This is a genomic window from Kaistia sp. MMO-174 (assembly GCF_037147815.1).
Lineage (GTDB): Bacteria > Pseudomonadota > Alphaproteobacteria > Rhizobiales > Kaistiaceae > Kaistia > Kaistia nematophila.
On sequence record NZ_JBBCUO010000003.1, the window covers coordinates 221,015 to 274,698 of the forward strand.

Sequence of the window (53,684 nt, forward strand, 5' to 3'; positions counted from 1 at the left end):
ATCGGCCTCCGCCTCGAGCTCGTCGACCGCGATCGGCAGCGCGTCATTGCCAATACGCTGATAGATGCCGGCCGGCGTCGTGTCCGGCGTCGAGACGATTGCGTCGCCGAACACGGCCTTGACCGCGCTCTGCAGCGAGCTCTTGCCGACCGCCTTGTCGCCGATCAGGAACATCGATGGTCGCCAGGGCAGCGCGCCGCCGAGGAAGCCGGCGCCGATCCAGCCGAGGAACAGCAAGGGATCGAGCCTCGGCCGACGCCAGTTCCAGTTCTGCAGGAACGCGAGCAGCGCCGGCGCAGGATTGTCCTCATGCTCGACCGGCTCGGCCGAGGGCAGCGGAATCGCCGGCCGGCGCGGATAGAAATGGCCGTCGATTTCCCCGGGCCGCGCAAGTTTGCCGTCGATCGAGAGATACTCGCCGCAATGCAGGATCAGGCGGCCGTCTTTGCCTTTCCAGGCGCCGAGGCCGCGCACCTTCTCGACCGATTTCCAAAGGCCCTTGTTCGCGCCGGCGGCGTAGAGATCGGCGCGCACCTTGTTCATGTCGAAGCCGGTGACGACGGCATCCTTGCCGAAGCGCGGCCACGCCCAGGAGAGATAGAGATCGCGGCCGGCGAACAGCCGCTGCGCCATGTTGATGCCGAAGCCGGACGGCGGCACAGCCGCCAACTGGCCGAGGGCGTCGACGACGTAGAGGACGTCACCGTCCATGCCGAGCGGCTGGACCGGGCAATCGGGCGGAAGGCCGAGATGCCCGGCCTCCCGCCATCCGCCAGGTTTGATCCCGTCGCGCGGCCGGCCGATCGGAGGATCCGGAATTCGCCGGTCCTCCGCCATTGCCTCGAGGCGTGATTTGCCGCCCCGAACGACGGCCGCGATCCGACGTCGCCCGGGTGCATTCTCGTCTGACATGGAATTCCCTTAGGACGCTGACCGCGTCCGCTTGCCGCCGCGCTTCTTGACCTGGTTCGCCATGTCGATCGGCCGTTCGCCGACCGAAAGCGGACCATCCGGCTGCGCCGCGACCGTCTCGGCCGAGATCTCCGTCGACGCGGCCGCCGCCGCGCGTTCCTCGGCCGTCAGGGTCCCCATGCCATCGAGCGCCGCGACCATGTCCTGGTCGCGCTCGCCGAGGCCGCCGGCGTCCGTCTCGAAAATCGTGTCCTCGATCGCCGGCTTGGCTCGAGACGGCAAGGCCGTCGGCGCCGGCGCCTCCTGCAGGTAGACATAGGCGTGCCAGGTCGCATTGATGAACAGCTCATAGGAAAGCCGCACGGCGTCCGGCTGGTCGCGCCAGCCGTCCGGCTCGCCACCGTGCAGGCCGAGCTCGGCCGCCTTGCGATAGAGCGTCTCGCCGCCGATCGGCGCGTCGCGCGAGCACACATAGCGGCCGAGCTCGCCGACGACGTCGCGCGTCTCGTCTTCGATCCGCACGTTGCCGAAGGACGGCCAGCACTGCGGATCGAAGGTCGGATCCGCTTCCGCCGGCGCCAGCGAGACGAGCACGTTGACGGCCGCGCCGTGGCCGATCGAGATCGCGCTTTCAATGGGGTCGAGCGGCTGCGCCGCCTGGTCTTCATCCGTCATCGGAAGGCTCCTGGTCAAAGGGGAATGGCAGTGATGCGGCATGCCAGGCCGACGCGGACGCAACAGACGCGAAGCTCAGGAATCGAGGGGAACGTGCTGGTTTTCGATCGGCCGCAGCATCAGGCCGCCCATCTGGACGTGATGCAGAACAGCGGGCGTCAGGCCTTCGAGCGAAGTCTCTTTGTACCACTCATGAGATGGCCGAATGCGCTGATCCCAGACGCGGTAGAAGCTGCTTTCCATGTGACCGGTGCATCCATCGGTCGCCTGGCAGTTCACCATGAATGGCGTCGTTCCCTCCGCCCGATCGACCGTCACAATATGGCCGCCGCAAGCGACACAGACATAGATATTCTTGCGACCGACGCCGCTTGGACCATCGGCAACCTTGGCGTCTTCCATCATTCACCTCTCAGTAGATCGTTCATGTCCTTGGCCTCGCCCGTCGCGTTGACGGCCGTGACCGGCTTTCCGGTGCGCTCGAAATGCTCGAACGCACGCGAAAAAAGCGCCTGCGCCTGTTCCTTGCCCCAATCGTTGTCGCGGCCGAGGATCCAGCCATCGACGCAGGCATGGTCGGGAACGTGCAGGTAGTTCGGCAGGGATCCGGCCGCCCATAAGCGCAGCTCGGGAACGGCGAGCGCGACCGACAGCGTGTCCTCGATCCCTTCCCAGATGCCGCACGCGGCCGGCTTGCCGAGTTTGGCGGCCGTCTCGGCGTTGCGGTTGCCGGCGCCGCGCGTGACGCGGATCACCAGGCCGGACGTCGCCGGCCACATCAGTTTCGGTTTCTCGACAGGCGCTTTGCCTCGGCCGTCCGGCGCAATGAAGGTGACGTGCAACGCCTTCGGCACGCCCTCGCCGTCGACCATCTGCGACAACATGGCGGGAAAGCGCGGCCCGGGCACACCGTCGCGACGCCCCATCCACCATTCAAGGGACGGGTGAAAGCGGAAGCTGTCTTCCAGGAACTTGATCTCGCGAAGCGGGATGCCGCGCGACGCCAGATAGGTTTCGACCGGCGTTCCAAGGATCTCCGGCGAGCCGCTGGCGAACATCTTGCGGGCGCGGTCGATCTTGCGGAGCGCGTTGGCCTGGTCATGCTTCTCGGCCTCGCGCCGGCGCTGCGCGGCCGCCGCCTCCATGGCGCGCCGATCCGCCTCGGCCATCGAGCGCAGCCCGCAACGATCCTCGGCCCAGGCGAGCGCGCCCTTGCGGTCCGTCGCCTTGGCGAGCGCGACCAGGTCGATGATGTCGCCTTGCTCGCCGGTTGCGTAGTCCTTCCAGCCGCCGGCGGCCGGGCCGCGCAGCCAGACGACGAAGGATCCGGCAGTGCGATCGGCGCGGGCCGGGTTCTTCGCGGTGTAGGTGCTGCCGTTCTTCCGGCCGCCAGGCACGAGCTCGCGCACGATCGCCTCGAGGCGATCGAGCAGCGCAGCCTTGGCCTGGCGGATCCGGCTCATTTCCGTGCTCCCGGCTTCGCCGGCGGCCGTGGCGGCACCGGCTTCTGTCTGGTGATCAGCGAGTTGATGGGGATGAAAAGGCCGACAGGACCGCGCAGGCTCATGGCCGGCCCTCGTAGATCAAAGTCGGCCAGCCTCGGAGGGCGGCGAAGCCGTCTTCGCGTCCCCACACGAACCAGGCGTGATCCTCGGTCCCGCTCTTGTCGCCGGGAAACCATTGGATCCGATCGATCAGGGCGATCTTGGCGAGGAACCGCGGATTATCGCGGAACAGGTCGACGCGCGTATTGCCGAAATCGAACTTCGCCGTCAGCAGCAGCGCGACCAGACCGTCGCAGCGCTCGAGCGCGCGCCTCGCGAAGGCCGCCGCCTGGCGGTTTCCCTTGCCGTATGGCGGATTGGTGATGATGGAATCCGCAGGAAAGATGCGCTTTTCACCGAGAAAATCATGGATCCGGTCATGCCGGCGATCGTAGGCAGCGATATCGCTCGTAAAGACCTTGGCCCCATGCGCGCGCAGGACGTCGGCGATCTTGTGGTTGCCGGCGGCGGGCTCCCAAATCCGATCATCCGGCCCGACAGGAAAATGCCGCAGCAGCGCCTCGGTCGCCCATTCCTCGGTTTCGTAGAGCTCATTGTCGACACGTGCGAATTTCGAGGTGACGACGGTCATGCCGGATCCCCTTGTGCAGGGATCTCAATCTCGATCGCGAACGGCATCTGATCAGGCGCGACACCGGCCCGGTGCATATGCCCAAGCCGGCGCATCAACAGCCAGAGCTGTTCTTTGTACCAACCGTCGGCATCGCGCGGATCCTGCCATTCCGGCAGGGTAGGAAACCTCTCGCGCAATTCGTCATGCTGGCGCTTGAGCTCGACCGCCCCCGCGTCCGTCAGCTTCACCCGAACGCTGCGGTTGATATTGAATTCACGCCATGCCGGCGCGGCTGGCGCGGGCATCTCTCCGGGATTTCCGGAAGGTTGAGGCGCTGGATCGACCAGAGCCGAGCGGATGCGCTGCCGATCGTAGTCATTGAGACATTCAGCGATGCGCCGGGCGGTGGGGCCAGATAACCCCGCCAGCGGGTGAACGACGAATTCGCCATCGTGCTCTAGCCCGAAACATTCGGGCCAACTGGCGGCATGGGCAGCGCGCCACGGCTTGACCGCCACGGCTGGCGCGGGCGGGGAGGCGCGGCGGTTCCACTTGGCCACAGCCTCGTCGGCAGTTGCACCGCTGTCAGTTTCACCAAGGCAATCGTCACAGCGGTACCAAAACACTGAGGTATCGCAGAGCTCGATGTTCTCGCCGCCACAGAACGGACATGGCTTTGGCTTCGTCATGTTTCACCCTCCCCTCGCCTGGCGCGCGACGCGGTCGAGCATCGCGTCGATGGCCGCGTCGTCGCGCTCGTCCTCGATCTCTCGCATCGACTTCGAAATGGCTTGCTTGGTGACGCCGGCGATCGCGGCGACGGCCGTCATGGTCAGATTGAATTCCGTGACCATCAGGTAGAAAGCGCGCATGCGAACCCGGGCGATCGCACCACGCTCATGCCGAGGATCCGCACCAATGACGAGATCCGGATCCAGCCGGGCCGCGTGCGCCAGGCTGACGAGCAGCCCGCGATAGGTGGCGGCGATGAATGGCGCCGGGTCACGCGCCTGGCGCTGCAGCTCGGCCAGCGCGCGCTCGAGGCGGCGCAATGTTGAGGGCCGGATGCCCTTTATGCCGTTAAGGGCATATCGGATGCCGCGCTCGCTGACGCCGGCAGCGACGGCGATTTCAGAAATCGAGATATTGGCCCGGCGTCGATCTCGATCGAGCATCTCGAGCCGCGCCGCAAAGGGCGAGGCGGTTGACAAAGTGCAGGCACTTTCGAGCGGTGTCCGCCGAATGACGCCAGGTTTCGACATGGTCGCCACCCCCGTTACGTTTCGCAGATGCATGTTCACGGCGAGACCTCGGCGGCGGCGCGGGCCTCGATCAGCCAATCGATATCGGCGCGGACGAGGCGTGCGGCCGCCTCGGCGAGGACCGTCCAGCGCTCATGCTGGTGAGGCACTTCGTGATGGCGCTCGATTGCGGACAGGGCCTGCAGGAAGATGCTCGCGGCCTCGAAGTGTCGAATAAGTGGGCCATCCTCGGTCAGCGCCCGCAGCTCGGCCGCATTGAGCGCCTCGGACAATTGGCGGATCTCGCTCGCGGCGAGCGCCTCGCACCGCCCGCAGTCCATGACGGCGCGGCCGATTTTCAGCAGGTCGCGCAGAAGCTTGATCGGATCGCTTTGCGCTGCAGTCATGTGGCCGGCCCCGCGATGCGCGCCGGCATCGATTCGTCCAGGAGACGGCGGAGCTCGACCGCCAGAGCCTCAGCGGCACTAGTGCCCTGCAGGCGCCAGGCGCGGGAGGCCACCACCGCGCGATCGGCGTCGAGCCCATCCGCGAACGAGCGCAGGCGGTCGCTATCCGCCACCCATGCGGGCCGCTCGGCCAGCGCCGACGCGAGCGCCGAAATCCATAGGCCGCCGATGCGACCTGGCTCGTCACCGAGCGACGTCGAGGTGAACAGCCCCAACGTCGCCTTGGCGAGATCTTCACTGAAGCGGTCGATGATTCCCGCGATCGCCTTCACGGCCATCGTACTGTGCGGGTTTCGCTCGGCGTGCCTGGCGCTGACGGGATAGCGCAGCACCGTGACCTTGGCCGAGCTGGTGACACGCTCGACGGCCAGGGCCCACGGCTCCGCCGCCGCCAGCGCCGCGAAAAATACCTGCATCGAGGTAATTCGCTGCACCTTGCCATTTACCGCCGCGAAGGACGCAGCTTGTTGCCGGCGATCAGCGAGCACGATCTGGCAAGGCACGCTTGCGAAGCCGCAGATGGCAGCCGCAGTCGTTCGGTGCTGCCCATCGATGATCGCATATCCGCCGCCCTCCATGGGCGCGACCAGGACAGGCGAGAACTGCGACCAGTCGAAGTCGCCAGCGATGGCGCGGATAGCGCGCTTGCCGGCAGCGGAAATGCGCCGCTGATAGGTCTCATCAACGGCGAGTTCTTCAATCTCGAGCCAGCGCAATTGCGGCGCGGGTCCGGGGTTCACATGCTCGGGCCGGTCGACGATGGACGGATCGATCTTGCGAAAATCCGCCATCACGCCCCCCTCATCGCCGCGAAGGCGATCAGCTCGGCGCCGAACCATAGCGCCACCACACCCGAACCGAAGATCAGGGCGACAGCACGGCTTGGCGCCATGTCGGCCACGGTCGGACCAGCCAGGCAGAGAAGGCCGCATAGCATGAAGGCGGCGCCGGTCGCGGCGACGGCCCAGGAGGAAGCGCTCATGATCCAGATCCGTTGCTTGAGAAAAGATCGCCGGCGACCGGGGGAGGTTCGGCCGCCGGCGCGGCGCCAGGCGCGCTCACACCGCGCCCGTCGCCGGAGGTTTCGGCGCCGCCCGGGGGGAATTCGGGCGGCGCCGCCTTGTCGGCCTGTCTGCGCAGGTAGCAGACGCCGACAATCAGGATCGCCATGGCGAGGCGCGCCGGCGATTTGGTGATCGTCCGGTCATCGCCGGCGAGGATCGCCAGGGCGTAATTCTCGGCCAGCTCGGGCGTGACCATTTCGGAAAGGATGCGGCGATCACCGCCGGCCGCTTCCTCGCAGAGGCACCAGGCGCCGCTCGCCGGCTCGCGGCCGAGCATGCGCCTGGTCGTCGCGCCATCGGGCAGAAGGATCTCGGCCAGGATCTCGATCTTGACGGCGTCGCTCATTCTGCCGCCCCCCGCTGACGCGCCGCCGCGAGAAGCGCGTCCGCCAGGCGCCGCAGCGTCCGCGCATTGGCGCCCGCCGTCGTGCCGTGCTTCAGCCGCGTGTACGTCGCTTCATTGATCTCGGCCTTCCGGCAGAGCTCCGACTGCGTCAGCCCCAACAGACGGCGCTGCCGTTCGATTTCAGGGAAGTCAGGGAGGACGGGACGATCGGTGTCACCGTGCATATGAGCAACTCCACGAATCACCTCTTCATATGCACATGCTTTTATGCATAAATGCACATGGTCAAGGGCAGAGTTGCGCAATGAACTGCATTTCGCACCCGTCTATGGTCCGAGCCATGAAGGACCTACGGGATACGCAGATCGAGTGGATTGATGCTATCTGCACGGCCATGGGCTGGACGCTGACCGACCTCGCTCGGAAAGCCGGCATCAACAGCAGCACCCTGACGCGCTGGAAGAACGACGCCAAGTTTGCGCAAGAGGGCCGGACGCTGTCCGCCCGTACTGTGAAGGCCGTCGAGGACGCCTCAGGCGTCCGCGCCTATGAGAGCCCGGCCAATGGCGGCCGCGGCCTCGCCGAGGCGGAGGCCGCACCGTTCCAGGGATCGCAGAATCCTTACCTTCGTGCCTATCTCGAGGCATTCAAGGGCGGCCGCAACGCCGTTGACGCATGGGTGCTGACGACGCGCAGCCTCGACCTGATCGGCTATATGCCCGGCGACGTTGTCCTGGTGGACCTCAACGCCAAGCCGGTCGCCGGCAATGTCGTGTGCGCCCAAGTCTATGACTGGACGCGCGGCCGGACAGAAACGGTTTTCCGGATATACGAACCGCCGTTCCTCATGCCTTCGTCGACGGATCCGACCTTCCGTCGCCCCTACATGATCGATGACAACACGGTCATCGTGAAGGGCTCCGTCATCACCTCGATACGGGCGCCCGCCCAACTCGCTAAGGCGAGCTGACCTCCCCATCATGTTTACAATTTGTAAGTGCATTGGGATGCATTTTGCCGCGCACATTGCCGTGGTTCACTCGGCCCCATAGCGCTTGCAAGTCAGAATGCATATGCATTTATTGACATGAGAATGCATTAATGCATTCATCGCTTCCGTTCGGTTCACGAAAGGAGGCGTCTTATGCACGCAAACACGGGCAATTCGCCCGCTCTTACCCTGACAGTCGCGGACCTCGCGAATCTGTTTCACGTCTCGGCCGATCGCTTCCGCCAGATGCGGCCGAAGCTCGAGGCCAAGGGCTTTCCGTCCCGCATTCCCGGCGCCGGCGCCCGCTGGTCCGCCCCCGCCGTGCACCATTGGATCAGATCCAATGCCGGCACCTATGCCCCACTGACGGACGGCGCCGTGCCTGACGCGGCGGATCCGATCGCTTCCGCGCAGGCACAGCTCGAGGAAAGGTATGCGGCATGAGCGCGAAATCCCCGAACGTTGAGGACGTCGAGATCGGCGCCCGGGTCCGGACGCTCCGCATGGCCGCCGGCCTTTCCCAGGAGCGGCTTGGTGAGGAAATCGGCGTCACCTTCCAGCAGGTGCAGAAGTACGAGAAGGGCACCAACCGCATTGGCGGGTCCCGCCTCATGCAGATCTCGCGCGCGCTGCGGATCCCTCCCGGGCGCCTGCTGGCCGACGACGGCGATCCGGTGACGGCCGCTATCGCCCGCGACGCCGCCCGCCTGACGATCGCGGACACCGCCGTCGTCCGGCGCTTCTGCGACCTGCCGAGCGGCGATCGCCGGCGCGTCGAGCAGCTCGTCGACGCCCTGCACGCGGCCAACTTTCAGCTCGAGGCGGCCGAGTAGATGGCGGATCAGCTTCATCCCTCGCCGGAGCTCACCAAGCATCGCCTGGAAGCATTGCGGGCCGCCGCGCGCGGCCCCCTCTATCGCGTGCACAACGGCTACCGGCCCCGAGGCGGATCCCTTTTTCGCCTGGATACCATCAAGCCCCTGATCAGCGCCGGGCTTCTCATCAGCAGCACGGCGGCCGGCAAGGCCGCCGCCATCATCACCCCAAAGGGTCGCGCCCACGTCGAGGCGAAGCGGCCGAGGAAAGCAGCATGAGCGTCAGAGATCCCAACGTTGCCGTCGCGGTCCAGTTCTGGTCGGACCCGAGCCGGAGCCTTCCCATCAACCCTATCGTCAGCGACCTGCTGGCGCAGCACAGCCCCAATCGCACGTCGGTCGCAGAACAGCTTGCACGTCGAGCCTTCATAGAGAAGGCCACCACGGCAATCCAGCAACTGATCGACGCACACGCCTCGCCTGAGGCGGCCATCATCTACGCCAGCTCTGCCTTTGCGGAGCTGCTCGGCAGGCTGGTCGGGACGTCTCACGATGCGCCTTGCACGCCATGCTTGCACGCCAATCTGGGCTTCCTGCAGAAGGGATACTTGGCGGGGTTCATGCTGCAGGTCCGCGAACAGCAAGAAGCGCGGTCAGTCGCATGACGTCCCTCGAGGAGATCCGCGCGGCCGCCCAGGCCTTCCGGCAGACGAGCCTCCGCTTCGATGCCTGCATCGAGCGCCTGCAGCTCGAGGCGGCCGCATTCCGGGCCAGCAATGACGGGCTCGCTGCAATCCTGCAGCGAGCCCGGGCCGGAGAGGTTGAGCCATGTCCCTTGTCGCCACTGGCACATCGCGCGTAACGTCGCCCGATCGCCCGCTAGGATTTCGCCGTTCCATGGGCAAAGTCGAAATCAAGATCCCGCATGTCACATGGCGGGCCGGCCGGCCGAGGTTCATCCCCGGCCGCCACCTTCGTGCGCTCGGCTATCAGGGCCGCGACCTGAAACAACCGGACGGCCGTTGGTTCTCGCTCGACGAGGCGATCGCCTGGTCGAAGGATTTCGAGATCGAGATCGCCAGCCGCCGCCAGGCCAAGGCGGACGGCAAGCGCCTGGCGCGTCCGAAGCGGCCGACAGCCATGACGGTCGGCCATGTCATCGACCACCTTTTCCGCCTCGGCGAAATGCAGCCGATCGACGATCGCCGCGAGCGCGAGCGAAAGGGCGCCCTCGCGCCCAAGACCATCCGCTGGTATCGCAGCATGGCCGACGTGCTTGCCGCCTATGATCCGGAGCTATGGGCGTCGCCGGCGGCGGCCGTGTCGCGAATTGTCGCCAAGGGCCTCTATCGCCGCCTAGCGGCCGACAAGGGCCTTGCCATGGCTCGAGGCATCATCGCCGTGTGCTCCCGGGCCTATGGCGAGTATGAGGCGACGATCCCGCTCAATCCTTTCTTGAAGCTCAAGATGAAGGCGACACCGCCGCGCCTGCGCGCCGGCGAGATCGAGGAAATGGAAACGCTGATCGCGGCCGCCGATGCCCTCGGCCTGCCGGAGATCGGCGATGCGATCCTCATGGGCCTGGTGACGGGCCAGCGCCAGAACGATCGCCTGCGCCTGGTCGAGCGCGCCCGCATCGATGGCAGCATCGTGTTCCGCCAGTCGAAGACCGGCGCCGTGGTGACGGTCCCTGCCCTGCCGCAGCTCGACGTCCGCCTGCAGGCCGCCCGCCTCCGCCGCGCCGCCCGCAAGGTGACATTCCCGGAAGTGCTGATCGACGAACAGAAATGGCGGCCGTGGCCCGACGACGAGGGCGACGCCTACCGCAAGCAGTTCACGAAGGTGCGGGCCGCTGCCGTCGCCGGCGTCCTCAACGCCGAAGGCACCGCGGCCGCCGCCCTCGAGGGCCGCAACGAACCGCTATGGACGGTCGAGCCTTGCCCCTCGCTCGAGGGTTTCCACGACCAGGACCTGCGCGACACGGCCGTGACCTGGCTCGCGCGCGCCGGCTGCACAATCCCGGAAATCGTCTCGATCACCGGGCACACCGAGGAAAGCGCGACGACGATCATGAAGCACTACCTCGGCCGCCATCCGGAAATGGCGAAATCGGGCATGGAAAAGATGCGCGTGTGGCTCGACGCCAAGGGCACCAAGTTCTGATCAGGACCGGCCTACAGGCGCTGGCGCGCGCCTGTAGCCGCGTTCCGCCATGCAGCCTTCGAAGACGTCAGCCGAATCGGCCGCGCGATCTAGACTGCGCGCCAGGTTGTCATAGGTGGCAGAGGTTTCCGACCATGCCCGGCCGGGTCCGGATTTCACCGTGGCCTCAGAGCGCGGCACGGAACCACCGAGACGAGAACCCGCCGCCCTGCCGTTGCAGATCGCCTTGTCCGTCTCGAGCTGACGCAGCAGCCCCGGATTATCGGCGATCCAGGTGCCGTCATTCTTCACCCAGTAGAGTTGCGTGCAGCCGCCCAGGATGACGGCCGCCATCACAACGCAGCGATTCCAGCGACGATCGACCATGATTCCCCCCATCGGTCAGCAGGAAGGTCTCACGATAAATCAGCAGGAAAAGAACGAAAGGTCTCACGTGAGACCTTCTAGCGGGTCTCACGCGGTCTCACGTTCTCGTCCTGTTCTGGAAATGAAAAGGCCGCCAATCAGCTTAACTGATTGACGGCCTTAGCGAATTAGATGGTGGGTGCACTAGGGATCGAACCTAGGACAAGCTGATTAAGAGTCAGCTGCTCTACCAACTGAGCTATGCACCCATTCGCGGAAACGACGGAGCGAAAGAAACCAGGCTCCACGACCAGCGAATGATCGAATTTGGTGGGTGCACTAGGGATCGAACCTAGGACAAGCTGATTAAGAGTCAGCTGCTCTACCAACTGAGCTATGCACCCATGTTCGTCGGCGCTTCGGTGTGGACCGTGGCGCCCCGGAACGAGGCGGTATGTAGCAAAGCGCCCCCGGCCTGTCCAGCCACGCATTCACGGGATTGTGGAAATCTTCGTGAGCGGGGCAGCAAGCCCGTCGAAACCGTCATTTCCCCGTCATGCGCGGCCGGTCTATTGCCGGCAATCCACGGCGTCCCTGCCACGGACCGCTCTGAAATGATTGAGGAAACTATGCTCAAGCCGATCCTGCGCAGCGCGCTGGCCGCCACGCTTCTCGCTGGCACCGCCCTCGCCTCGAATGCCGCCGAGCACTTCAACCGCATCGCGACCTTCCACGTCGTCGACAACCTGCCCGGGGATGCCGACGCCGCGAAGAAGACCGTCGCCGAGATCATCACCGCGACCGCCGACGGCAAGACGCTGGTCTATACCGACAGCCCCGGCGAGCGCATCGGCCTGATCGACATCGCCGATCCGAAGGCGCCGAAGCCCGCCGGCACGGTGGCGCTCGGTGGCGAACCGACCTCGACGGTCGTCGCTGGCGGCATCGCCCTGGTGGGCGTCGTCACGTCGAAGTCGAAGAGCGAGCCCTCGGGCCATCTCGCCATCGTCGACCTCGCGACCAAGACGGTGAAGGCGACCTGCGACCTCGGCGGCCAGCCGGATTCGCTCGCCAGGAGCCCGGACGGCAAGTTCCTCGCCATCGCGATCGAGAACGAGCGCGACGAGGAGATCAACGAAGGCGCCATCCCGCAGCTTCCCGGCGGTAACCTGACCAGCTTCGCCATCGGTGCTGACGGTTCCGTCGATTGCGCCACCAAGACGGTGATCGACGTCACCGGCCTCGCCGCGATCGCCCCGACTGATCCGGAGCCGGAATTCGTCGATATCAACGACAAGAACCAGGTCGTTCTCACCCTGCAGGAGAACAACCACATCGTCATCGCCGACCTCGCCACCGGCAAGGTTGTCAACCATTTCCCGGCCGGCACGGTCGATCTCGACGGCATCGACGTCAAGAAGGACGGCGTGATCGACCTCTCCGGCAAGATGGAGAACGTCGCCCGCGAGCCGGACGGCGTGCAGTGGATCGACGACACGCGCTTCTTCACCTCGAACGAGGGCGACTGGAAGGGCGGCTCGCGCGGCTTCTCGATCTTCAACGTCGACGGCACGCTCGAATATGACAGTGGCACCGCGTTCGAATACGAGACCGTCCGCCTCGGCCACTATCCGGAAAAGCGCAACAAGAAGGGCAACGAGCCGGAAGGCGCCGAAGTCGGCACCTTCGGTTCCGAAAAGCTGATCTTCGTCGGTTCCGAGCGCGCTTCCCTCGTCGGCGTCTACAAGGACGAAGGCGCCGGCAAGGCCCCGACCCTGCTGCAGGCGCTGCCGGGCGGCATCGGTCCGGAAGGCCTGCTCGCCATCCCGTCGCGCAACCTGTTCGTCACCGCCGCCGAGAACGACCTGCGCGAGGACGGCCTGATCGGCTCCGTCGTGACGATCTATGAGCGCTCCGACGCCCCGGCCGCCTACCCGACCATCGTCTCGGCCGACAAGAACGGCAAGCCGATCGGCTGGGCCGCCCTCTCGGGCACCGTCGCCGACGCAAAGGAAGCCGGCAAGCTCTACGCCGTCATCGACAGCGCCCAGTCGATCGGCCGCATCCTCACCATCGACGCCACCAAGACCCCGGCCGTCATCACCGACGAGATGACCGTCACCAGGGACGGCAAGCCGGTCGAACTGCTCGACCTCGAGGGCATCGCGCTTTCGAGCGATGGCGGCTTCTGGCTCGCGTCCGAAGGCAATCCCGAGCGCGAGAAGAACAAGACGCAGTCGTCGCTGCTGCGCGTCGACGCCAAGGGCGTCGTGCAGGAAGAGATCGCGCTGCCGGAGGCGCTGGCGGCCCACGCCACCCGCTTCGGCTTCGAGGGCGTGACCGTGGTCGGCACCGGCGCCGACGAGACGGTCTGGGTCGCCGTGCAGCGCGAGTGGAAGGACGATCCGAAGGGCTTCACCAAGCTCCTCGCCTACAAGCCCGCCTCGAAGGGATGGGCCGCCGTGCACTACCCGCTCGACAAGGCGGAAAAGGGCTGGGTCGGTCTCTCCGAACTGACCGCGGTTCCTGGCGGCCTCGTCGCCATCGAGCGCGACAACCAGATCGGCCGCGACGCAAAGATCAAGAAGCTGACCTTCATCAGCCTCGACGGCATCAAGCCGGCCCCGCTCGGCGGCGAACTGCCCAAGGTCGTGAAGAAGGACCTCTACGACCTGCTGCCGGCGCTGCAGGCGACCAATGGCTACGTGCTCGACAAGATCGAGAGCTTCGCCCTCGACGCCGCCGGCAACGGCTATGCGATCACCGACAATGACGGCGTCGACGACCACTCCGGCGAGACGCAGTTCCTGCGCCTGGACGTCTCGCTGCCGAACTAGGCTGCGATCATCCGAATGACGACGGACGGCGTCCTGCAAAAGCAGGGCGCCGTTTCCGTTTTGGGATGGCAAGAAAGCCCCTCACCCAGCCCTCTCCCGCAAGCGGGCGAGGGCTTTTGGGCTCAGCTTGGCTGAACGTCCTCTCCAGCGCGCCTCAGGAGGTGCTGCAGGACCGAGCCAACCTCAACCGTCATCCCTGCGAAAGCAGGGATCCACCGCTGTCGAGAGCAAGGGCATCGCCATACGACGCGCCGGCGACGTCGCATCCCTTCCGACGGCGGTCGGCCAAGCGGGCGCATGGATTCCTGCTTTCGCAGGAATGACGGTGAAGCGTTGGCCGCCTCGAGCCCATGCGCCTGCCACCTCTCAAGAGCTTCGCTCTCCCTCAAGGAGAGGGACGGCGGTAGGTCGGGCGCGATCGCCCCCTCTCCCGCGCGCGGGAGAGGGTTCGGGTGAGGGTCTTGCCAAACCCAAAAACGAAAACGGCCGCGTCGTCGACGCGGCCGTTTGAACTTCAGAGAACCAGAACCAGATCAGGCGCTGACGGCCTGGGCGTGCTGGCGCTGGCGCTTCACCATCAGCTTGTTCAGCGACGACAGATAGGCCTTGGCCGAGGCGACCATGGTGTCGGGATCGGCGCCCTTGCCGGTGACCGACTTGCCGTCCTCCTCGAGGCGGACCGAGACCTCGGCCTGCGCGTCGGTGCCTTCGGTGACCGCGTGCACCTGGTAGAGCGACAGCGTCGCGTCATGCGGCACGATCGCCTTGATCGCGTTGAAGATCGCGTCGACCGGGCCGTTGCCGGAAACTTCCTTGGTGACGTGCGTACCTTCGACGTCGAGGCTGATGATCGCCTTGGCGGCGCCGCCGGTGCCGGCGATGACCGTCAGCGACAACAGGCGGATCGACTCGGCGGCCGCGGCCACCTCGTCGCCGATCAAGGCCTCGATGTCCTCGTCATAGACGTGCTTCTTGCGGTCGGCGAGGTCCTTGAAGCGCTTGAAGGCGTCTTCCAGCTGGTTGTCGCCGACCTCGTAGCCCAGTTCCTTCAGCTTGGAGCGGAAGGCATGGCGGCCCGAATGCTTGCCCATGACCAGCGAGGTCGCCTTCACGCCGACGCTCTCCGGCGTCATGATCTCGTAGGTCTCGGCGTTCTTCAGCATGCCGTCCTGGTGGATGCCGCTCTCATGCGCGAAGGCGTTCCGGCCGACGATCGCCTTGTTGTACTGGACCGGGAAGGCCGAGACGTTGGAGACGAGCTTCGAGGCGCGGGTCAGCATGGTCGCGTCGATGCGGCTGTCATAGGGCATGACGTCGCGGCGAGTGCGGATCGCCATGACGATCTCTTCCAGCGCCGCATTGCCGGCGCGCTCGCCGAGGCCGTTGATCGTGCATTCAATCTGGCGCGCGCCACCGGCGATGCCGGCCAGCGAGTTGGCGACGGCGAGGCCCAGATCGTTGTGGCAATGGGTCGAGAAGATCGCCTTGTCGGAATCCGGCACGCGCTCGATCACCTGGCGGAACATCGCCGCATATTCTTCCGGCACGGCATAGCCGACCGTGTCGGGCAGGTTGATCGTCGTCGCGCCGGCCTTGATGGCGGCGTCGACGCAGCGAACCAGGTATTCGATCGGCGTGCGGGTGGCGTCCATCGCCGACCACTCGACGTCCTCGACCAGGTTACGCGCCTGGGCGACGGTGGCCGAGATGATGTCGAGCACCTGCTCCTCGGTCTTGCGCATCTGGTGGGCCAGATGGATCGGCGAGGTCGAGACGAAGGTATGGATGCGCGAACGCTTGGCGACGCGCACCGCTTCGCCGGCGCGGATGATGTCGCCGGAAATGGCGCGGGCCAGGCCGGCGATGGTGACGCCGTCACCGGCGCGCTTGGCGATCTCGTGCACGGCCTCGAAATCGCCCTGGCTGGCGATCGGGAAACCGGCCTCGATGATGTCGACGCCCATGTCTTCCAGCAATTCGGCGACTTCGAGCTTTTCCTCGAAGGTCATCGAGGCGCCGGGGCACTGCTCGCCGTCGCGCAACGTCGTGTCGAAGATGACGATCCGGTCCTTGGACGAGGACGAGGTGGCATTCGCGGTCATTATGGTCTTCCTTATCGGGTGCCCGGCGCTCGCATGGCGACCAGGGCATGAATGGCGGAGGTCTTCGCTTTCATTCCCCTGAGTGCCCGCCCGTCACGGGGCAGCCGACGCTCAGGGGCGTCTAAGGAGAAGCAGACCACGAAGAGCGGACATGGCACGGCCGGTCGCGTCAGACGCAACCTGGAACCCGGAACCATGAATCGAAAAGAGCTGCACGCTCTCGCCCTCGTTGACATTCCGCCGGACCGCGCGGCGTCACGCCGGGATCAGACTGGAAGACCCATAGCAAAGGACCCCCACCCGAAGCAAGGCGGCAATCGGGCCTTCGCCGTTTCTGTTGCATCGCGATTTCGCCGGTTGCTATAGACCACGCGAACGAGAGGATCGGGCGAGCATGACCGTCGACATTGCCGGAGCGAGCGGCGGCAGCAAGCTGCGCATCCTCGACATTAACACGCGCCTGTTCCTGAACGCGGCGCCCGACCAGACCGACTTCTTCTGGGCCGCGCGCAAGCCGGGCGGCTCGCAGGCGCCGCTTTTCGGCCCCCGCGCCTTCTTCCGCACGCTGGAAAAGCTGCGCGACGGCGACTATGACCTCGTCGTCGTCGACGGCCCGACGCTTCCGGCCTGGCATCCGCGCACCTGGCTGACGGCCCTGCGCGACTATCACGTCCGCGCGCCGAAGGCGCTGTTCGCCATTGCCGCGGCGCGGCTGATGCACCGCTTCCACGACGTGCCGGTGGCGGTGATCGACATCAACGATTCGTTCGGCATCGGCGCCCACAATTTCGGCCTGATCGACCGCTGCCACAGCTATTTTAAGCGCGAGCTGACCGCCGACAAGTGGCAGGTGTTCTTCAAGTCGAGCCACTGGGACCTGCCCGGCCGGCGCTGGCGGCTGAAGAAGAGCTCGCAGCGGCGGATCCGCAAGCTCAGGCCGATCCATCTCGGCTATCCGCGCAAGCCGACCGCCGAGCCAACGACGATGAAGACCTCCGACGTCTTCTTCGCCGGCGACACCCACCCGAACAGCACCGTCCGCAGCGACGGCATCGAGGAATTGCTGGCGCTGCGCAACGAGGGCTACGTCATCGACGTGCCGGACGGCCCGCTCGACCGCAACACCTTCTACCAGCGCCTCGCCTCGGCGCGGCTAGCCTGGTCGCCGATGGGCTATGGCTGGGATTGCTATCGCCACTACGAGGCGAGCGAACTCGGCACCGTGCCGGTGATGAACTATCCGACGATCTACCAGCACAAGCCGTTCCGCAACGGCGAGCACTGCTTCTACTATTCGCCCGAGCCGGGCGGCCTGTCGCGCGCCGTGCGCGGCGCGTTGCAGGACCCGGACCGCCTCGCCGGCATGGCGATCGCCGCCCGCGCCTACACGCTGGAGCACCACACGCTCCGCGCCCGCGCCGAATACGTCGTCGCCACGGTGCTGGGACGCTCGCTGGACGGCGCCCCGGCACGGGTGGAGTAGGCAGCAAGCAAGCCCCTCACCCAACCCTCTCCCGCAAGCGGGCGAGGGCTTTTCCGCCCGCGTGGCGGAGACGGCGAGGCTAGGTGCCTTCTACCCCCTCGCCCGCTTGCGGGAGAGGGGTGGGGTGAGGGCCTAATCTCCCTAGATATCCAGCGTGCCGCGGGCGATCAGCACGGCGTCGCCGCCGATGCGGCTGGCGTTGAGGGCGTGGTTCTCGACGTCGACCTCGAGCGAGATCAGGCTCGGCCGGTGGATCTCGAAACCCTGCTCGATGACGAAGCGATGGGTGCCGGAGGGAAGCTGGTCGAAGGCGGCGACCGCGCCGGCGAAGGCGGCGGCGGCCGAGCCCGTCGCCGGATCCTCGATGATCCCCTCGCCCAGCCAGAACATGCGGGCGTGGAAATGATGGTCCTTCGTCGTCGTTTCGCGCGTGTAGAGGTAGACGCTGCCGACGCCGGCCGGCAGCGCGTTGCTCCAATGCTGGATCAGGGGCCGGGCGCGGGCGATCGCCGCGAGATCGCGCACCGGCACCATGAGGTAGGGAACGCCGGCCGAATAGAGGGACGGACGGTGATTCTCGCAGCCGAGCTGTGACGGCTCCAGCCCGAGCATCGCCGCCAGCGCCGCGTCGTCAATCTCAGCCTCGATCGGCTCCGACTGGCGCGGCACGTCGAAGATGGCGTGGCCGGCCTTGCCGGAATGAAGCGCGACGGCGCAGCGAATGTCGCCGATCTTCTCCTCGACGACGAAGACCGAATCCTGGCCGGCGGCCGAGTCGCCGAATGTCTCCAGGGCCAGCAGCACGGCGGTGCCGACCGTGGGATGGCCGGCGAACGGCATCTCATAGGCCGGGCAGAAGATGCGCAGGTTGGCGCGGTGTCCCGGCTGGACCGGCGGCAGCACGAACACCGTTTCGGCCAGATTGAACTCGCGCGTGATCGCCTGCATGCGCTCGTCGCTCAGCCCTTCGGCATCCAGGACGACGGCGAGCTGGTTGCCGGCGAGCGGCTGCTTGGTGAAGACGTCGAGAAGAGCATAGCGGCGCATCGAGGCTGCCTCGCGGATCGAATTGGGAGGGACCCTTCTCATAGCACGAGACGCGTGCGCGGCGCCGTTGTGATGGCGATCATAGCGTTGGAAGGGGCCGCGTAAGATGAATGACCCATTCAGCGGGCATTCAGCTGGGCGGCACTAGAAAGGCTCCCAACAGGCCCACCCACCCAGGGAGTCGAACATGAAGAAGATCGCTGCCGCCGCCCTTGCCACCCTGATCGGCATCACCGCCGTCGTCGGCACGGCCGAGACCGCTTCCGCCGAGAATGGCCGCAACGCCGCGCTCGCGGCGGGCGCCGCGGTCGGTCTCGGTGTCGGCGCCCTGCTCGCCGCGCCGCGCTATGACGATGGCTACGAGGTCGCCCCTCCCCGCTACGCCGCCCCTGTCTATGACGACGGCTACCGCGCACCGCCGCGCCGCGTCGTCCGCGCCAATTGGCGCGCCCACACCGACTGGTGCTACGACAATTACCGCTCCTATGACGAGCGCACCGACACCTTCATTGGCCGCGATGGCAACGCCTATCGCTGCCGCGGCTCCTACTAGGAAGCCTCAATCGGCTCGCCTGCCCCCCAAGGGCGAGCCGAACCCTCTCGAACTGACCTCCCATGACAGACGACCCGCCGATCCCCCTTCGGCGGGTCGTCCGCTTTTTACGTGACGCTGACCGGCTTCGAGCGCAGGCGGCTCGCCAGCGCCGGATCGGCGCGACGGCAGAGCTGCGGCGGCAGGCCGCGCAGGATCAGTTCGGCATCGGCGACGGCCATGCGGCCGATCGAGAACAGCGCGTCGACCGTGCCGCCCGTTCGATGGGCGGAAAGCAGGAGGCCCTCCATCTTCCGCACCGGGTCGTCGGCAGGCACCGGCTCTTCCGGAAACACGTCGACCGCCGCACGGATATGGCCGGAGCGGACCGCGTCGAGCATGGCCGGGAAATCGACCACCGCCGCGCGGCTCATCAGCAGGAAGGCGGCGCCCTTCTTCATCAGCGCGAATTCGCGGCTCCCGAGCAAACCCTGGTTCTCGCCCGTCACCGCCGCGAAGACGAACACGACCTGGCTGGTCGAGAGCAACTCGTCGAGCGAGGCCGGCTGGCAATCGTGGCGCTCGATGATCTCGTCCGGCAGCCAGGGATCGAACACCTTCACCTTGTTCCGGAACGGACGGATATAGTCGCGCAGCGTCTTGCCGAGATCGCCGAGACCGATGATGCCGACCGGCGCGCCATGGAAGCGGAACGTCTCGGTGTTGGCGGCGAGACCATATTGCTCGGTGCCGGCGCGGAAATCGCGGTCGGCGGCGGTGATCCCGCGGGCGAGATCGATCGCCATGCCGAGGGCGGCCTCCGCAACCGGGGCGGCGAAGGCGGAGCCGGGCGTCAGCACCCAGATGCCACGTTCCTGGCAGGCCTGGTAGTCGATGTTGGGCAGGAAGTTGGTCTCGACATTGATGACCCCCTTCAGCTTCCTCGCCCGGTCGAGCCGCTCGCGCGGCAGCGCCGTCTGGCCGAAGATCAGCACCGTCTCCGGCAGCAGTTCGTCGACCTCGGCGTCCGACATCGGCGCGTCTTCCGAGATCACCAGCCGGCCCAGCTTTTCAAGCCGCGCGCGGACATCCGGCTCCATGATCAGGTCGAGCGTCCGCGGCAGCGGATCGACTAGAATGATTCCTTCAGACAAGTCCGTTTCCTCCCGTTCTTGTTGGCGGCCAACCTAGAGCGTTTTCGAGCGGAGTGGCTACCGGTTCGCGGGAAGAAAACGCGACAGGGTCCGGGGCGGCCCGTTCCATCCAGCGCCCGGGCGGCCACCGCCGCCGGCCGGCGCGCCACGCGCCGCCCGCATTCCGCAGCGGCATGCAACGTGAATACCTCTATTCTTGGTTTATATCTGGTTAATTCAACAACAGCGGCACCACCCAAGGTAGTTCTGCAACCCAAGACTGAATTGCTTCAGTCATAGTTTTGCCCCGATGCGGCGGGATATTCACGCCATCTCAGGCTTCACGAACAGGAGGCTTCGCGATGAGAAGCTTCGTTACCGCGTCGCTCGCCGGCGTCCTTGGCATCCTTGCGGTCACGGCAACCGTGACGACCGCTTCCGCCGATGGCTGGCATGGCGGCCCGCGCTACTATGGCCACTATCACCGCGACAATAGCGGCGCCGTCATCGGTGGCCTCGCCGCCGGCACGCTGCTCGGCCTCGGCATCGGCGCCATGGCTTCGCAGCCGCGCGCCTACGCCTACGACTACGAGGTTCCGCCGCCGCGCGGCGCCGCCTGGCGCGCCCATGTCGATTACTGCCTCGACCGCTATCGCAGCTACAGCCCCGAGACCGATACGTTCATCGGCGCCGACGGCTACGAATATCGCTGCCGCGGCTCCTACTGAGCCAGCCGGCGCGAGCCAAACAAGAAAAAGCCCCGCGGGATCGCTCCCGCGGGGCTTTTTGTTTCGAAGGCCAGAAGGCCCCTCACCCAACCCTCTCCCGCAAGCGGGCGAGGGCTTTTCTTCCTCCGCGCGGACCAGCGGTTTCAACCGGTCATGCGTGTCCCCTCTCCCGCATGCGGGAGAGGGCCGGGGTGAGGGTCTTCCGAAGACCGAACCGATTAGTTGCGGGCCTTGTCGACCAGCTTGTTCTTGCCGATCCAGGGCATCATCTCGCGCAGCTTGGCGCCGACGGCCTCGATCTGGTGCGCGTCGTTGTTACGGCGGATCGCCTTGAAGCGAGCGGCGCCGGCGCGGTATTCCTGCATCCAGTCGGAGGTGAACTTGCCGGACTGGATGTCGTTCAGGACGCGCTTCATCTCGGCCTTGGTCTCGGCGGTGACGATGCGCGGGCCGGTGACGTACTCGCCCCACTCGGCGGTGTTCGAGATCGAGTAGTTCATATTGGCGATGCCGCCCTCATAGATGAGGTCGACGATCAGCTTCACTTCGTGCAGGCACTCGAAATAGGCCATTTCCGGCGCGTAGCCAGCCTCGACCAGCGTCTCGAAGCCGGCGCGGATCAGCTCGACCAGACCGCCGCAGAGGACAGCCTGCTCGCCGAACAGGTCGGTCTCGCACTCTTCCTTGAAGGTGGTCTCGATGATGCCCGAACGGCCGCCGCCAACGCCGCAGGCGTAGGAGAGCGCCAGGTCGAGCGCGTTGCCCGAGGCGTCCTGCGCGATCGCGACCAGGCACGGCACGCCGCCGCCCTTCTGGTATTCGCCGCGGACCGTGTGGCCCGGGCCCTTCGGGGCGATCATGACGACGTCGACGGTCGACTTCGGCTCGATCAGGCCGAAATGGACGTTGAGGCCGTGCGCGAAGGCGATCGCGGCGCCGTCACCGATGTTCGGGGCGATCTCGTCCTTGTAGATGTCGGCCTGCAGCTCGTCGGGAGCGGCCATCATCATCAGGTCGGCCCAGGCGGCGGCCTCGGCGACCGTCTTGACCTGGAAGCCGTCAGCCTCGGCCTTCTTGGCCGTCGCCGAACCGGGGCGCAGCGCGATCGCCACGTCCTTGGCACCCGAATCCTTGAGGTTCAGCGCATGGGCGCGGCCCTGCGAGCCGTAGCCGATGATCGCGACCTTCTTGGACTTGATCAGGTTGAGATCGGCATCGCGATCGTAATAAACGCGCATAGGATGTTCCTTTCTATCCCGTCCGTTCGTTTCCCGCGCCGGTCCTCTCTGGGGCCGGTCCGGTATTCTCTTCCGTGCCAAAAAGCCGGAAAAACTGGTCGACCGCCTGCGCCGCCCGCTTCGACGGCTCCTCGCCGTCGAGGCTGTCGCCGAGCAGCAGGCGCACATGCATGTCGCGCACGATCAGGCCGTACAGCGTGCGATAGGCCTCGCGCGTGTCGGCGAAGTCAAGCAGGCCTTCGCGACGGCCGCTTTCGAGCAGCGCCGACAGCCGCGTCTCGATCGGCCGGCGGCCATGCTCGCGCAGCAGCTGGCCGAGATCGGCCTCGCCGCGCCGCGCCTGGCCGATCGCCAGCCGGTTCAGCGCCAGCGACACGTCGCCGGCGAGCACCTTGAGGAGATTGGCGCCGATGCCGGCCAGTTGAGCGGCGAGCACCGCCCTGCCCCGCGCGCCCGACGCCGCCGGCTCGGCCTTCACCTTGCTCGACTGGAAGGTGATCATCGCCGCCAGCAGCCCGTCGCGATCGCCGAACCACTTGTAGAGGCTTTCCTTCGAGCAGTTCGCCGCCCGCGCCACGCCGGCCGTCGTCAACGCCCGCTCGCCACCCTCGACCAGAAGCCCGAGCGCGCTTTCCAGCACCGCGTTCTGGCGCGGGGAAAGGGCCTCGTTGCCGGTTGCGATTGCGGGGGTGGAAGCCAAGCGGAAACGGTCCTCGTCTGCGATCGGTCGGCGCCCAGCCGAAGCGGGCCGCGCATTTCTGGCACCCACCTCATGCTGCAGTGCAGCGTACCGTACGGTACGGTTCCGGTGAGATAGCGGATGCCCCCGGACCGGTCAAGGCGGTTCGACGGGCAAGCGCGGAAATCGACCGCGGAAATCCGCCGATCGCCGGCCTCGATCACGGCGCGGCATCGCCGGCGCGAATCCTCCGCCCCGTCCGGCGCCTTCGGCCTGTAAGCCGGCAGCACCACGCTCGCCGGCAAGACGTGGCACAAGACGTGGCAATTGCCGCGCAGAGACTTATCTTGTGCCCGACTCGCGGCGCCAGTGCAGCGCCGCCCAAGGAGAACTCCCGTGAAGAAGAAAATCGGCTTCCTGTCCTTCGGCCATTACCAGCCGGCCCGGGGCTCGCAGGCGCGCACGGCGCAGGACGCGCTGATCCAATCGATTGAGCTCGCCGTCGCGGCCGAGGAGATCGGCATCGACGGCGCCTTCTTCCGCGTCCATCACTTCGCGCCGCAGGCGGCCTCGCCCTTCCCCGTGCTGGCGGCGATCGCGGCGCGCACGAAGCGCATCGAGTTCGGCACCGGCGTCGTCGACATGCGCTACGAGAACCCGCTCTACATGGCCGAGGAGGCCGCCGCCACCGACCTGATCGGCCATGGCCGGCTGCAGCTCGGCATCAGCCGCGGCTCGCCGGAGCCGGCGGAACGCGGCTGGGAATCCTTCGGCTTTGATTCGGGCGACGACCCGAGCGGCGCCACGCTCGCCCGCTACCACACCGAGGTGTTTCGCGCCGCCATCAACGGCGCCGGCGTCGCCCGCGCCGATCCGCGCATGACGCGCTCGAGCGGCGCGCTGGCGATCCAGCCGCAGTCGCCCGGCCTTTCCGAGCGGATCTGGTGGGGCGCCGGCACGCGCCAGACGGCGGTGTGGACGGCCGAGCAGGGCATGAACCTGATGAGCTCGACGCTGCTCACCGAAGATACCGGCGTGCCGTTCAGCGAGCTGCAGGCCGAGCAGATCCGCCTCTACCGCGAGGCCTGGACCAAGGCCGGCCATCAGCGCGCGCCGCGCGTCTCCGTCTCGCGCAGTGTCATGCCGATCACCGACGACATCGACCGCATGTATTTCGGCGCCCGTGACGGCTCGGACCAGGATCAGGTCGGCTGGCTCGACGGCCGCATCTCGCGCTTCGGCAAGAGCTATACCGGCGAGCCGGACGTGATCGCGGCGGAGCTTGCCAAGGACGAGGCGGTGCGCGACGCCGACACGCTGCTCCTGACCGTGCCGAACCAGCTCGGCGTCGAATACAACGCCAAGATGCTGAAGACGATCGCCGACCATGTGGCGCCGGCGATCGGCTGGAAGCGCGAGGAAGTGGAACTCGCGACGGCGTGACGCGATAACCCGCGGCGCTGCCGGCGACCTCAGGTCTTCGGCGGCGCTGCGGGTGTCAGGCCATGCCGGCACATGATTTCGAGCATCCGGGCGCGGTCTGGCGGGCCGCCCGCAGCCTCGTTGATCACCGCGAAGGTCTCGCGGAAGTAGTCCGGCCCGATCGCCGCGGGCGTGATCACGCAGAGCGCCTTCGCGTCCACATTTCCCTTGTTGTCAAACCGATGCACCGCGCCGCGCGGGATGCAGAGCACGTCGCCTGGCCCGAGTTCAACGGTCGCGCCATCGACCGTCCAGCGGAGCACGCCCTCCAGGCCATAGATCGTCTCTTCATAGTGATCATGGCTATGCTCGGGCGCCGGGAGCCCTTCCGAACACGGCACCATCAGCTCGAAGGTCGCGACGCTGCCGTTCGAGCTTTCGCCGGTCAGCAGGAAGCGGATGGCGAGCCCCTTCGTGACGATGATTTCCTCGGCCGGATTGATGCGAGGACCGGTGTCAGGTGCTGGCAATTGGGACCCTCCTTCGGTAAACTCAATTTACGCATATTGGTAAACTCCATTTACTGAAAGTCAATGGCCACGATGCTTGTCGAAGACACTTCCGCGCGACTGGAGGATCCGCTGATCGGCGCCCTGCTGCGCGCCCCGGCGCAGGCGATCCACCGTCGGGTGATCCGCGAACTCAACGACGCCGGGTTTGATGAACTGCGCCTGCCGCATATCCCGGTGCTGCAATATCCGGGGCCGGATGGCGTCCGCCCGGCGGCGCTGGCCGAGCGCACCGGCATGAGCAAGCAGGCGATCAACCAGCTGCTGCGAAGTCTTGAAGGGTCGGGCTACCTGGTCCGCTCGGATGTCGCGGGCGAGGCCGGCGCGCGGGTGATCCGCTTCACGGAGCGCGGCCACGCCGCCTTCCGGCGCATCGTCGAGATCCAGCATGCGGTCGAGCGCGACTGGCGCGCCGAACTCGGCGCGGAGGATTTCGCGACGCTGAAGCGACTGCTGACGCAGGCCTGGGCCAACCCGAAGCTGGGCTAGCCCCAGAAAGGCGCCCCGGCCCGGCGGGCCAGGGCGATGTCGCGGCTCAGGTCGCGGCCGGGCCGCGCGTGATGGCGGCGACGCCGGTGCGCGAGACTTCGACCAGGCCGAGCGGCTGCATCAGCAGGATGAACTGGTCGAGCTTGTCGGTGCGGCCGGTCAGCTCGAACACGAAGCTCTCCGTCGTCGCGTCGATGACGCGGGCGCGGAACGCGTCGGCAAGCCGGAGCGCTTCGACCCGGTCGTCGCCGGCGCCGCGCACCTTGATCAGCAGCAGCTCGCGCTCGATCGCCTTGCCGGTGACGGTCAGGTCGATGACCCGGTGCACCGGCACCATACGCTCCAGCTGCGCCTTGATCTGCTCGATCACCTGAGCCGAGCCGGTAGTGACGACGGTGATGCGCGAGCGATGCTTCTCGTGCTCGGTTTCCGAGACGGTCAGGCTCTCGATGTTGTAGCCGCGCCCCGAGAACAGGCCGATGACGCGGGCTAGGACGCCCGGTTCGTTGTCGACGAGCACCGAAAGCGTGTGCTGCTCGGTCTTATCCTTGCCTTCCTTGATCGCGTAGACGGATCCGGGCTGCATTTTGTTCTCCGCTCTTCTTTTTCTGTCGGTCCGGGACGAAGCAGGCCCCTCACCCAACCCTCTCCCGCAAGCGGGCGAGGGCTATTCCGCCGGCGCCCGTCATCGACCCGGAGGCCGATCGGCAAGCGCCCCCTCGCCCGCTTGCGGGAGAGGGTCGGGGTGAGGGTCTGCCTGACCAGCCCTAGACCAGCGCCTTGCCGGCCGCGTCGATTGCGTTGGCGATGACCTCGTCCGTCGCCTCTTCCGGCAGCAGCATCTCGTTGTGCGCCTTGCCCGACGGGATCATCGGGAAGCAGTTGGCGAGATTGGCCACGCGGCAGTCGAACAGCACCGGCCCCTTGGCGGCGATCATCGCGTCGATCGCCTCCGGCAGCTCCGACGCCTTCTCGCAGCGCATGCCGATCGCGCCATAGGCTTCCGCCAGCTTGACGAAATCGGGCAGCGAATCCGTGTAGGAGTGCGACAGGCGGTTGCCGTGCAGCAGCTGCTGCCACTGGCGCACCATGCCCATGTACTGGTTGTTCAGGATGAACACCTTGACCGGCAGTTCGTGCTGGATCGCCGTCGACAGCTCCTGGATGTTCATCAGGATCGAGGCGTCGCCGGCGATGTCGATGCAGAGCGCGTCGCGATGCGCCGCCTGCGCGCCGATCGCCGCCGGCAGGCCATAGCCCATCGTGCCGAGGCCGCCCGAGGTCATCCAGCGGTTCGGCTCGTCGAAGCCGAAATACTGCGCCGCCCACATCTGGTGCTGGCCGACCTCCGTCGAGACATAGACGTCCCGCCCGCGCGTCCGCTCGTGGAGCGTGCGGATGGCGTATTGCGGCAGGATCGTCTCGCTGTTCTGGCGGAAGCCGAGGCTGTTGCGGGCGCGCCAGCGGTCGATCTCGCCCCACCAGCTCTTCAGCGCCGCCTTGTCGGCCTTGTGGCCGGCCGATTTCCAGGCCGCCAGCATCGCCTTCAGAACATGCGCGACGTCGCCGACGATGCCGATGTCGACACGGACGTTCTTGTTGATCGAGGACGGGTCGATGTCGATGTGGATCTTCTTCGAGCCGGGCGAGAACGCGTCGAGGCGGCCGGTGATGCGGTCGTCGAAGCGCGCGCCGATGTTCACCATGACGTCGCAATCGTGCATGGCGTTGTTGGCTTCATAGGTGCCGTGCATGCCCAGCATGCCGAGCCACTGCTTGTCCGATGCCGGATAGGCGCCGAGGCCCATCAGGGTCGACGTGATCGGGAAGCCGGTCAGCTGGACCAGCTCGCGCAGCAGCGCCGACGCCTCGGGGCCGGAATTGATGACGCCGCCGCCGGTATAGAAGATCGGCTTCTTCGCCTTGGCGATCATCTCGACCGCGGCCCGGATCGAGGCCGGGTCGCCCTCGACCTGCGGGCGATAGGTCTTGTGCTCGACATGGCTCGGCCCCTCATAGGTGCCGGTGGCGAACTGGACGTCCTTCGGAATGTCGACGACAACCGGGCCGGGACGGCCGGAGCGCGCGACATAGAAGGCCTCGTGCAGGATGCGGCCGAGGTCGTTGACGTCCTTGACCAGCCAGTTGTGCTTGGTGCAGGGGCGCGTGATGCCGACGGTGTCGGCCTCCTGGAAGGCGTCGGAGCCGATCAGGTGCGTCGCGACCTGGCCGGTGATGCAGACCATCGGGATCGAATCCATCAGCGCGTCGGTCAGCGGCGTCACCATGTTGGTGGCGCCGGGGCCGGAGGTGACGAGCGCGACGCCGACCTTGCCGGTCGAGCGGGCATAGCCCTCGGCCGAGTGGCCGGCTCCGCCTTCCTGGCGGACGAGGATGTGCTGGACCTTGTCCTGCTGGAACAGCTCGTCATAGATCGGCAGTACCGCGCCGCCGGGATAGCCGAAGAGGTGCTCCACGCCCTGGTCGATCAATGCCTGAACGACCATCTCTGCGCCGGTCATCTGCCGTGTCATCGTCTGCTCCGTCCGCGGACCGCTTCGCCGGGTCCGCCTTTTTCTGTCAGTTCCATCAAGCCAATAAAAAAGGCCCTCTCGGGGCCCATTTTCGCGCACTACCTATCGTGACGGCTTCAGGCCATCAGGCAGTGCGCTCTCTAAGTACAATAACGTCACGGCGGATCATGTCCGGCCCCTTCGATTGGAATTGGCCGGAACATGGCGCAGGTCCGCGAGGCCGTCAACCCCCGGAAAAGAAAATTGCGCAAAAGGGGTGTTGAGATTGTCGGAAATTAGGGGCGAGGCACCGCCCGCTCTACGCCACTGCTGACGATCGGGAAGCGCCTTCGCCTCGCCGTGGCGGACCGTGGACAGTGGGCATAAGTAGGCTCTGGCGTTGCGAACAAAGCGTGACTCGGGTATCTCCTAATTATGTCTTACGATGTCCGCTCCGTCGCGAATTTCGTTCTCGATATCGCAGAGGCCGACGCGCGGCAGGTCTCAAACCTGCACATCAATAAGATAGTTTACTTCCTGCATGCAGACTTCCTCGTTGAATTCGCGCGCCCACTAGTAACAGCCAAGATCGAGGCTTGGACACACGGCCCTGTATTTCGTGAGCTTTACCGCGAGTTCAAGCAATTCGGAAGTTCTGCAATCACGAGCAGAGCGTGTCGGCTTGACCCGACTACTGGGACGAAGACTGAAGCCACCTATAAGTTCGAAGAGGATGAAGCGGCGTTCTTAGCTACGCTAGCGAGAAAATACATTGCAATGACACCTAGCGCGCTTCGCGCGCAATCGCATGTTGAAGATGGACCATGGGATCGAACTTGGAACCATGAATCCAAAACAAACGCATCGATGAAGATTTCGGATGAGCTTATCAAAAGTTGGTACGAAAGGACGGTGAAGCATTGAGTGTTAACTACGAGAAAATCCTAGCTAAACTTGACAGGCCACCATCTGGACCGAATTGGGCGCGCTTTGTTCACCCTGACGTCAATAAGACAGCTAAGTCGATATTGCACTTCGTAAAGGGCGTTCCACCGGTGACGTATCGCACCGGCTACACGGTAATCCGAGACCGGATACAGTTCGGAATCGACCTTGAAACCGCGATAAATTCTATCCGACGCTCCTCTGCTCCGAAAAGCCGCCTTCCCAACGAAGAGTTCGTTAAAGCATTCTTTGAGCACGATGAGCGTCGTAGGTATCATGGGCATCGCTCTATCGAGTTCGACAAAGAGTCGTTCCGCATTTCCCGTGATATCGTCGTCCCTGTAGCTCCACTTTCGGTGATCCACGAAAATGGATCGTTCGTTCCGCTGTTTATTTGCGGATGGAGCAGCCTGAACCTAAGTCTTTTCCAGAGACGTCTTTTGGTCACTATCACCGAAGACGCATTCCTATCGCTGACCGACTTTCAGCACTCCCCGGCTGAGTTTCTATTCTTCCCGAAGCCATCTTCGAAGTTAAAGCAATCTCGCGTGTCGGAGATTTGGCATCGAGGTGACTACGAATTGTTGTCGAACAACGAGATAAACGAAGCAGTCGACAACTTTCTGGAAGCACGCGCTCTAGCTCGCCAAGTCATTCTCGACGAGAAAGAAAATGCGCCGCGAAATCAGACCGAATCTGGCGCTGATCGCTCAGAGGACTTTGGCGACCTATTTGGTGGCCTGGAGCTTCCCTAGGATCTTCTAGGCGCAGACAACGCTAGCGGCCATCTTCGGCCTCGTGTTTTCGTTGACTATGAACCAGACTCCCACGTTCGGCGATCTGGTTGGTCCTGCCCTCCTCTAGAGGCTCCCCACCGCAAACGCATTGCTGCGCCTGCGGTGGGCCGGCCGGCGGATCTAGGGGCGGACCGCGCGGCCAGGTTCGTGAAGCTCGAAGACGGCGGTTCAACGCCGGTTGCGCCGCATGCCTTCTTGGGAGTGAGAACCGGCGGACCCGATCGGAACGCCGTCTATGCCCATCGGCGCCACCTTTGCGGGCGACGTGCAAGAAAAGCCCCCTACTCCACCATCAGCTTGCGCAGGCGTGGGGCGAGCGGGCGGACGATGTCGGCGTAGGGCTCGCCCTCGACGCGCATCGCCTCCAGCCGGGAGATGCCCTCGTCGACGAATTCGAGCATGGCGCGGCGCTGTTCGGCGGTGAGCGTGCCGCGCTCTTCCGCATGGGCACGCAGCGTCGCCAGCATGGCGCGGAACTCGTCCTCCGGCAGCGCCGCGATATAGCCGGTGACGGTGGCGCCGAGCGCCGCCTTCCAGCTGTCCTGGCTGAAGCCGGCGCGGCTGATGCGCCTCCGGCTCTGCGCGTCCGCCTCGAACCAGTCGTCGGCGGCGGTCTCGTCGAAGGCGAGCTTGCCGAATTCCGGCTCCAGCGCCTGCACCAGCTTCACGACGACGACCGCTTCCTGCTTGGTCAGCGCATAGGCCGGCGGCCCCAGCATCAGGAGGCCGAGGCAGGGCAGGACGCGGAGCGCCCGGATGGTGGAGCGGCTGAGCCGCACCGCGACGCGGAAGCGGGCCGGATGGGCCTTGCGCAGCGCGGCGCTCAGCATGATTGCCTCATCTCGGCCTGCGCCTTGCTGCCCGCCTGCTGCTGCACGATCGAGCCGCCGACCGAGGCGGCCTGCGCGGCGACCATGCCGCCGGTTCCGGCGAAGCCACCGAGGCCGCCGACCATCGACAAGGCGCCGCCAAGCATGGCGGCCTGCATCTGGCTGTCGGCCGCCTTCTTCGCGGCGTCGGCGCAGCGCATCGCCTGGCTCTGCGCCTGCTGCGCCACCTGCGCCTGCTTCCCCGTCGCCTTGTCCGTCGCCTTCGCCGCCGCGACCGCCTTGCCCGCCGGGGCCGGCGTCACCGACGCCTGCTGCGCCGTCTGGCTGCATCCGGCCGCGAGGAGGCCGAGCGCCAGGATCCAAATCGTCTTCATTTCCCATCTTCCGCTTTCCAGCTGCGGACAGCGGGCCGCCGGGAGCTTGGGCCGAAGCCCTGCCCGGACGCGGTTCCGGCGCACCGCCCGTCGCGGTGTCGCCGGCGCTGCTCGCGCGCATCGCCACGAAGCCCCCACCCCGTGAAGCCCGCCCGGCCTTGGCCGTCGGGCGGGACCGGATCTAGAGCGTCGGCGCGAAGGCGTCTTGGCAGGGAGCGAACGGACACGGCCCCGAGCGAACAAACGCGGGAAAATTCGATCGGAAACGAAGGAAAAGCGAACGAAACGCGCCCGGAACGCCGCGCCGCCTGCTGGAAACGGCGGCGCGCCCCGGGCGTCGAGGTTCGAACGAAGGCGCTATTCCGCCGGCACCATCCGGCCATGCGGCTCGGCGGGCGCGGCGTCGGCGACCTCGTGCGGCGGCTCGACGAGGGCCGCCGCCTGCGTGCCGGCGGCGACGGAGGGCGGCAACGGCGTGCCCCGCGTCTTCTCGCGCCAGAGCGTCAGGATGCCGGAGCCGATGATCAGCACGATGCCGACCAACATCGGCAGCTCCAGGTGGATGTTGAAGACGAAATAGTCGATCGCCACCGCCCAGAGCATCTGGCTGTACTGCGTCGGGCCGATCAGCGCGGCCGGCGCCTTGAACGAGGCATACATCAGGAGCGCGTTGCCGAGCGCGCAGAGCACGCCATAGCCGGCGAGCATCGCCCATTGCGGCGCGGTCGGCGTGGTGAAGCTCGGCAGCATGGCGACGCCGCAGATGGCGAGCGCGCCGAGCACGCCGGCGCCATAGAGCGAGATGTTCTTTTCCAAGGGGCCGGCGGCGCGGAACAGGATGATCGAGATCGCGCCGCCGAGGCCGCCGATGACGGCGCCGAGATGGCCGATCGACAGCTCGCGGAAGCCGGGGCGCAGCACGATCAGGACGCCGATGAAGCCGATGACGACGGCGCTCCAGCGCTTCAGCCCGACCTGCTCCTTCAGGAACACCACCGACATGATGGTGACGAAGGCCGGCAGCAGGAAGATCAGCGCGAAGGCCTCCGCCATCGAGAGATGCGAGAAGGCGGTGACGCTGCCGATGACGGCGAGGCCGTTCGAGACGAAGCGGATCAGCCAGAGCGGCCGGCTGGTGGTGCGGAAGATGTCGATCCAGCGATCCTCCGCCTTCTTCAGGAAGGGAATCGCCAGCAGGCCGAAGATGGCGCCGAAGAAACCGACCTCATAGGGCGGGATATGGCCGCCGAGCAGCTTGACGCTGGCATCGCTGAACGAGAAGGCCGCGAAAGCGGCGAAGCCGAGAAGAAGGCCCTTGAGGACCGGATCAGACTGCACGGGAGAGGCCTTTGCAGGAATTTCTTGGGGTGACGGTTTCTTGGGGTGACGATGCGGCGGTCCGATTTCGCCGGTCGCCCCTCCCCGCGCCCCTCCCAGGTTTTCGCGGGCAGAAAACCCCCAGCTCGCCTGAGGTCCGGGCCATCTGGCCATGCCGGATCCGGATGTAGCAGAAGCGTGCGAAGCCTGCATGACGAAGTGTTGGGCAGATCGTGCCGCGCGACCGGTTTTTCCACGCCCTAGCGCAGCTCCGCCTCCGGATAGACATGGCTCGCCTGGCAGCGCCGGTCGCCGACGCAAAGGAAGACGATCGTGCCGTCCGGCCAGCAGATGTCCGGCGCGAAACGGGCAGCCGGCACGGCGATGGTGAGCAGGCGAAAGGCGATCACGCCGGAACCGTCCGCCGGCAGCGCCGCATAGAAGCCCAGGCCGTCGCGGCCGGTTCGCTGGATCGAGCCGGCGAAGAGCGCGCCGCGGCTGATCTCGCCGCCGACGAGGTCGATGCCCGCCTTGCAGATGCGAAAGCCGGGTGGCGCCTCGAACGAGCCGTAGTAGTTGCCGCCTCGCTGGCGCAGCACGCGCGCCGTGCCGCGATAGAGGCCGGTGGCGAACTGGGGCTTCAGGAAGCGCGTCGCGGCCCTGGCGGGATCGGGATCGTCGCCGCAATCATATCCGAGCGCCAGGCAGGCGGCCTCGGCCCGGCCGGGATCGAGCTCGCGCCAGCCCTCGACGCGGATCGTGGCGTCGCCGAGACGGAAATCCTCCAGATAGGCGCGCGCCGCCTCCCCGGCGGAAGCGCCGTGCGCGACGAGAAACAGGAGAAGGCCGATCGAGCACCGCATGTTCGCCCTCGCGCCCATTCTAGCGCGATCCGGCCGCAGACGGCGGTTTCTTTGCCCGCTCTGGGACGGTGGCGCCCTTGCCGCCGCCGAAACCGGACTATATAAAACGTATACGATTCATATATTCGGGAGCAACGCATGGGCATCGTCAGCATCGAGGATGAACTGCACGAGCAGCTGCGCCGGGCGAGCAAGGCGTCCTATCGCTCGATCAACGCCCAGGCGGCGTTCTGGATCCGGATCGGCATGCTGTGCGAGTTGAACCCCGGCATGACCTTCCAGGAACTGGTGGCGCGCGAGCTGAAGGAAGCCGGCGTCGAGGCGGGCGCGCTGGCGGCGGCGACGGCGGCATGACGAAGACGCCTGCCGAAATCGAGCTGATGGCGGAGGCGGGCCGACTGCTCGCCTCGGTATTCGCGCATCTCGACGCGCTGCCGCTCGCGGGCATGAGCACGCTGGAGATCAACGACCGCGTCGAGGCGCTGATCGTCGTCAAGCTCGGCGCGCGGCCGGCCAGCAAGGGCCAGTATGGCTACGGCTTCGTCCTGAACAGTTCCCGCAACGAGGTCGTCTGCCACGGCGTGCCGTCGCGCGACGAGATTCTCGCGGACGGCGACATCGTCAATCTCGACATCACGCTGGAAAAGCACGGCTACATCGCCGATTCCAGCAAGACCTACCTGATCGGCGACGTGGCGCCGTCGGCGAAACGGCTCGTCTGCACCGCCTATGAGGCGCTCTGGAAAGGCATCCGCGCCGTTCGCCCGGGCGCGCGGCTCGGCGATGTCGGCCACGCCATCGAACGGCACGCCAAGCGCGGCGGCTATTCGGTGGTGCACGAATATTGCGGTCACGGCATCGGCCGCGAGATGCATGAGGACCCCCAGGTCCTGCATTTCGGCAAGCCGGGAACCGGCACGCGGCTGCGGGAGGGCATGGTGTTCACGATCGAGCCGATGCTGAACCAGGGCCGGCGGACGGTGCGCACCGAGGCGGACGGCTGGACGGTCGTCACGGCAGACGGCAAGCTCTCCGCCCAGTTCGAGCATACGGTCGCCGTCACCGGCAAGGGCGTGCGCGTGCTGACGCTGCGCCCCAGCGAAAAACCACCGGCCGCCTGAGCCGGGCAAGCGCCAAGAAAAAGCCCGCCGGCGAAACCGGCGGGCTTTTTCTTGTTCCAGAAGCGACGCGGGCCGGTCAGGCCTTGTCGCCGTGGCCGTTCACCGGAAAGAACTGGTAGAGCCAGGTCTCGGTCAGGGCGGCGCCGTCCTTGTCGCGGACGAACATCCGCATGTCGATCGGCTCGGTGCCGGTCGCGATCAGGTCGAAGAAGACGCGATAGACGCCCGGCTCGCCGGCGACGACCGGATAGGCGTCGGAAAGCGTGACATTGCCACGCGAGACGGTGATCTCCGCCTTGCCGTCACCGCGCTTCAGCGCCGCGACCTTCGGGCCGGTGAAATCGACGACGAAGCGGACGGCGCCTTCGGGACGCGGCTGGCCGGGAATGCCACCGACGCCGTGATAGGTCGCCTGCACCCGGCCGAGATCGGTCGGATTCGGCTCGTCCTTGTCCCAGTAGAGCTTGTAGCCGAATTCGAGCGGACGGCCGGCGAAGACCGGCTCGGTCGGCACCCAGTAGACGACGAGGTTATCGTCGATCTCGCGGTCGGTCGGAATCTCGACCAGTTGCACGGCGCCCTTGCCCCACTCGCCCTTCGGCTCGACCCAGACGCTCGGCCGGCGATCGTAGAAGACGCCGTCGTCCTGGAAGTGATCAAAGTTGCGGTCACGCTGCAGGAAGCCGAAGCCGCGCGGGTCCTTGTCCTGGAAGCTATTGGTCATCACGCTCGGCGGATTGTTGAGCGGGCGCCAGATGCGCTCGCCCGAGCCGGTCCACATGGCGAGGCCATCGCTGTCGTGCACTTCCGGGCGCCAGTCGATCGCCTGGCTGCGCATGGTCTCGGAGTACCAGTACATCGAGGTCAGGGGTGCCAGGCCGAGACGGGCGATCTGCCGGCGGGGGAACAGCTTGCAGTCGATGTCCATCACCACGGCCTTGGTGACGGCGTCCTTGCTGCAATCCATCCGGTAGGCGCCGGTCAGGCTCGGGCCGTCGAGCAGGCAGTAGACGATGACCCGGCCGTCCTGGCCGAGCACGCGCTCCAGCCAGAAGCCGGTGAAGCGCGGGAACTCCTCCGGCTCCGGCATGGCGGTGTTGACGGCGATGCCGCGGGCGGAGAGGCCGTACTGGTCCTGCGAGCCGGACGAGCGGAAATAGGAGGCGCCGAGGAAGGCGAGCCAGTCGGTCGTCTGCGACGGCATCTCGACGCGGAAGCCGGCGAAGCCGATATCGTCCGGCAGGTCGAGCGCGGGATGGCCCTTCGGCATGTCGAAAGCGCTGCGGCGATAGAGGATCTCGCGCGACAGGCCGCCGTCGATGACGTGGATCGAGGCCGGCTCCTGGAAATACTTGCCGAGATGGAAGAGCTGGATCGGATCGCCGCCCTTGCCGTCGGCCCAGAGCGCATGATCCTTGCGGAAGACGATGCTCTGGAAATTGTCATAGTCGATCTTGTCGAGGATGGCGCCATAGGGCGAGCGATCCGCGACGAAAGGCTTGCTCGCCTTCTCGGCGGCGAGCGCCTTGACGCTGTCGAAGGAGAAGGGCTCCGGCGGCCCCAGCACCAGCCCGGCATCCTCGGCCGAAGCCGCCGCCGAAGCGTGGCCGGCACCGGAAAGGGAAACTGCAGCGAAAGCCGACAGGAATGTCAGCATTGCATCTCGACGCGTCGGTTGGACCATGTCCGCTCTCATTGTGAAGCCAGGGCGGCGCATTCCAGCAAGGCGCCGCAGAACGTCAATCGAATAGCACGGCTCCACCACGTTGCGCAGGGACGCAACGCCGGAGAGCCGTTCCGTTTCAGTCTATCCCGCATTGAGAAGACCAGATCATGGCAAACTTCAGAGAGTTTTCTTGAACCAGGCGGATGTCTTCTCGATCACGCCATCGGCCATCGCCTGGTCGTCACCGAGGCTGCCGAAGATGTGGTCGCCCTCGGGCACGATCCACACCTCCTTGGGCAAGCCTTTGGCGAGCTTGGCGAAGCCCTCGGGATAGGCGGCGGAAAAGTCCTTCGAGCCGGCGATGGCGAGGTAGGCGCCCGGATAGGTCGCGAAGGCCGTCTCGATCTTGTGCGCGTCGAGGCTGTCGAAGAAGCCCTTCTTCAACACGATCGTGCGCCAGCCGAGATCGAGCCCGACCACGCCCTCCTTCTCGGCGGTGGCGACCGCCTTCTCGCCGATCGAGCCCTTCAGGTCCTTGGCGAAGTCCCCAACCGACGACCAGGTGACGAGCGACTTGAAGCGCGCGGGTTCGGCCGCCGCCGTCAGCGTGGCGACGCCGCCGCCGAGCGAGAAGCCGAGAATGCCGAGGCGTTTGGCGTCGATGCCGGGCTGGCCGGCGAGGAAGTCGGCCGCGACCCTGGCATCCTCGAGCTGGCCGTCGATCGTCGTCGCGCCGGTGTCGCCGTCGCTCTTGCCGAAGCCACGGAAATCGATCCGGAGCGAGGCGATGCCCTCCTTGGCGAGCGCCGCCGCCTCGCGCGCATACATGCCGCCGACCTCGTCGCGCGACGAGCCGAACCCGTGCAGCATAAGAACCGCCGGCGCGCGGCTCGCCCCTTCCGGCAGGTTGAGCGTGCCGGCGATGCCGCCATCGAGCGTGACCACGGTTTCGGCCGCCGAGGCGACGGCCGGAAGCGCCAGGACGGCGAGCAGGGCAAGCGAGGCAGGCAGGCGGCGCGTCATGTCGTCGTTCCTTGTGAGGGGAGAGGCAACGGCAGGAAAGCCCGCCATCCCGGCGTCGTCAATGGCGAGGACAATCAGGACGGGTCTTGATCGAGATCATGGCGTCCTGCTTGCAGGGACGGTTTGCTCCGACCGCCAAATGCGCTCAGGATGCCCCATCGACAATTCCCTCAAGGAGGTCGCTATGAACACGATGAAAGCCGCCGTCGTGCGGCAGTTCGGCAAGCCGCTGACGATCGAGGACGTTCCGATTCCCGAGATGCGGCACGACCGCATCCTGGTGAAGGTAGAGGCCTGCGGGGTCTGCCACACCGACCTGCACGCCGCCGAGGGCGACTGGCCGGTGAAGCCGAACCCGCCCTTCATCCCGGGCCATGAGGGCTCCGGCTTCGTCACCGCGGTCGGCCGCGACGTCAAGGGCGTCAAGGAAGGCGACCGCGTCGGCGTGCCATGGCTCTACACCGCCTGCGGCCATTGCGAACACTGCTTCTCCGGCTGGGAAACGCTGTGCAACGAGCAGCAGAACACCGGCTATTCGGTCAATGGCGGCTATGCCGAATATGTTCTTGCCGACCCGAACTATATCGGCCACATCCCGAAGAAGCTCGAATTCGGCGCGGCCGCCCCCGTCATGTGCGCCGGCGTCACCGTCTACAAGGGCCTGAAGGAGACGGAAGCAAAACCGGGTCAGTGGGTGGTCATCTCCGGCGTCGGCGGCCTCGGCCACATGGCTGTGCAATATGCCAGGGCGATGGGCCTGCATGTCGCCGCCGTCGACATCAGCGAGGACAAGCTGAAGCTGGCGCGCGAGCTCGGCGCCGAGGTCACGGTCAACGCCTCGGAGGGCGACCCGGCCGCCGCGATCAAGAAAGCCACCGATGGCGGCGCGCATGGCGTGCTCGTCACCGCCGTGTCGCGCCCCGCCTTCGCGCAGGCGCTCGGCATGGTGCGCCGCCGCGGCACGCTGGCGCTGGTCGGCCTGCCGCCCGGCGATTTCCCGACCCCGATCTTCGACGTCGTGCTGAACCGCATCACCGTGCGCGGTTCGATCGTCGGCACAAGGCAGGACCTGGCGGAATCGCTGGAATTCGCCGCCGAGGGCCTCGTCACCCCGCACTACAGTTGGGACAAGCTCGACAACATCAACGCCATCTTCGACGAGATGCGCGCCGGCAAGATCGACGGCCGCGTTGTTATGCAGATCGCCAGCTGATCTCCGGGGGCGCCGCGCCCGGCGCGTGGCGCTCCCAATCCGCCATCTGGTTGCGGAACCAGGTGCCCTGCCGCTTGGCATAGCGGCGCGTCTCCATCTTGGCCCGCTCGATCGCCTCGTCGAGCGACAGCTCGCCGGCGAGATGCGCGCCGAACTCGCGAATGCCGATCGCCTTCATCGCCGGCAGCGCCGGATTGAGGTTCAGCGCCAGCAGGGCTTCGGCCTCCGCCATGCCGCCGCGCTCGACCATGAGATCGAAGCGTCGGCCGATGCGCTCATAGAGTATGGCCCGCTCCGGCTCGAGAACGATGCGTCGAACCGAAGACTCCTCGACCAGCGGTGGCGATCCGGTCTCGCGCTGCCATTCGCCGATCGACCTGCCCGTCGCCTCCACAACCTCCAGCGCGCGCGTCACCCGGGTGCGATCGAGCGGCGCGAGCCTTTCGGCGCTCTCCGGATCGAGCCGCCCGAGCGCCGCATGCAGGGCCGGCACGCCCTCCGCGTCGGCCCTCGCCCCGATTGCAGCCCGCAATTCGGCCGGGATCGGCGGGATCGAGGAAAGCCCCTCGGTCAGCGCTTTGAAATAGAGCCCGGTGCCGCCGACGACGATCGGCAGCGCGCCGTCGCGCCAGGCCGCCTCCAACGCCTCCTTGGCATCCTCGCGCCAGCGCGCCACCGAATAGCGCTCGCTCGCCGCGACATGGCCATAGAGACGGTGCGGCGCCTGCGCCTCCTCCTCCATGTCAGGACGGGCGGAGAGGATGCGCAGCTCGCGATAGACCTGCATCGAATCGGCGTTGACGACGACGCCGCCATGCCGTCGCGCCAGTTCAAGCGCCAGGGCCGACTTGCCGCTCGCGGTCGGCCCGGCTATCAGGACGGCAGGTCCCATTTTCGCTGAATTCAGGTTCCCCATGCCGTCCGATACCGCTCCGTTCGAATATGTCGCCACGTTCATAGCACGGCCGGAACACGCGGCATCGCTTTCGGAGGTTGTGGACGAAGCCGCCGACCTGCCCGGCGCCGGGCGTCCCGACTGGCTCGCCGACGGCGAGGCCTGCGACGTGCCGCTTCCCCCGGCCGAGAACGGCCTCACGGCGATCCGCGCCGATCTCTTCGAGATGATCGACGGCCGCCCGGTCGATGTCGTGGCGCAGCCGGTCGCCGGCCGTCGCAAGAAGCTGCTGATCGCCGACATGGATTCGACCATGATCGGCCAGGAGTGCATCGACGAACTCGCCGACATGGCGGGGCTTAAGCCCTATGTCGCCGAAATCACCGAGCGCGCCATGCGCGGCGAGATCGCCTTCGAGCCGGCGCTGCGCGAGCGGGTCGGCCTGCTGAAGGGCCTGCCGCTCTCCGTCATCGACACGGTGCTCGCCGAGCGCATCAAGCTGATGCCGGGCGGCCCGGAACTTATCCGCACGATGAAGGCCAACGGCGCCTATGCCGCGCTGGTCTCCGGCGGCTTCACCCTGTTCACCGGCCCGGTCGCGGCCATGATCGGCTTCGACGAGAACCGCGCCAACATCCTGAACCATGCCGACGGCGCGCTGACCGGCACGGTCGAGGAGCCGATCCTCGGCCAGGAAGCCAAGCTTTCGGCGCTGATGGACCTCGCCCGCCGCTTCTCGCTCTCGAAGCACGAGACGCTGGCCGTCGGCGACGGCGCCAACGACCTCGCCATGATCCGCGCCGCCGGCCTCGGCGTCGCCTATCACGCCAAGCCCAAGGTTGCCGCCGAGGCGGCCGCCCGGATCGACCACAATGACCTTACCGCCCTGCTCTACGCCCAGGGCTATCGCAGAAGCGACTTCGTGACATGAAACCGATCGAAACGGCGCGCCTCCGCCTTCGCCGCTGGCAGGACGCGGACCGCGCGCCGTTCGCGGCGATGAGCGCCGACCCCGTGGTGATGGAGTTTTTTCCCGCGCCGCTCGACGCCAAACAGGCGAACGCCTTCATCGACCGCCTCGAGAGGCACTGGGACGCGCGCGGCTACAGCAATTTCGCCCTGGAAGAACGCGAAACCGGCGCCTTTGTCGGCCTGACCGGCCTGCTAGACGTGTTTCCGGAAGCTCCCTTCGCCCCGTCGGTCGAGATCGGCTGGCGCCTCGCCCGCCCGTTCTGGGGCAAGGGCTATGCCCGCGAGGCGGCAGAGGCGGTGCTGGCCGCCGGCTTTGCCGAGCATGATTTCCCGGAGATCGTCGCCTTCACGGCCAAGCCGAACCTGCGCTCGGCCGCACTGATGCAGCGCCTCGGCATGACCCGCGACCCGGCCGACGATTTCGACCATCCGGCCGTCGCCGAAGGCCATCCGCTGCGCCCGCACGTGCTCTACCGGATTTCGCGCGAGGATCTCGAGGGAGGCTAGGAAAGACCCCTCTCCCGCAAGCGGTAGAGGGGGGAGCACCGCACCCGGTCGCGGCAACGTGCCATCGCGATGAAAGGCGCTGGCCGAAAAGACCTCGCCCGCTTGCGGGAGAGGCTATTCGTCGAGCTTCAGCGGCACGAAGCGCAGCTCTCCGGCCGTGTTGGCGATCAGGAAAAGCGCCGACTTGCGACCGTCCTTCTTGAGCGCGTCGATGCGGGCCGAAATGTCGGCCGGCTTCGAGACCGGCTCCTGCGACACCTCGACAACGACCTCTCCGATGGCGATGCCCTTTTCGGCTGCGGAACTGCCGGGCTCGACCTCCGTGACGACGACTCCCTTCACCTCGGACGCGACCGAGAACTGCTTGCGCAGGTCCGCCGTCAGTTCGGAGAGGGTCAAGCCGAGCAACTGGGTCACAACCGGCTTCGGCGGCTCGGCCGGCGTCGGGTTCTGCTTCTCGTCCGCCTTGGCGACTTCCTCGGTCAGGCGGCCAACCTTCGCCTTGAGCATCGTTTCCTTGCCCTTGCGGATCACCACGACGTCGACGACCTTGTCGATGTCGGCGTCCGCGACAAGGCGCGGCAGATCCCGCATCTCGCCGATCGGCTTGCCGTCGAAGGAGATGACGACGTCGCCGGGCTCGATGCCGGCCTCGGCCGCCGGGCCCTTCTCGGTGACGCCGGCCACCAGCGCGCCGCGCGCCGGGCCCATGCCGAGACTTTCGGCAATCTCGTCCGTCACCTGCTGGATGCGCACGCCGAGCCAGCCGCGCCGGGTTTCGCCATACCGGCGGATCTGGTCGACGACATGCATGGCAGCGTCGGAGGGAATGGCGAAGCCGATGCCGATCGAGCCGCCCGAGGGCGAGATGATCGCCGTGTTGATGCCGATGATCTCGCCGTTCTGGTTGAACAGCGGCCCGCCCGAATTGCCGCGGTTGATGGCGGCGTCGGTCTGCAGGAAATTGTCGTAGGGACCGGAATTGATGTCGCGGTTGCGGGCCGAGACGATGCCGGTGGTGACCGTGCCGCCGAGGCCGAATGGATTGCCGATCGCCATCACCCAGTCGCCGACGCGCATCTTGTCGCTGTCGCCGAACTTCAGCGCCTTGAGCGGCTTCGCGGCCGTCGGCTTCACCTGCAGGACGGCGATATCCGTCTTCTCGTCGCGGCCGACCAAGGTCGCGGTCAGCTTCGTGCCGTCATTGAAGTTGGCGATGATCTCGTCCGCGCCTTCGATGACGTGATTGTTGGTGATGATGACGCCCGTCGAGTCGATGACGAAACCGGAGCCGAGCGACTGCACCTTGCGCGGCGGCGCGTTGGTAGTGCCGTCCTTCTGCTTGTTGAAGAACTCGTCGAAGAATTCCTGGAAGGGCGAGCCCTCCGGGGCCTGCGGCGCCGGGATGCCGCGCGCGCCCTCGACCGTCTGCGAGGTCGAGATGTTGACGACGGAATCGACGAGCCCGGCGGCGAGATCCGCCACGGAATCGGGCCCCTGCCCGGCCCAGGCCGGCGCGAGCGCCGCCGGCGTCGCGGCCGTCAGGAACGCACCGAGCGTGACGGCAAGGCGCAGGCGGTTGGGTTTCTTGGTGGCCGCGGCCATCTGCATCTCTCCTCTGGCGACATCGTCGAGCATGCCACGACGGCGACTTCGATACATCTAGCGCAGGGCGCTTTCGCGCCGGGAGTCAATTGCGCGCGAGCCAGACGATGGAGACGCCGACCGCCAGCGCAACGAGGCCGCAGCCCCGCAGCAATGTGTCTGATGCGGCAATTCCTTGCCGCATCATCATTTTCGCAACGGTCGGCACCATCGCGTAGAACGCGCCCTCGATGACGAGGACGAGTCCCAGCGCGGTGACGAAGTCGGTCACGGCGTCGCGGCAGGTGCCGGTGCGGCCGGGGTCGCAGCGGCCGGAGCCGCAGGCTTGGCCGGCGCCGCGGCGGCCGGGGTGCCCGGCGTCGTCCGCTCGGGAACCGGCAGCGCGTTGCCGCTCGGATCCGTCAGGTAGCGGAAGAAGGGCGACGTCGGCGAAATCACCATCCGCGTCGTGCCCGGCTTCATGCCGTCCTGATAGGCCTGCATGGAGCGGTAGAACGAGAAGAAGTCAGGATCCTGCTCGAACGCGGCCGCGAAGACGCGGTTGCGCTCGGCGTCGCCGTCACCCTTGATCTCGTCGGCCTGCTGGTTCGCTTCTGCGACGATGACAGTCGCCTGGCGGTCAGCCTGGGCGCGGATCGTCTTGGCGGCCTGTTCGCCCTGCGCGCGGATGTCGGTCGCTTCGCGCTGACGCTCCGTCTGCATGCGCTGGTAGACGGCCTGGCTGTTCTCCGGCGGCAGGTCGGCGCGGCGGATGCGGACGTCGACAACGTCGACGCCGAGGCGCCGGCCCTCGCGGTTCACCTGGTCGGTGATCTGCGACATCAGCGGAGCGCGGCCTTCGCGCACGATGTTGCTGAAATCCATCTGGCCCGCCGCACCGCGGATCGCAGAGTTCAGGATCACCGCCAGCCGCGATTCGGCCACGGGGATCGAGCCGGCCGCCTGATAGAACAGCAGCGGATCGATGATCTTGTAGCGACCGAAGGCGTCCATCACGAGGCGCTTGCGGTCGCGGGCGATCACTTCGATCGGCGGCGAGTCGAGGTCAAGCAGCCGCTTGTCCAGCATCACGACATTGTCGATGAACGGGACCTTGGCATAGATGCCCGGCTCGGTCGCGACGCGGACCGGATTGCCGAAGCGCAGCACCAGCGCCTGATGGGTCTGGTCGACGATGAAGAGGCCGGAATAGGCGACGATCGCGACGATGATGACGACGACGAGGCCGAGCCCGCCGAAAATCCTGCTGATCACTGCGAGCCTCCCTGCTTGGCCGCGGGAGCACCCTGCAAGGCAGGCAACGGCATATACGGCACCACGCCACTTCCCTTTTCGTCGACGATGATCTTGTCCATGTCGGCAAAGACGCCGGAAAGCGTATCGAGATAGATGCGCTCGCGCGTCACGGCGGGCGCCGCCTTGTAGGACTCATAGACCTTGGAGAAGCGGTCCGCCTGGCCCTTCGCCTCGGCGACGATCTGGTCGCGGTAAGCGTTGGCGGCTTCGACGATCTGCGAGGCCTGGCCGCGCGCGCCGGGAATGACCCGGTTGGCGTAGGTCTGCGCTTCGTTCTGCACGCGGTCCTGGTCCTGCTCGGCCGCCTGCACGTCGCGGAACGCGTCGATGACCTCGGACGGCGGGCCGACGTTCAGGAGCTGCACCTGGGTGATCTGGATGCCGGCGCCATACTGGTTCAGCTTGTCCTGCATCAGTTGCTGCGCGGCGTTCTGGATGCCGAGACGCTCCTCGGTCAGCACGCGCTGGATGTCCGAGCGGCCAATGATCTCGCGCATGGCGCTTTCCGCCGTCGCCTTCACCGTGCCTTCCGGATTCTGGACGTTGAACAGGTACTTGCTGGCGTCGTTGATGACCCAGAAGACGGCGAAGTCGACGTCGACGATGTTCTCGTCGCCGGTGAGCATCAGGCTCTCCTGCGGAACGTCGCGTCCGCTGGAACTCGGGTTGCGATCATCCTGGATCGAGCCGACCGTCGTGCGGTTCACGCGCGTCACCTGCGGCGTGTAGACCGCCTCGATCGGATAAGGCAGGCGGAAGTTCAGGCCCGGAGGCGCGCTGCGCTGGTACTGGCCGAAGCGCAGGACGACGCCCTGCTCGTCCGGTTCGACGCGGAAGGTGAAGAAATTATAGCCCAGGAAGGCCACAACCACCGCCAGAACGGCGATGAACAGGACAGGATTGAAACCGCCGCCGCCCTGGCCGCCACGGCCGGGCAGAACCTGTTTCAGCTTGTCCTGGCTGCGACGAAGGAGTTCCTCGAGATCCGGCGGATTGGGGCCATTGCCGCGCGGTCCCTGACCCCAGGGGCCGCCATTGCCGCCGCCCTTCCATCCGCCGCCCGTCTGGTTGCTCCAGGGCATCTTCGCTCCTTAGTTGTCGATCCATAGGCAAGGCGTACCTGCCCCCGCCCATCGAAGCAAGAGAAGCCCCGGATATGCGGCCACTGCAGGGCCTCAGCGTCGCTGGAAGTGGTGTGCCGGCTCCACGCTTTCAACGCGGGTGCGGCGTTTATCCACGACGTCGTTGATAGATGGTAAAGCGCGTCGCCGCCGTATCGGAGGCGCCAGCGGGGACCTCTTCCGTCGAGACGGGCTCCCAGACGGCCGGATCGATCGCCGGGAAATGTGTGTCGCCGGAGGGCGCGGCGTCGACATGGGTGATGTAGAGACGATCGGCCCGGTCCATGAAGGCGCGGTAGATCTCGCCGCCGCCGATCACCATCGCCTCCGCCGGCTCCGCCGCCGCAGCTTCCGCCGCGCCGATGGCGGCGTCGAGCGTCTCAACGCTGACGACGCCCGGCGCGCCGAATTCCTTGTCGCGGGTCACGACGATGTTGACCCGGTTCGGCAGCGGGCGGCCGATCGAGGCGAAGGTCTTGCGGCCCATGATCACCGGCTTGCCCGACGTGATCGCCTTGAAGCGCTTGAGGTCGGTCGACAGCTTCCACGGCATGTCGCCGTCATTGCCGATGACCCCGTTTTCGGCAACCGCCGCGATGATCGAGAGCTGCATCGTCATTCTGCCTGCGGCAGCGCCGCACCCTTCGAGGACCCGACGTCCGTCCTCTTCTTGGCCGGCTCTTCCTTCGTCTTGCCCCCGGCGGAGATGCGGTCGACCAGCGCCAGCAGCAGCGCCGAGAGGACGAAGGTCATGTGGAGGATGGTCGACCACATGATCTTGTCGTTCGTATACTGGTTGGCGTTCAGGAACACCTGCAGCAGGTGGATCGACGAGATCGCGACGATGGACGACGCGACCTTGATCTTCAGGCTGCCGGAATCGAGCTTGCCGAGCCAGGACAGGTCGTGGCCGGCATTGTCGAAGCGGCTGACATAGTTCTCGTAGGACGAGATCATCACCATGACGACGAGGCTCGCGACCAGCGCCGCGTCGATCAGACCCAGCATGGCCAGGATCATGTCCGCCTCGTCATAGACGAACACGTTCAGCGCCACTTTCCAGAACTTGGCGACGAAGGAGGCGGCGTAGAGGAGAAGCGCGGCGCCGAGGCCGCCATAGAAGATCACCAGCAGCCAGCGCGCCGACATGATGAGCTTTTCGATTGTGTTCTCGAGCGATTTCAAGAGAGGGGCTCCATGGGTCTGAGGCCCAGCATATACGGATCAGGTGACCGTTTCGCCAACCCTGCCCGAAGCGGGAATTGTCGATCCGAGGCGAAGGAGCGCGTCGCCCTCGACCCGGCAGCGCTGCCACTCGACGAGGCGGCGGGCGCCCTGCGCCTCGTAGAAGGCGATCGACGGCGCGTTCCAGTCGAGCACCGACCACTCGTAGCGCCCGAGCGCTTCCGCGACGCAGCGCCGCGCCAGATCGGCGAGCAGCGCCTTGCCGATACCGTGGCCACGGAACTCCGGCCTCACGAACAGATCTTCGAGGTAGATGCCGTGGCGGCCGTTGAAAGTCGAGAACGTATAGAACCAGAGTGCGAAGCCGGCCGGCTCGCCGTTCCACTCGGCGATCTCGCAGAACACTTTCGGCGCATCGCAGAACAGCGCCGCATCAATCGCGACCGCGTCGGCCTCGACCTCATGCGCGAGCTTCTCGTAGTCGGCGAGAGCCTTCACGAAGTCGAGCACCAGCGGCGCGTCGCCCGGGCGGGCGTGTCGAAGGACGAGGGACATTTGCAGACTCCGGGGCTTCAGGGCGCTTCGGCGCGCGGCTGCAGGATCATGATGTCGAGATCCTGCTGCGGTTCGAAATTCGTCTTCACCACCTCGAACTGGGTCGGGCCGATCTTCTTCACGCCCTCGGCGCAGAAGGAGACGAGATTCCTAGGCGAGCCCTTGTCGACGACGAGGCGGAACCTGGCGATCGGGCCTGCCCAGTTGCTGCCGGTGCGCAGCACATAGGAGACGCGGTTCTCGAACAGGCTGTTGCCGCCATCGGGCGTGAGCCCGGCGCGCGCCGCCTTCAGGAAGGCATCGTCCATGCAGTATTTCTGGCGGTACACCTCGAACCAGGGCTCCGACTGCGCCTCGGGCGCGACGAAGGACACGTCCGCGCTCTGTCCGACGCTCGGCTTGTAGCTGTGCTCGACGACGATGCGCTTGCCGGCCGGAAAGGTCTGCTCGCGGTAGAAGACCGTCGACAGCAGCCAGTTCGGCGCGAGATGCTTCACCATCCCCTTGCCGTCATTGTCATATTCGTCGATCGCGGCGAGGCCGAGCTGGACCAGGTTTTCCTTGTCCGCCTGCGGCAGCGCATCGAGCGCCTTGCGCGTCGCGTCGAGATGCAGCGCCAGCGGCACGCCGAGGCTGGTGAGAAGCGCCGTCTGGTCGATGCCGAGCGCCGAGGCGCGCTGCTGCACCTTGGTCTCGACCGGCTTGCCGTCGACCGTCGTCTTGAAGCCGAGGAAATTCTGCGGATCCTCGACCGGGATCGAGACCATGAAATCGATGCTGCCCTGGATGTCCGGCATCGGGAAGGCGACCAGCGTCGTCACGTCGTGGTCGGCGTGGTTCTCGAAGGTGTAGCGGACCCGCACCTCGTCCAGCGAGATGAAAAGGTCCTCGGACTGCATCTCGATGTCCTCGGTCAGGACATAGACGAGGCCACCGGTCGAAAGCGCGGCGGTTGAATCATTGGCCCTCGCCGGCGCAGCCGATGCTGAGGCAAGCAGAAGGGCGAGGCAGGCGGTCGCGGCGCGCATGACGGGGGACTCCGGCCAAGGATCGGGATTCCAGCTCTATCAGCCTCCTGCCCCGGCGGTCGAGCCCGACGGCATCAGGACGTAACCTCGGTCACACGGCGATCGGCGCCTTGATGGCCGGCGCGGGATCATAGCCGACGAGCTCGAAATCCTCGAAGCGGAAATCCTCGATCCGCTTCACCGACGGGTTGATCTTCATGGTCGGCAGCGGCCGCGGCGTGCGTGAAAGCTGCAGTTTCGCCTGCTCCAGATGGTTGGAATAGAGATGCGCGTCGCCAAGGGTGTGGACGAAATCGCCCGGCTTCAGCCCCGTCACCTGCGCCACCATCATCGTCAGCAGCGCATAGGAGGCGATATTGAACGGCACGCCGAGGAAGATGTCGGCCGAGCGCTGGTAGAGCTGGCAGGAAAGCCGCCCTTCCGCGACATAGAACTGGAAGAGGCTGTGACAGGGCGGCAGCGCCATGTCGTCGACCTGCGCCGGGTTCCAGGCGGAGACCATCAGCCGGCGCGAATCCGGCTTGTTGCGGATCATCTCGATGACATTGGCGAGCTGGTCGATCGTGCGGCCGTCGGGCGCGGGCCAGGAACGCCACTGCGCGCCGTAGACCGGGCCGAGATCGCCATTCTCGTCCGCCCATTCGTCCCAGATCGAGACGCCGTTTTCCTTCAGGTATCGGATGTTGGTGTCGCCGGCGACGAACCAGAGCAGCTCATGGATGATCGAGCGGAGATGCGCCTTCTTGGTCGTGACCAGCGGGAAGCCGTCGGCCAGGTTGAAGCGCATCTGGTAGCCGAAAACCGAAAGCGTGCCAGTCCCCGTGCGATCCTCCTTGCGGACTCCGTGGTCGAGGACGTGCTGCATGAGGTCGAGATACTGGCGCATGAAAACGTCCGCGATAGAGCCGGCTGGAGATTCGAGACTGTCGCGACCATACAACGGCTGGGGTCGCGGATCGAGTTTGCGCCGGCGAAGCATGGAGAATTTGCACGGCAACGCGGACTGCGCTCAACTGCGGATGGCGCTCCGCAGCCTCGAGCCTGCCGGGGACGAGATGCGATTCTTCGACTTCCAGGAATTCAGCTTCCAGGAGCGTGGCATGTCTCAGACGATCAACAACCCGGACGTCTATCTGCATGTCCGCGTCATCATCGGCATCATCCTCGGCCTCAGCGTTTCCCGGCTATTGAGCGGACTGAGCCGCTTCGCCCAGCATCCGCTCCGCAACCCGGTCTTCGTCACACATCTCCTCTGGGTCGCCTTCGCCTTCCTGTGCGTGGTGCATTTCTGGTGGTTCGAGTTCTATCTCGCCTCGGTCTCGGAATGGACCTTCGAGCTCTATATCTTCATCATCTTCTATTCGAGCCTCTACTTCGTGCTCTGCGCCATCCTGTTTCCCGACAGCCTGGCGGAATACGCCGGCTACGAAGACTATTTCATGTCGCGCCGGCAGTGGTTCTACGGGTTGGTCGCCGCGATCTTCCTGGTCGATCTGGTCGATACCGCGATCAAGGGCAGCGCCCATTTCCACTCGTTCGGCATCGTCTATCCGGCGCGGAACATCATCTATGCCGGCGTCGCCATCGTCGCGATGTTCGTCGCCGACAAGCGCTTCCATCTTGCGATCGCCGTCCTCGGCCTCGCCTTCCAGATCTTCTGGATCCTGCGCGCCTTCAGCACCTTGCACTGAGACGCGCGGGATCCGGAGGAAAGCCGGTCATTCCGCCGGGGCGGCGACCGGGCGGCGACGGCGGCCGAGCGTCACCTGCGCCAAGGTGAAGGCGATGACGCCGCAGCCCGCGATGCCCGCGATCATCGGCAGCGCCGTGCCGTCGAGGAAGAGCCCGACGACAGCCATGACGACGGCGCCGGTCGCCATCTGCAGCGTGCCCATCAGCGCGGAGGCGGTGCCGGCGATCTCGCCATGCTCGTCCAGCGCCAGCACGGCGGAGGCCGGAATGACCAGGCCCAGGAAGCCGTTGGCGACGAACAGCATGCCGATGATCACCGGTAGACCGTCGATGCCCGACAGGACGAGCAGGAACAGGACCACCACCGCGGCGGCGAAGCCGGAGACCGCGACGCGCATCACCCGCGCCAGGCCGAACATCGACCCAAGCTTGCCGTTCAGCTGCGAGAAGCCGAAGAACGACACCGCATTGATCGAGAAGGCCAGGCTGTATTGCGTCGGCGTCAGGCCGTAGTGGTCGATCAGCACGAAGGACGAATTCGCCAGATAGGCGAAGAAGCTGGAGATGCCGAACGCGCCGATGAAGACGAGGCCGAGGAAATGGCGGTCGCGCAGCAGCAGCCAGTAGCCGGCGAGCGCGCTGCCGATGCCGCTTTCGACGCGGTCTTCGGCCGGCCGGGTCTCCCGCAGCGCCAGCGCCAGCAGCAGAATGCCGAGGATCGCCGCCACCATGACGATCCAGAAAATGGCGCGCCAGGAGGCGAACGCCGTCACGGCGCTGCCGGCGAGCGGTGCGAGGATGGGCGAGACGCTGAAGACAAGCATCAGCATCGACATCAGCTTCGCCGCCTCGTTGCCGGTATGCAGGTCGCGCACGATGGCGCGCGGCACCACCATGCCGGCGCAAGCGCCAAGCCCCTGCACGAAGCGGAACGCCACCAGCATCTCGACATTCGGCGCCATCGCGCAGCCGATCGAGGCGAGCGCGAACAGCGCCAGGCCGAAATAGAGCGGCGGCTTGCGGCCGACCATGTCGGCGAGGGGGCCATAGATCAACTGGCCGAAGCCGACCGAGAGAAAGAACGCCATCAGACTCATCTGCACGGCGCCTGTCGAGGCGCCGAGATCCTGCCCGATCGACGGCAGAGCCGGCAGATACATGTCGATGGCAAACGGCCCGATGGCGCTCAGCAGGCCGAGAATGACGGCGTAGCGCAGCAGCGATGAAGACATGACGGACACCATGAATGCGGGCGATCCAAATCGCGCAGGACGGCAAAGCCGTTGCGAAATCTGGATCCCCGAAAGAATGTGAGCAGCCGTTCTGGCGCCCGGGCGCCGCGGCTTTTTTTCTGTAATGATCGGCACAATAACTAGCATCCGTGCCGCCCGCGTCAAGCGCGTTCGGCGCGGATGCCCCATCTTGCCGCTTCGGCGTGACGCGATTGCAACGTCGGCGCCGCCGAACCGGGCGCTCACGCGCGGTTTCCCGTGCGTTTCCCCTTCCCTGCGCAGACAGGGCGGTCCCGACACCTAGTCACGGCCGTTTCGATCGCCTATATCAGCTTTGCCGGTGCAAGCCGGCTATGGCGATAAACTGTCATCGAAATAAACCCATCGGACCCGGGGGCGGTACCCGGCGCCTCCACCCAAGCCCACCCTTGAAATGGTGGTTTTCGGCGGGGGCGAAATAGGATCGACGAGGGCGTAAAGGGTGTGCTTTCGCTCGGCATGGTACCGCCGTTATCGGACCAAATCTGTAGTTGCAAACGACAACTATGCTCCGGTGGCTGTTGCCGCGTAAGCGGTACCGGTACCGAAATAAAAGTCCTCACGGGTAGCACTGTGTAGGCGGGGTCCGGAGGCACCTGGCAACAGAAGCCTCCACTTCCTTCCCCCTCCCGCTTGCCGGCCCGTCCGCGCCAATTCGCTCCGCCCGAGCGATGCGTCCCGATGCCAAGCGCTCTTCCTCGCCCATGAATTCGGCGCTTTCACCGGCATGAAGGCAGGTTCCGGGCCGCTTATGCGAAAACCAGGGCTTCGCGACCTTGACTTATCCGGGCGGTAGATCGAGTTTTCGCTTCGACGAGGCTCGTCAGGGAGCCGTTTTTAGCGCGGGTCCGCGGCTTGGCCGCACCGGGTGCCTGTCTCGACCCCGACCGCATTGATTCTGGGTAGTCGCCTTTCATGGCTGAAGATCTGATCCGCTACGACATTCTGGCCCAGGACGCGCTTCGGGGCGTCGTGCGCAAGGTGCTGGCCGAGGTTGCCAAGACCGGCCTTCCCGGCGACCACCATTTCTATGTCACCTTCGAGACCCGTGCGCCCGGCGTCCGCATCTCGACGCGGTTGATGACCGACTACCCCGAAGAGATGACGATCGTCATCCAGCACCAGTACTGGGACCTCTCGGTCACCGAGCACGCCTTCGAGATCGGCCTGTCGTTCAAGGGCGTGCCGGAGCGGCTGCTGGTGCCGTTCACGGCGCTGAAGTCCTTCGTTGACCCGTCGGTGCAGTTCGGCCTGCAGTTCGAGACGGCGCCTTCGGAAGAGGATGCACTGGAAGGCAGCCACGAGATGGAAGACGTCGACACGTCGCCGCTCGTGCTCGACACACCGGACCGTGTCGAGGAAGAGCCGGCCGAACCGAGCGAAAAGCCGGCGGCCGAGGTCGTGCGTCTCGACGCGTTCCGCAAGAAGAGCTAATCCCTCTCCGACTTTCCCTGAACGATGCCGCGCCTGCAGCGGCGGATAGAGGCTGACCACATGACGACGACCCGCATCGAAACGGATACTTTCGGCCCGATCGAGGTGGCATCCGACCGCTACTGGGGCGCGCAGGCGCAGCGTTCGCTGGGCAATTTCAAGATCGGCATCGAGAAGCAGCCGCTGCCGATCGTGCGGGCGCTCGGCGTCATCAAGCGCGCCGCGGCGGAAGTGAACGCCAAGCTCGGCCGCCTCGATCCGGAACTCGCCAAGACGATCGTCGCCGCCGCGCAGGAAGTCATCGACGGCAAGCTGGACGACCACTTCCCGCTCGCAGTCTGGCAGACCGGCTCGGGCACCCAGTCGAACATGAACGCCAACGAGGTGATCTCGAACCGCGCGATCGAGATGCTCGGCGGCGTGATGGGCTCGAAGAAGCCGGTCCATCCGAACGACCACGTCAACATGAGCCAGTCGTCGAACGACACCTATCCGACCGCGATGCACGTGGCCGCGGCCGAGGAGATCGTCCACCGCCTGCTGCCGGCGTTGAAGCACCTGCACGCGGCGCTGGCCGCCAAGTCGAAGGACTGGGCCTCGATCGTCAAGATCGGCCGCACCCACACCCAGGACGCCACGCCGCTAACGCTCGGCCAGGAATTCTCCGGCTACGCCCAGCAGGTCGAAAACGGCATCCGGCGCATCGAGATGACGCTGCCGGACCTGATGCAGCTCGCGCAGGGCGGCACCGCCGTCGGCACCGGCCTGAACGCGCCGATCGGCTTTGCCGAGGACGTCGCGGCGGCGATCGCGTCGATCACCGGCCTGCCCTTCACCTCGGCGCCGAACAAGTTCGAGGCGCTCGCCGCCCATGACGCCATGGTGTTCTCGCACGGTGCCATCAACACGGTCGCCGCGTCGCTGTTCAAGATCGCCAACGACATCCGCCTGCTCGGCTCCGGCCCGCGCGCCGGCCTCGGCGAGCTGTCGCTGCCCGAGAACGAGCCGGGCTCGTCGATCATGCCGGGCAAGGTCAATCCCACACAGTGCGAGGCGCTGACCCAGGTCTGCGTCCAGGTGTTCGGCAACAATGCCGCCCTCACCTTCGCCGGCAGCCAGGGCCATTTCGAGCTCAACGTCTACAACCCGGTTATGGCCTACAACTTCATCCAGTCGGTGCGGATCCTCGCCGACGCGGCCGTCTCGTTCACCGACAACTGCGTCGTCGGCATCGAGCCGCGCCTCGACAACATCCGGTCGGGCGTCGAGCGCTCGCTGATGCTGGTCACCGCGCTGGCGCCGAAGATTGGCTATGACAACGCCGCCAAGATCGCCAAGACCGCGCACAAGAACGGCACTACCCTGCGCGAGGAGGCCGTCGGCGGCGGCTACGTCACCACCGAGGAGTTCGATGCGATCGTCCGTCCCGAGGACATGATCAGCCCGAAATAGTCGCTCCTTCCGTCGACTTGATATCGTTACCAACGAGGCGCATCATGAGCGGGAGATCTGCTCATGGAGCGCCTCGTGAGTTTCTATGTCCGCCATGTGATCCGGCACCTGCCGAACCGAACGAACCAGCCAGGCTCTGTCTGGCGCGCCGTAGCCTGCGGCCCGGCGATGTGGCTTCGCTTCGATGGTCACGGACCTCCCGCCCCGCGAAGGCCCTTTACCCCACCCCTGCCACTCCGCCATTGACCGGCACCTAAGCAAGACCGCATCGAACGGCCCTATCGGGGAGATTGAGCATGACGGCTGACATCATCAACCTGAACCGTTTCCGCAAGGAAAAGGCCCGCGCCGAAAAGGCCGCTGTCGCCGAGGAAAACCGGATCCGCTTCGGCCGCACCCGCGCCCAGAAGGCGCTCGACCGCATCTCGGCCGAGAAGGCGCGCCACCACGTCGACAGCCATCGCCGCGACGACGAGGAAGATCCTACCCCGGCATGAAGAAACGCTCGGTCTCAATTGCCGGCCACCAGACCTCGATCTCGATCGAGGAACCGTTCTGGCAGGCCCTGCGCGGGATCGCCGCCGAGCGCGGCCAGAGCCTTGCCGGACTGATC

General features: G+C 66.1%; 63 protein-coding genes, 2 tRNA genes and 1 other RNA gene (2 of these 66 running past the window's edge). 26 read left to right on the plus strand and 40 right to left on the minus strand.

What is annotated here, in order from left to right:
- The 12 genes from WFK98_RS12910 to WFK98_RS12965 form a co-directional block, all read right to left on the minus strand.
- A protein-coding gene (locus tag WFK98_RS12910; protein ID WP_336800495.1) for a hypothetical protein crosses the window boundary here: on the minus strand, positions 1 to 711 show its start. Its footprint begins 921 nt before the window's first position; only the first 711 of its 1,632 coding nucleotides appear in the window; it begins with the start codon at positions 709 to 711; its stop codon lies beyond the left edge, outside the window.
- 210 nt (positions 712 to 921) lie between these two features.
- Positions 922 to 1,587 (minus strand): hypothetical protein, encoded by a 666-nt coding sequence (locus WFK98_RS12915; RefSeq protein ID WP_336800496.1) that lies wholly within the window; start codon positions 1,585 to 1,587, stop codon positions 922 to 924.
- Positions 1,588 to 1,662: 75 nt separating this feature from the next.
- Positions 1,663 to 1,992, minus strand: a complete 330-nt coding sequence (locus WFK98_RS12920) for a hypothetical protein (protein ID WP_336800497.1) — start codon at positions 1,990 to 1,992, stop codon at positions 1,663 to 1,665.
- Positions 1,989 to 3,050 carry a DUF7146 domain-containing protein gene (locus WFK98_RS12925; RefSeq protein ID WP_336800498.1) on the minus strand — a complete coding sequence of 354 codons (1,062 nt, stop codon included), beginning with the start codon at positions 3,048 to 3,050 and terminating at the stop codon, positions 1,989 to 1,991. Before WFK98_RS12925 ends, WFK98_RS12920 begins: the two co-directional genes overlap by 4 nt.
- Positions 3,051 to 3,150: 100 nt before the next feature.
- Positions 3,151 to 3,723, minus strand: a complete 573-nt coding sequence (locus WFK98_RS12930) for a hypothetical protein (RefSeq protein WP_336800499.1) — start codon at positions 3,721 to 3,723, stop codon at positions 3,151 to 3,153.
- Positions 3,720 to 4,394: a Lar family restriction alleviation protein gene (locus WFK98_RS12935; protein ID WP_336800500.1), complete on the minus strand. Its 675-nt coding sequence runs from the start codon at positions 4,392 to 4,394 to the stop codon at positions 3,720 to 3,722. The genes WFK98_RS12930 and WFK98_RS12935 overlap by 4 nt, the downstream gene beginning before the upstream one ends.
- A 3-nt stretch (positions 4,395 to 4,397) precedes the next feature.
- The gene (locus tag WFK98_RS12940; RefSeq protein ID WP_336800501.1) at positions 4,398 to 5,006 is read right to left on the minus strand and encodes a hypothetical protein; all 609 of its coding nucleotides are present in this window, start codon (positions 5,004 to 5,006) and stop codon (positions 4,398 to 4,400) included.
- Complete coding sequence (locus WFK98_RS12945; RefSeq protein WP_336800502.1) at positions 5,003 to 5,353, minus strand: hypothetical protein; 351 nt, start codon at positions 5,351 to 5,353, stop codon at positions 5,003 to 5,005. Before WFK98_RS12945 ends, WFK98_RS12940 begins: the two co-directional genes overlap by 4 nt.
- Complete coding sequence (locus WFK98_RS12950; protein ID WP_336800503.1) at positions 5,350 to 6,204, minus strand: ParB N-terminal domain-containing protein; 855 nt, start codon at positions 6,202 to 6,204, stop codon at positions 5,350 to 5,352. The genes WFK98_RS12945 and WFK98_RS12950 overlap by 4 nt, the downstream gene beginning before the upstream one ends.
- Complete coding sequence (locus tag WFK98_RS12955; protein ID WP_336800504.1) at positions 6,204 to 6,395, minus strand: hypothetical protein; 192 nt, start codon at positions 6,393 to 6,395, stop codon at positions 6,204 to 6,206. The genes WFK98_RS12950 and WFK98_RS12955 overlap by 1 nt, the downstream gene beginning before the upstream one ends.
- Positions 6,392 to 6,823: a hypothetical protein gene (locus WFK98_RS12960; protein WP_336800505.1), complete on the minus strand. Its 432-nt coding sequence runs from the start codon at positions 6,821 to 6,823 to the stop codon at positions 6,392 to 6,394. The genes WFK98_RS12955 and WFK98_RS12960 overlap by 4 nt, the downstream gene beginning before the upstream one ends.
- Entirely contained in the window at positions 6,820 to 7,047 is a 228-nt protein-coding gene (locus WFK98_RS12965) for a helix-turn-helix domain-containing protein (protein ID WP_336800506.1), read from the minus strand. The genes WFK98_RS12960 and WFK98_RS12965 overlap by 4 nt, the downstream gene beginning before the upstream one ends.
- Before the next feature lie 116 nt (positions 7,048 to 7,163).
- Between WFK98_RS12965 and WFK98_RS12970 the strand changes: the two genes are divergently transcribed.
- From WFK98_RS12970 to WFK98_RS13000, 7 genes are all read left to right on the plus strand, one after another.
- Positions 7,164 to 7,793: a helix-turn-helix domain-containing protein gene (locus WFK98_RS12970; RefSeq protein ID WP_336800507.1), complete on the plus strand. Its 630-nt coding sequence runs from the start codon at positions 7,164 to 7,166 to the stop codon at positions 7,791 to 7,793.
- Positions 7,794 to 7,967: 174 nt separating this feature from the next.
- Positions 7,968 to 8,258, plus strand: a complete 291-nt coding sequence (locus WFK98_RS12975) for a hypothetical protein (RefSeq protein ID WP_336800508.1) — start codon at positions 7,968 to 7,970, stop codon at positions 8,256 to 8,258.
- On the plus strand, positions 8,255 to 8,647 hold the full coding sequence (locus WFK98_RS12980) for a helix-turn-helix domain-containing protein (RefSeq protein WP_336800509.1): 393 nt from the start codon (positions 8,255 to 8,257) through the stop codon (positions 8,645 to 8,647). Before WFK98_RS12975 ends, WFK98_RS12980 begins: the two co-directional genes overlap by 4 nt.
- Complete coding sequence (locus tag WFK98_RS12985) at positions 8,648 to 8,908, plus strand: hypothetical protein (RefSeq protein WP_336800510.1); 261 nt, start codon at positions 8,648 to 8,650, stop codon at positions 8,906 to 8,908.
- Positions 8,905 to 9,294 (plus strand): hypothetical protein, encoded by a 390-nt coding sequence (locus WFK98_RS12990; protein WP_336800511.1) that lies wholly within the window; start codon positions 8,905 to 8,907, stop codon positions 9,292 to 9,294. The genes WFK98_RS12985 and WFK98_RS12990 overlap by 4 nt, the downstream gene beginning before the upstream one ends.
- On the plus strand, positions 9,291 to 9,491 hold the full coding sequence (locus tag WFK98_RS12995; RefSeq protein WP_336800512.1) for a hypothetical protein: 201 nt from the start codon (positions 9,291 to 9,293) through the stop codon (positions 9,489 to 9,491). The genes WFK98_RS12990 and WFK98_RS12995 overlap by 4 nt, the downstream gene beginning before the upstream one ends.
- Positions 9,492 to 9,526: 35 nt before the next feature.
- A complete protein-coding gene (locus WFK98_RS13000; RefSeq protein ID WP_336800513.1) occupies positions 9,527 to 10,792 on the plus strand; it encodes a hypothetical protein in 1,266 nt (421 codons plus the stop codon).
- On the opposite strand, the gene WFK98_RS13005 is transcribed toward WFK98_RS13000, so the two are convergent.
- From WFK98_RS13005 to WFK98_RS13015, 3 genes are all read right to left on the minus strand, one after another.
- Positions 10,793 to 11,158: a hypothetical protein gene (locus WFK98_RS13005; protein WP_336800514.1), complete on the minus strand. Its 366-nt coding sequence runs from the start codon at positions 11,156 to 11,158 to the stop codon at positions 10,793 to 10,795.
- A 172-nt stretch (positions 11,159 to 11,330) separates the two neighbouring features.
- Positions 11,331 to 11,406 (minus strand) — tRNA-Lys (locus WFK98_RS13010).
- A 59-nt stretch (positions 11,407 to 11,465) separates the two neighbouring features.
- Positions 11,466 to 11,541 (minus strand) — tRNA-Lys (locus WFK98_RS13015).
- Between the two features lie 225 nt (positions 11,542 to 11,766).
- On the opposite strand from WFK98_RS13015, the gene WFK98_RS13020 reads away from it, so the two are divergent.
- Complete coding sequence (locus WFK98_RS13020) at positions 11,767 to 13,974, plus strand: esterase-like activity of phytase family protein (RefSeq protein WP_336800515.1); 2,208 nt, start codon at positions 11,767 to 11,769, stop codon at positions 13,972 to 13,974.
- Positions 13,975 to 14,507: 533 nt separating this feature from the next.
- Here the strand turns inward: WFK98_RS13020 and WFK98_RS13025 are convergent.
- Positions 14,508 to 16,076: a 2-isopropylmalate synthase gene (locus WFK98_RS13025; RefSeq protein ID WP_336800516.1), complete on the minus strand. Its 1,569-nt coding sequence runs from the start codon at positions 16,074 to 16,076 to the stop codon at positions 14,508 to 14,510.
- A 394-nt stretch (positions 16,077 to 16,470) separates the two neighbouring features.
- Between WFK98_RS13025 and WFK98_RS13030 the strand changes: the two genes are divergently transcribed.
- Complete coding sequence (locus WFK98_RS13030; protein ID WP_336800517.1) at positions 16,471 to 17,559, plus strand: glycosyltransferase; 1,089 nt, start codon at positions 16,471 to 16,473, stop codon at positions 17,557 to 17,559.
- A 141-nt stretch (positions 17,560 to 17,700) separates the two neighbouring features.
- Here the strand turns inward: WFK98_RS13030 and WFK98_RS13035 are convergent, their stop codons facing one another.
- Complete coding sequence (locus WFK98_RS13035; protein WP_336800518.1) at positions 17,701 to 18,606, minus strand: PhzF family phenazine biosynthesis protein; 906 nt, start codon at positions 18,604 to 18,606, stop codon at positions 17,701 to 17,703.
- A 187-nt stretch (positions 18,607 to 18,793) separates the two neighbouring features.
- Here WFK98_RS13035 and WFK98_RS13040 point away from each other — a divergent pair, with 187 nt between their 5' ends.
- Positions 18,794 to 19,159: a BA14K family protein gene (locus WFK98_RS13040; protein WP_266338381.1), complete on the plus strand. Its 366-nt coding sequence runs from the start codon at positions 18,794 to 18,796 to the stop codon at positions 19,157 to 19,159.
- A gap of 107 nt (positions 19,160 to 19,266) precedes the next feature.
- Here the strand turns inward: WFK98_RS13040 and WFK98_RS13045 are convergent, their stop codons facing one another.
- Positions 19,267 to 20,292, minus strand: a complete 1,026-nt coding sequence (locus tag WFK98_RS13045) for a hydroxyacid dehydrogenase (protein WP_336800519.1) — start codon at positions 20,290 to 20,292, stop codon at positions 19,267 to 19,269.
- A 341-nt stretch (positions 20,293 to 20,633) separates the two neighbouring features.
- Here WFK98_RS13045 and WFK98_RS13050 point away from each other — a divergent pair, with 341 nt between their 5' ends.
- Complete coding sequence (locus tag WFK98_RS13050; protein WP_336800520.1) at positions 20,634 to 20,999, plus strand: BA14K family protein; 366 nt, start codon at positions 20,634 to 20,636, stop codon at positions 20,997 to 20,999.
- A 218-nt stretch (positions 21,000 to 21,217) separates the two neighbouring features.
- On the opposite strand, the gene ilvC is transcribed toward WFK98_RS13050, so the two are convergent.
- The gene (ilvC, locus tag WFK98_RS13055; protein WP_336800521.1) at positions 21,218 to 22,237 is read right to left on the minus strand and encodes a ketol-acid reductoisomerase; all 1,020 of its coding nucleotides are present in this window, start codon (positions 22,235 to 22,237) and stop codon (positions 21,218 to 21,220) included.
- Between the two features lie 13 nt (positions 22,238 to 22,250).
- Positions 22,251 to 22,937, minus strand: a complete 687-nt coding sequence (locus tag WFK98_RS13060) for a TetR/AcrR family transcriptional regulator C-terminal domain-containing protein (protein ID WP_336800522.1) — start codon at positions 22,935 to 22,937, stop codon at positions 22,251 to 22,253.
- A gap of 375 nt (positions 22,938 to 23,312) precedes the next feature.
- Between WFK98_RS13060 and WFK98_RS13065 the strand changes: the two genes are divergently transcribed.
- Positions 23,313 to 24,359 carry an LLM class flavin-dependent oxidoreductase gene (locus WFK98_RS13065; RefSeq protein ID WP_266338385.1) on the plus strand — a complete coding sequence of 349 codons (1,047 nt, stop codon included), beginning with the start codon at positions 23,313 to 23,315 and terminating at the stop codon, positions 24,357 to 24,359.
- Between the two features lie 29 nt (positions 24,360 to 24,388).
- On the opposite strand, the gene WFK98_RS13070 is transcribed toward WFK98_RS13065, so the two are convergent.
- The gene (locus tag WFK98_RS13070) at positions 24,389 to 24,868 is read right to left on the minus strand and encodes a cupin domain-containing protein (RefSeq protein ID WP_336800523.1); all 480 of its coding nucleotides are present in this window, start codon (positions 24,866 to 24,868) and stop codon (positions 24,389 to 24,391) included.
- A 63-nt stretch (positions 24,869 to 24,931) separates the two neighbouring features.
- Here WFK98_RS13070 and WFK98_RS13075 point away from each other — a divergent pair, with 63 nt between their 5' ends.
- Positions 24,932 to 25,396 (plus strand): MarR family winged helix-turn-helix transcriptional regulator, encoded by a 465-nt coding sequence (locus WFK98_RS13075; RefSeq protein WP_266338387.1) that lies wholly within the window; start codon positions 24,932 to 24,934, stop codon positions 25,394 to 25,396.
- A 46-nt stretch (positions 25,397 to 25,442) separates the two neighbouring features.
- Here WFK98_RS13075 and ilvN read toward each other — a convergent pair whose 3' ends face one another.
- Together ilvN and WFK98_RS13085 are read right to left on the minus strand one after the other, a co-directional pair.
- Positions 25,443 to 25,982, minus strand: coding sequence for an acetolactate synthase small subunit (ilvN, locus tag WFK98_RS13080; protein ID WP_029076140.1), 540 nt, complete (start codon positions 25,980 to 25,982; stop codon positions 25,443 to 25,445).
- 181 nt (positions 25,983 to 26,163) lie between these two features.
- Positions 26,164 to 27,930 carry an acetolactate synthase 3 large subunit gene (locus tag WFK98_RS13085; RefSeq protein WP_336800524.1) on the minus strand — a complete coding sequence of 589 codons (1,767 nt, stop codon included), beginning with the start codon at positions 27,928 to 27,930 and terminating at the stop codon, positions 26,164 to 26,166.
- Between the two features lie 414 nt (positions 27,931 to 28,344).
- Here WFK98_RS13085 and WFK98_RS13090 point away from each other — a divergent pair, with 414 nt between their 5' ends.
- Positions 28,345 to 28,833, plus strand: a complete 489-nt coding sequence (locus WFK98_RS13090) for a Panacea domain-containing protein (RefSeq protein WP_336800525.1) — start codon at positions 28,345 to 28,347, stop codon at positions 28,831 to 28,833.
- Positions 28,830 to 29,609, plus strand: a complete 780-nt coding sequence (locus WFK98_RS13095; protein ID WP_336800526.1) for a hypothetical protein — start codon at positions 28,830 to 28,832, stop codon at positions 29,607 to 29,609. Before WFK98_RS13090 ends, WFK98_RS13095 begins: the two co-directional genes overlap by 4 nt.
- A gap of 323 nt (positions 29,610 to 29,932) precedes the next feature.
- On the opposite strand, the gene WFK98_RS13100 is transcribed toward WFK98_RS13095, so the two are convergent.
- From WFK98_RS13100 to WFK98_RS13115, 4 genes are all read right to left on the minus strand, one after another.
- Entirely contained in the window at positions 29,933 to 30,481 is a 549-nt protein-coding gene (locus WFK98_RS13100; protein ID WP_336800527.1) for a hypothetical protein, read from the minus strand.
- Positions 30,475 to 30,855: a hypothetical protein gene (locus tag WFK98_RS13105; RefSeq protein WP_336800528.1), complete on the minus strand. Its 381-nt coding sequence runs from the start codon at positions 30,853 to 30,855 to the stop codon at positions 30,475 to 30,477. Before WFK98_RS13105 ends, WFK98_RS13100 begins: the two co-directional genes overlap by 7 nt.
- A gap of 357 nt (positions 30,856 to 31,212) precedes the next feature.
- Positions 31,213 to 32,193, minus strand: coding sequence for a DMT family transporter (locus WFK98_RS13110; protein WP_336800529.1), 981 nt, complete (start codon positions 32,191 to 32,193; stop codon positions 31,213 to 31,215).
- 239 nt (positions 32,194 to 32,432) lie between these two features.
- Positions 32,433 to 33,035, minus strand: coding sequence for a hypothetical protein (locus tag WFK98_RS13115; protein ID WP_336800530.1), 603 nt, complete (start codon positions 33,033 to 33,035; stop codon positions 32,433 to 32,435).
- A gap of 138 nt (positions 33,036 to 33,173) precedes the next feature.
- On the opposite strand from WFK98_RS13115, the gene WFK98_RS13120 reads away from it, so the two are divergent.
- Together WFK98_RS13120 and map are read left to right on the plus strand one after the other, a co-directional pair.
- Positions 33,174 to 33,389 carry a ParD-like family protein gene (locus tag WFK98_RS13120; RefSeq protein WP_336800531.1) on the plus strand — a complete coding sequence of 72 codons (216 nt, stop codon included), beginning with the start codon at positions 33,174 to 33,176 and terminating at the stop codon, positions 33,387 to 33,389.
- Positions 33,386 to 34,156: a type I methionyl aminopeptidase gene (gene map, locus WFK98_RS13125; protein ID WP_336800532.1), complete on the plus strand. Its 771-nt coding sequence runs from the start codon at positions 33,386 to 33,388 to the stop codon at positions 34,154 to 34,156. The genes WFK98_RS13120 and map overlap by 4 nt, the downstream gene beginning before the upstream one ends.
- A 76-nt stretch (positions 34,157 to 34,232) precedes the next feature.
- On the opposite strand, the gene WFK98_RS13130 is transcribed toward map, so the two are convergent.
- A complete protein-coding gene (locus WFK98_RS13130; protein ID WP_336800533.1) occupies positions 34,233 to 35,813 on the minus strand; it encodes a glucan biosynthesis protein in 1,581 nt (526 codons plus the stop codon).
- A 186-nt stretch (positions 35,814 to 35,999) separates the two neighbouring features.
- A complete protein-coding gene (locus tag WFK98_RS13135; RefSeq protein WP_336800534.1) occupies positions 36,000 to 36,845 on the minus strand; it encodes an alpha/beta hydrolase family protein in 846 nt (281 codons plus the stop codon).
- 184 nt (positions 36,846 to 37,029) lie between these two features.
- Here WFK98_RS13135 and adhP point away from each other — a divergent pair, with 184 nt between their 5' ends.
- On the plus strand, positions 37,030 to 38,058 hold the full coding sequence (adhP, locus tag WFK98_RS13140; protein ID WP_336800535.1) for an alcohol dehydrogenase AdhP: 1,029 nt from the start codon (positions 37,030 to 37,032) through the stop codon (positions 38,056 to 38,058).
- On the opposite strand, the gene miaA is transcribed toward adhP, so the two are convergent.
- Entirely contained in the window at positions 38,039 to 38,950 is a 912-nt protein-coding gene (miaA, locus tag WFK98_RS13145) for a tRNA (adenosine(37)-N6)-dimethylallyltransferase MiaA (RefSeq protein WP_336800536.1), read from the minus strand. The two genes, adhP and miaA, sit on opposite strands and share 20 nt — an antisense overlap.
- Before the next feature lie 22 nt (positions 38,951 to 38,972).
- Here miaA and serB point away from each other — a divergent pair, with 22 nt between their 5' ends.
- Both serB and WFK98_RS13155 read left to right on the plus strand, forming a co-directional pair.
- Positions 38,973 to 39,884: a phosphoserine phosphatase SerB gene (serB, locus tag WFK98_RS13150; RefSeq protein ID WP_266338400.1), complete on the plus strand. Its 912-nt coding sequence runs from the start codon at positions 38,973 to 38,975 to the stop codon at positions 39,882 to 39,884.
- Positions 39,881 to 40,432 (plus strand): GNAT family N-acetyltransferase, encoded by a 552-nt coding sequence (locus tag WFK98_RS13155; protein WP_336800537.1) that lies wholly within the window; start codon positions 39,881 to 39,883, stop codon positions 40,430 to 40,432. The genes serB and WFK98_RS13155 overlap by 4 nt, the downstream gene beginning before the upstream one ends.
- Before the next feature lie 114 nt (positions 40,433 to 40,546).
- Here WFK98_RS13155 and WFK98_RS13160 read toward each other — a convergent pair whose 3' ends face one another.
- From WFK98_RS13160 to WFK98_RS13200, 9 genes are all read right to left on the minus strand, one after another.
- Entirely contained in the window at positions 40,547 to 42,037 is a 1,491-nt protein-coding gene (locus WFK98_RS13160; RefSeq protein ID WP_336800538.1) for a DegQ family serine endoprotease, read from the minus strand.
- A gap of 85 nt (positions 42,038 to 42,122) precedes the next feature.
- Positions 42,123 to 42,308: a DUF2065 domain-containing protein gene (locus tag WFK98_RS13165; RefSeq protein WP_266338403.1), complete on the minus strand. Its 186-nt coding sequence runs from the start codon at positions 42,306 to 42,308 to the stop codon at positions 42,123 to 42,125.
- Entirely contained in the window at positions 42,305 to 43,288 is a 984-nt protein-coding gene (gene hflC, locus WFK98_RS13170; protein WP_442907417.1) for a protease modulator HflC, read from the minus strand. Before hflC ends, WFK98_RS13165 begins: the two co-directional genes overlap by 4 nt.
- On the minus strand, positions 43,288 to 44,415 hold the full coding sequence (gene hflK, locus WFK98_RS13175; RefSeq protein ID WP_266338404.1) for an FtsH protease activity modulator HflK: 1,128 nt from the start codon (positions 44,413 to 44,415) through the stop codon (positions 43,288 to 43,290). Before hflK ends, hflC begins: the two co-directional genes overlap by 1 nt.
- 148 nt (positions 44,416 to 44,563) lie before the next feature.
- Positions 44,564 to 45,067, minus strand: coding sequence for a dihydrofolate reductase (locus tag WFK98_RS13180; RefSeq protein ID WP_442907418.1), 504 nt, complete (start codon positions 45,065 to 45,067; stop codon positions 44,564 to 44,566).
- Between the two features lie 2 nt (positions 45,068 to 45,069).
- Entirely contained in the window at positions 45,070 to 45,639 is a 570-nt protein-coding gene (locus WFK98_RS13185; RefSeq protein WP_336800541.1) for a TIGR00645 family protein, read from the minus strand.
- Between the two features lie 39 nt (positions 45,640 to 45,678).
- Positions 45,679 to 46,194: a GNAT family N-acetyltransferase gene (locus tag WFK98_RS13190; protein ID WP_266338407.1), complete on the minus strand. Its 516-nt coding sequence runs from the start codon at positions 46,192 to 46,194 to the stop codon at positions 45,679 to 45,681.
- Between the two features lie 17 nt (positions 46,195 to 46,211).
- Complete coding sequence (locus WFK98_RS13195) at positions 46,212 to 47,222, minus strand: DUF4424 domain-containing protein (RefSeq protein ID WP_336800542.1); 1,011 nt, start codon at positions 47,220 to 47,222, stop codon at positions 46,212 to 46,214.
- 91 nt (positions 47,223 to 47,313) lie between these two features.
- Entirely contained in the window at positions 47,314 to 48,108 is a 795-nt protein-coding gene (locus tag WFK98_RS13200; RefSeq protein WP_336800543.1) for a thymidylate synthase, read from the minus strand.
- Positions 48,109 to 48,322: 214 nt separating this feature from the next.
- Here WFK98_RS13200 and WFK98_RS13205 point away from each other — a divergent pair, with 214 nt between their 5' ends.
- Positions 48,323 to 48,913, plus strand: a complete 591-nt coding sequence (locus WFK98_RS13205; RefSeq protein ID WP_266338410.1) for a hypothetical protein — start codon at positions 48,323 to 48,325, stop codon at positions 48,911 to 48,913.
- A 27-nt stretch (positions 48,914 to 48,940) separates the two neighbouring features.
- On the opposite strand, the gene WFK98_RS13210 is transcribed toward WFK98_RS13205, so the two are convergent.
- Positions 48,941 to 50,146: a multidrug effflux MFS transporter gene (locus WFK98_RS13210; RefSeq protein ID WP_266338411.1), complete on the minus strand. Its 1,206-nt coding sequence runs from the start codon at positions 50,144 to 50,146 to the stop codon at positions 48,941 to 48,943.
- A gap of 297 nt (positions 50,147 to 50,443) precedes the next feature.
- On the opposite strand from WFK98_RS13210, the gene ssrA reads away from it, so the two are divergent.
- The 5 genes from ssrA to WFK98_RS13235 all read left to right on the plus strand — a co-directional run.
- Positions 50,444 to 50,802, plus strand: a transfer-messenger RNA (tmRNA) gene (ssrA, locus tag WFK98_RS13215).
- A gap of 298 nt (positions 50,803 to 51,100) precedes the next feature.
- Positions 51,101 to 51,619 carry an SspB family protein gene (locus WFK98_RS13220; protein WP_266338412.1) on the plus strand — a complete coding sequence of 173 codons (519 nt, stop codon included), beginning with the start codon at positions 51,101 to 51,103 and terminating at the stop codon, positions 51,617 to 51,619.
- A gap of 60 nt (positions 51,620 to 51,679) precedes the next feature.
- The gene (gene fumC / locus WFK98_RS13225) at positions 51,680 to 53,071 is read left to right on the plus strand and encodes a class II fumarate hydratase (protein WP_266338413.1); all 1,392 of its coding nucleotides are present in this window, start codon (positions 51,680 to 51,682) and stop codon (positions 53,069 to 53,071) included.
- A 296-nt stretch (positions 53,072 to 53,367) separates the two neighbouring features.
- Positions 53,368 to 53,568 carry a DUF4169 family protein gene (locus WFK98_RS13230; protein ID WP_336800544.1) on the plus strand — a complete coding sequence of 67 codons (201 nt, stop codon included), beginning with the start codon at positions 53,368 to 53,370 and terminating at the stop codon, positions 53,566 to 53,568.
- Positions 53,565 to 53,684, plus strand: the 5' end (the start) of a protein-coding gene (locus WFK98_RS13235) for a ribbon-helix-helix domain-containing protein (protein ID WP_266338415.1). 132 nt of this gene lie beyond the right edge of the window; only the first 120 of its 252 coding nucleotides appear in the window; it begins with the start codon at positions 53,565 to 53,567; the stop codon falls past the right edge of the window. Before WFK98_RS13230 ends, WFK98_RS13235 begins: the two co-directional genes overlap by 4 nt.

Coding starts and splice junctions, on each gene's coding strand:
- WFK98_RS12915 (WP_336800496.1), bottom strand. CDS start 1,587: ATGACGGATGAAGACCAGGCGGCGCAGCCGCTCGACCCCATTGAAAGC.
- WFK98_RS12920 (WP_336800497.1), bottom strand. CDS start 1,992: ATGATGGAAGACGCCAAGGTTGCCGATGGTCCAAGCGGCGTCGGTCGC.
- WFK98_RS12925 (WP_336800498.1), bottom strand. CDS start 3,050: ATGAGCCGGATCCGCCAGGCCAAGGCTGCGCTGCTCGATCGCCTCGAG.
- WFK98_RS12930 (WP_336800499.1), bottom strand. CDS start 3,723: ATGACCGTCGTCACCTCGAAATTCGCACGTGTCGACAATGAGCTCTAC.
- WFK98_RS12935 (WP_336800500.1), bottom strand. CDS start 4,394: ATGACGAAGCCAAAGCCATGTCCGTTCTGTGGCGGCGAGAACATCGAG.
- WFK98_RS12945 (WP_336800502.1), bottom strand. CDS start 5,353: ATGACTGCAGCGCAAAGCGATCCGATCAAGCTTCTGCGCGACCTGCTG.
- WFK98_RS12950 (WP_336800503.1), bottom strand. CDS start 6,204: ATGGCGGATTTTCGCAAGATCGATCCGTCCATCGTCGACCGGCCCGAG.
- WFK98_RS12955 (WP_336800504.1), bottom strand. CDS start 6,395: ATGAGCGCTTCCTCCTGGGCCGTCGCCGCGACCGGCGCCGCCTTCATG.
- WFK98_RS12960 (WP_336800505.1), bottom strand. CDS start 6,823: ATGAGCGACGCCGTCAAGATCGAGATCCTGGCCGAGATCCTTCTGCCC.
- WFK98_RS12965 (WP_336800506.1), bottom strand. CDS start 7,047: ATGCACGGTGACACCGATCGTCCCGTCCTCCCTGACTTCCCTGAAATC.
- WFK98_RS12970 (WP_336800507.1), top strand. CDS start 7,164: ATGAAGGACCTACGGGATACGCAGATCGAGTGGATTGATGCTATCTGC.
- WFK98_RS12975 (WP_336800508.1), top strand. CDS start 7,968: ATGCACGCAAACACGGGCAATTCGCCCGCTCTTACCCTGACAGTCGCG.
- WFK98_RS12980 (WP_336800509.1), top strand. CDS start 8,255: ATGAGCGCGAAATCCCCGAACGTTGAGGACGTCGAGATCGGCGCCCGG.
- WFK98_RS12985 (WP_336800510.1), top strand. CDS start 8,648: ATGGCGGATCAGCTTCATCCCTCGCCGGAGCTCACCAAGCATCGCCTG.
- WFK98_RS12990 (WP_336800511.1), top strand. CDS start 8,905: ATGAGCGTCAGAGATCCCAACGTTGCCGTCGCGGTCCAGTTCTGGTCG.
- WFK98_RS12995 (WP_336800512.1), top strand. CDS start 9,291: ATGACGTCCCTCGAGGAGATCCGCGCGGCCGCCCAGGCCTTCCGGCAG.
- WFK98_RS13000 (WP_336800513.1), top strand. CDS start 9,527: ATGGGCAAAGTCGAAATCAAGATCCCGCATGTCACATGGCGGGCCGGC.
- WFK98_RS13005 (WP_336800514.1), bottom strand. CDS start 11,158: ATGGTCGATCGTCGCTGGAATCGCTGCGTTGTGATGGCGGCCGTCATC.
- WFK98_RS13020 (WP_336800515.1), top strand. CDS start 11,767: ATGCTCAAGCCGATCCTGCGCAGCGCGCTGGCCGCCACGCTTCTCGCT.
- WFK98_RS13025 (WP_336800516.1), bottom strand. CDS start 16,076: ATGACCGCGAATGCCACCTCGTCCTCGTCCAAGGACCGGATCGTCATC.
- WFK98_RS13030 (WP_336800517.1), top strand. CDS start 16,471: ATGACCGTCGACATTGCCGGAGCGAGCGGCGGCAGCAAGCTGCGCATC.
- WFK98_RS13035 (WP_336800518.1), bottom strand. CDS start 18,606: ATGCGCCGCTATGCTCTTCTCGACGTCTTCACCAAGCAGCCGCTCGCC.
- WFK98_RS13040 (WP_266338381.1), top strand. CDS start 18,794: ATGAAGAAGATCGCTGCCGCCGCCCTTGCCACCCTGATCGGCATCACC.
- WFK98_RS13050 (WP_336800520.1), top strand. CDS start 20,634: ATGAGAAGCTTCGTTACCGCGTCGCTCGCCGGCGTCCTTGGCATCCTT.
- ilvC (WP_336800521.1), bottom strand. CDS start 22,237: ATGCGCGTTTATTACGATCGCGATGCCGATCTCAACCTGATCAAGTCC.
- WFK98_RS13075 (WP_266338387.1), top strand. CDS start 24,932: ATGGCCACGATGCTTGTCGAAGACACTTCCGCGCGACTGGAGGATCCG.
- ilvN (WP_029076140.1), bottom strand. CDS start 25,982: ATGCAGCCCGGATCCGTCTACGCGATCAAGGAAGGCAAGGATAAGACC.
- WFK98_RS13085 (WP_336800524.1), bottom strand. CDS start 27,930: ATGACACGGCAGATGACCGGCGCAGAGATGGTCGTTCAGGCATTGATC.
- WFK98_RS13090 (WP_336800525.1), top strand. CDS start 28,345: ATGTCTTACGATGTCCGCTCCGTCGCGAATTTCGTTCTCGATATCGCA.
- WFK98_RS13100 (WP_336800527.1), bottom strand. CDS start 30,481: ATGCTGAGCGCCGCGCTGCGCAAGGCCCATCCGGCCCGCTTCCGCGTC.
- WFK98_RS13105 (WP_336800528.1), bottom strand. CDS start 30,855: ATGAAGACGATTTGGATCCTGGCGCTCGGCCTCCTCGCGGCCGGATGC.
- WFK98_RS13115 (WP_336800530.1), bottom strand. CDS start 33,035: ATGCGGTGCTCGATCGGCCTTCTCCTGTTTCTCGTCGCGCACGGCGCT.
- WFK98_RS13120 (WP_336800531.1), top strand. CDS start 33,174: ATGGGCATCGTCAGCATCGAGGATGAACTGCACGAGCAGCTGCGCCGG.
- map (WP_336800532.1), top strand. CDS start 33,386: ATGACGAAGACGCCTGCCGAAATCGAGCTGATGGCGGAGGCGGGCCGA.
- WFK98_RS13130 (WP_336800533.1), bottom strand. CDS start 35,813: ATGCTGACATTCCTGTCGGCTTTCGCTGCAGTTTCCCTTTCCGGTGCC.
- WFK98_RS13135 (WP_336800534.1), bottom strand. CDS start 36,845: ATGACGCGCCGCCTGCCTGCCTCGCTTGCCCTGCTCGCCGTCCTGGCG.
- adhP (WP_336800535.1), top strand. CDS start 37,030: ATGAACACGATGAAAGCCGCCGTCGTGCGGCAGTTCGGCAAGCCGCTG.
- miaA (WP_336800536.1), bottom strand. CDS start 38,950: ATGGGACCTGCCGTCCTGATAGCCGGGCCGACCGCGAGCGGCAAGTCG.
- serB (WP_266338400.1), top strand. CDS start 38,973: ATGCCGTCCGATACCGCTCCGTTCGAATATGTCGCCACGTTCATAGCA.
- WFK98_RS13155 (WP_336800537.1), top strand. CDS start 39,881: ATGAAACCGATCGAAACGGCGCGCCTCCGCCTTCGCCGCTGGCAGGAC.
- WFK98_RS13160 (WP_336800538.1), bottom strand. CDS start 42,037: ATGGCCGCGGCCACCAAGAAACCCAACCGCCTGCGCCTTGCCGTCACG.
- hflK (WP_266338404.1), bottom strand. CDS start 44,415: ATGCCCTGGAGCAACCAGACGGGCGGCGGATGGAAGGGCGGCGGCAAT.
- WFK98_RS13180 (WP_442907418.1), bottom strand. CDS start 45,067: ATGCAGCTCTCGATCATCGCGGCGGTTGCCGAAAACGGGGTCATCGGC.
- WFK98_RS13190 (WP_266338407.1), bottom strand. CDS start 46,194: ATGTCCCTCGTCCTTCGACACGCCCGCCCGGGCGACGCGCCGCTGGTG.
- WFK98_RS13195 (WP_336800542.1), bottom strand. CDS start 47,222: ATGCGCGCCGCGACCGCCTGCCTCGCCCTTCTGCTTGCCTCAGCATCG.
- WFK98_RS13200 (WP_336800543.1), bottom strand. CDS start 48,108: ATGCGCCAGTATCTCGACCTCATGCAGCACGTCCTCGACCACGGAGTC.
- WFK98_RS13205 (WP_266338410.1), top strand. CDS start 48,323: ATGTCTCAGACGATCAACAACCCGGACGTCTATCTGCATGTCCGCGTC.
- WFK98_RS13210 (WP_266338411.1), bottom strand. CDS start 50,146: ATGTCTTCATCGCTGCTGCGCTACGCCGTCATTCTCGGCCTGCTGAGC.
- WFK98_RS13220 (WP_266338412.1), top strand. CDS start 51,101: ATGGCTGAAGATCTGATCCGCTACGACATTCTGGCCCAGGACGCGCTT.
- fumC (WP_266338413.1), top strand. CDS start 51,680: ATGACGACGACCCGCATCGAAACGGATACTTTCGGCCCGATCGAGGTG.
- WFK98_RS13230 (WP_336800544.1), top strand. CDS start 53,368: ATGACGGCTGACATCATCAACCTGAACCGTTTCCGCAAGGAAAAGGCC.